We start from the raw sequence: 55676 nt of genomic DNA, 5'->3' as shown, positions 1-55676 counted from the left end.
CTCCCCCGCCGCGGTGACCGGCCGGTGCAGCGCGCTGACGATGCCCGAGGTCACGGTGTTCTCCAGCCCCAGCGGCGAGCCGACGGCGATCACCGAATCGCCCGGTTCGAGGCTGGCCGGGTCGCCGATCTGCAGCACCGTCGGATTGGACACGGCCACCTTGATCACGGCCAGGTCCGTCTTCGGGTCCGTCCCGACGACCCGCGCCTCGGTGCGGGTGCCGTCGGTGAACACCGCGGTGATCTTGGCCTGCGGATCGCTCGTGGCCAGCGAAATGACGTGGTTGTTGGTGATCGCGTAGCCCTGCGGGTCGATCATCACGCCCGAGCCGACGCTGCCGGACTGGCCGGACTTGACCTCGATCGAGATGACCGCGGGCGCGACGCGCTGCGCGATGTCGGCGATCGAGCCGGGCGCGCGTTCCTTGCCAGCCTCGGCCTCGGAAATCGTCGCCGAGCCGGTCAGCGAGTCACCCGCGCCGCCGAGCCACCAGCCGATCAGGCCGCCGACCGCGCCGATGAGCAGGCAGATCACCCCGAGCAGGCCCAGCGCGACCGGCTTGACCCGGCGGCCGAACAGCAGCTCCGGCAGCGACAGCTGGGCGCTGCGCGGACGGTCGGCGTCGGAGTCGTCGGAGTCGTCGGGATCGAGCGCCGGGCGGGACAGCACCGCGGCCGAACCCGGATCGCGCCACGGGTCGGTCATCCGGGACCACAGCGGCGGCTCCGGCTCACCGCCCGGGTGCCTGCCGTTGTCCCCGGCGGGCCGCTGGAGCCGCACGTCCTCCGCGCCGGGCGGGCGGCCGAAGGCCTCGGCCAGCGACTCCGGCGCCGGCGGCGTGGACGCGATCTTGTCGCCGTTGCGCGTGCCGGGGGTGTAGAGCTTGTCGAAGGCGCCGTCCACGCCGTGCGGGCGGCCGAACACACCGGCCTCCGCGGGATCCACCGGCGGCCGGTCCAGCGGGCGCGGCGCCAGCCGCGGTTCCGCGCCGGCGCTGTCCTGTGGTGGATTCGGCTGACTCATCGTTCCCCGGGTGGCTGGCTCGTCGTGTTGTCGGCGCGACCCTACGCCACCGATTGTCCCGCGCGGGCGGTGAAGGGCGCGTCAGCGACCGGCCACTGGGGCAGGGGTGGTGGTGGTCGTGGTGGTGGCCGGTGCGCTCGGCTCGCCGCCGAGCTGGGCACGCAGCACGCCGGGCGCGGGGGCCTGCCCCGGCTCCGGGTTGGCCTGGGTCGGATCGCCGCCGGTCGACGAGGTCACCACGAGCGCGAGCGCGCTCAGCACCAGGCCGGACACGGCCACCCCGGCACCCTGCGCGACCCGGCGCCGCACCGACGGTTGACGCTGCCCGCCCAGCACGGCGGAACCGCTACCGAGAGGCGCGCTCGACCCGAGCGGCGCCGACGACCCAAAAGGGGACGATTTGAGGCCGGCGACGCGGTCCGGCCGCTGGATCGCGACCAGCTGGCCGTCCTCGGTCACCGCGAGGTTGTCGGGACTGGTGGGCAGGTCGGTGTCCTGCGGGATGTTGCGCAGGCTCGCCAGCAGGCTGGCCGGCATCGACGGTGCTCCCGCGTGCCGGACGGCCGCGCGCACCTGGCGCTGCGACGTCACCTCGGCCGCGCAGATCGGGCAGCGCGCGACGTGCGACGCGGCACGCTCGCGGGCGCCCAGGCTCATCTCGCCGTCCACGAAGGCGACGACGGCGTCGGGAAGCAGGTGAGACTCGGGCAGGCCCCAGCCTCGCAGTTCGCTCATGCGGAAACCCCCACGGATTCCTCCTTGGCCGCCCGGCGCCGTTCGAGCGAGGCACGCAGCGCCTGCCGGCCGCGGTGGATCCGGCTGCGCACGGTGCCCAGCTTCACGCCGAGCGTCGCACCGATCTCCTCGTAGGAAAGCCCTTCGACGTCGCACAGCACCACGGCGGCGCGGAACTCCGGCGGCAGCTCGTCGAGCGCGGCCTGCAGGTCCGGGTCCAGGTGGGTGTCGCTGTACACCTGCTCGGGGCTCGGGTCGTCACCGACGATGCGGTCGGTGTCCTCGGGCAGCCCCTCCATGCGCACCCGCGAGCGGCGGCGCGCCATGTCCAGGAACAGGTTCGTGGTGATGCGGTGCAGCCAGCCCTCGAAGGTGCCCGGCTTGTAGGACGCCAGCGAGCGGAACACCCGGATGAACGTCTCCTGGGTGAGGTCCTCGGCGTCGTGGCTGTTGCCGGTCAGGCGGTACGCCAGGCGGTAGACGCGGTCGCCGTGCTCGCGGACGACCTCGTCCCACGACGGCGGGGTCCACGCGGACTCGTCGACCGTGACCGGGTGGCCCTCGACCTGCTCGTTCTTCAGGCTGTTCTGCATCGTGGGGGACGGCACCTCCATCAGGCTGTTCTCCCAACTGATCTGTCCAACGCGGGCCATCCGCACTGTGTTCCCGGGTACCCCTGGTGCCCGTTGAGACCCAGCTTGGCCTCTCTCCTTATGTGGGTAGTGAGACGAGACTGAGAGCCGCCTGAGAGAAGTGTGCACGTCTTCCGCGGGTTTGGCGACGACCAGCGCTAACCTTGCGCGCGTGACCTCCGAGACGCTCGCGGCGAGTGGCGGCGACCACGCCGAGGGCTACCTGCCCGACCACCCGGCCGACGCCGCGCTGCTCGCCGCACGGGCGCGCTCGGCGGAGCTGGGCTGCGCGGCGCTCGGACCCGCGACCGGGGCGGCGCTGTGCTTCCTGGCGACGAGCCTGCGGGCCCGCGCGGTGGTCGAGATCGGCACCGGCATCGGGGTCAGCGGGCTCTACCTGCTGCGCGGCATGGCGCCGGACGGGGTCCTGACCTCGATCGACATCGAGCCGGAGCACCACCAGGCGGCGCGGCGGACGTTCCGCGAGGCCGGGTACCCGCCCGGGCGGACGCGGCTGATCATGGGCCGGGCGCTGGACGTGCTGCCGCGGCTGACCAGCGGCGGGTACGACCTGGTGTTCGTGGACGCGGCGCGGGCCGAGTACCCGCGCTACTACGAGCACGGCGTGCAGCTGCTGCGGCCGGGCGGGGTGATCGCGTTCCACGGCGTGACGGACGCGGCCCGCGGCGAGCGGCGGGAGCCGGGCTCCCTCGCGGCGCGCGAACTGGCGCGGGCCATCCGCGAGGACGAACGACTGGTGCCGGCGCTGCTGCCGGTCGGCGGAGGGCTGCTGGTCGCCGCGGTGCAGTGATCGCCGCTGGTCAGCGCTGGTCTGCGCTGCGTCGCCGGGCGCTGGCAGCCGGTGACGCCCCTCGAAATTGTCGTACCCCTGGTGCAGGATCACCTCACGCGAAATGTCCGGATCGACGAGGGGGTCGTCATGCGCGAGGCAGTCGTCAGCGCCGCGCGGTTCATCACCACGCACGCGGCGGAACCGCTGGGGCTGGGGGACGTCGCCGACCACGTCGGCTACAGCCCGTTCCACCTGGCCCGCACGTTCACGCGGGAGCTGGGCATGCCGCCGTGCCAGTACCTGACGGCCCGCCGGTTCGAGAAGGCCAAACAGCTGCTCCTGCGGACCGACGAGCGGATCATCGACATCTGCCACGCGGTGGGGTTCTCCGCGGTCGGCACCTTCACCACCCGCTTCACCGCCGCGGTCGGCACCACGCCCGTCGAGTTCCGGCGGCTGCCGGACGTGCTCACCGGCTCACCGCCGCACCCGGTGTCGGTGCCGGGCGCGGGCGGCGGCACGGTCATGGGCACGGTCCGGCTGAGCCCGGCCGCCTTGATGGCGCTGGGCCCGAACCCGGCGGTCTACGTCGGGCTGTTCTCCAAGCGCGCCGCGCGCGGGTTCCCGGTCAGCGGCACGCTGCTGGCCGAACCGGGCGATTTCCTGCTCCCCGGCGTCCCACCGGGCACGTACTGGGTGATGTCCTCGGCACTGCCCACCGGCACCGGCCCGGCGGCCCAGCTCATCCCGGGCCGCACCGTGCTCGGCGCCTGCCCGCGCGCGGTCCGGGTGTCCGCGGAGGCGCCGGTGCACCAGCGCGACGTGCACCTGGAGCTGGGTCAGGACTGGTCGCCGCCGGTCCTGATCGCCCTGCCGGCGCTGGCCTCGGCCGATGCGCAAGAACGGAGAAGACACCGGTGAGAGCGCCGCCGTAGCGTCCGGAGGGTGATCACCCACCTGCACTCGGCCACCATCCTGGTCGGCGACCAGGAGGAGGCTCTGCGCTTCTACGTCGGCACGCTGGGCTGGGAGAAGCGGGAGGACGTGCGGTTGGGGCCGGTCCACCGGTTCCTGACCGTGGCGCCGCCGGGCGCGCGGACGTCGATCGTGCTCGGGCAGCCGGAGGTCTACGAGCGCGCGGTGGCCCCGGGCGGCACCGGCATCACGGTGATCACGCCGGACGTCGCCGCCGCCTACGCCGAGATGACCGCGCGCGGCGTGCGGTTCGTGGGGGAACCGCAGGTCATGCCGTGGGGCGTGATGGCGACGTGGTTCGCCGACCCGTTCGGGAACGAGTACTTCCTGCTGGAGGGCTGACCACCGCTCGCCGAACACCACGCCCGCGCAGGCCGACCACCGTCCCACCAGCCAGCACCAGCCACACCACCGCAGCCCCGACCAGCCAGCGCCAGCCGAAGTGCCCGAAAACCACACTGCCGAGCGTGCCGCCGACGCTGCTGCCCAGGTAGTAGGCCAGGGTGTACATCCCGGACGCCTGGCCGCGCGCGCCCTCCGGCGCCTCGGCCGCGGCCCAGCCGTTGGCCACCGCGTGCGCGGCGAAGAAACCGCCGGTGAGCACCACGAACCCGAGCACCACCAGCGGCAGCGAATCGGGCAGGGTCAGCAGGATCCCGCTCGCCATCACGGCCAGCCCGCCGAGCACCGCGCGCGGCCGTCCGAACCGGGCGACCAGCCGGCCCGCGTTCGACGACGACACCGAGCCCACCGCGTAGGCGAGGAACACCAGTGACGCGACCGCCGGGGACAGGCCGAGGTCCCCGGTCAGCCGGAACCCGGCCGCGTTGTACATCGCCACGAACGCGCCCATCGCGAGCAGCGCCACGCCGTACTGCGCCAGCAGCACCGGCCGCCGCAACGCCAGACCCATCCCGCTCAGCACGCCCCGCGACCGCTCCCCCGGCGCCCGCGCACCGGCGGGCAGCGACACCACGGTGATCGCGCTGCACACCAGCGCCACGCCCGCGACCACGGCCAGCGCGCCGTGCCAGCCCAGCGCCTCCGCGCTGAACCCGGCGGACAACCGGCCGAGCATCCCGCCGACCGTGTTGCCCGCGATCATCGCCCCCACCGCCGCGGCCACCCCGGTCTTGCCGAGCTGCTCCACCAGGTACGCGGAGGCCACGCCCGGGAACCCGGCGATCGCGATCCCCTGCAGCGCCCGCAGCACCAACAGCACCGGGTACGAGGGCGCGAACGGCATCAGCAGGCCCAGCACGACCGACAGCGTCACCGACGCGATGATGATCGGCCGCCGCCCCACGATCTCCGACAGCGCCGCGATCGGCAGCACCGCGATCGCGAGCGCCCCGGTCGCCACCGACACCGCGAGCGACGCCGAGCCGGGGTCGAGGTGGTACTGCGCGGCGAGCTGCGGCAGGACCGGTTGCGGCGCGTAGAGCAGGGCGAACGACGAGATCCCCGCGGCGGCGACCGCGAGCTTCACCCGCCGCGTCTCCGGGCGGACGGAGACGGGCACATCGACTGACACGCCCTCAAAAGTAAGCCGCGCTAACAGATACTTCCAATGCGTAGAACTGGCACTATTCATACCGTGGCGTATGAGAATTCGGCTGAAGCGTCTGACCAGCGGCTGGCGGCGGAGCTGGCCCCCAGCCTGGCGCTGCTGTCCGCCCTGCGTGAGACGCGCAACATCACCCGTGCGGCGGAACGGCTGGGCGTCCCGCAGCCGACGGTGAGCCGCCGGCTGGCCGCGTTGGCCGAGATCGTCGGCGCGCCGCTGACCCGGCCGGACGGGCGCGGCGTCCGCCTGACGAGGGCGGGCGAGATCCTCGCGGCGACGGCCGCGCGGGCACTCGCCGCGGTCGAGACGGGCGTGCGGCAGACGCGGGAGGAGATCTCGCCGGATCGCGGGCACGTGGTGCTCGGATTCCTGCACCTGCTGGGCCGGTGGCTGGTCCCGTCGCTGCTGCGCGACTTCCGCGCCGACCACCCCGGGGTGCGGTTTTCGCTGGTCCAGGGCTCGCGGCAACACGTGCTGGACCGCCTCGCCGACGGTGAGCTGGACCTGGCGCTGGTGGCTCCGCTGCCGGAGACCGCGACGCTGGACAGCTTCGCCTTGTCGGAGCAGGAGCTGCTGCTGTCGGTGCCAGAGGCGCACCCGCTGGCCCGGCGGCGCCGCATCCGGGTGGCGGAGCTGGCCGGCGAGCCGTTCGTGACGCTGGAGCACGGCTACGGGCTGCGGCAGATCATCGACGACCTCTGCGCGGCGGCCGGTTTCGAGCCGCGGATCGCGTTCGAGAGCCAGGAGTCGGACACCGCGCGGGGCCTGGTCGCGGCGGGGCTGGGGGTGGCGCTGCTGCCGCGGTTCGGGCCGGTACCGCCGGCCGGGGTGGTGGAGGTGCCGCTGTCACCGCGGGTCAGCCGGACGATCGGCTTGACCTGGCGGGCGGGCGAGGAGCCGACCCCAGCGGTCGCCGCCTTCCGCGACCACGTCCGCACGAACGGCGCACGTTACGCCTGACGAGACCCGCGCGGACTCACCCGGCTACCGGCCACCGGCACTGGCACCGCCACGACGGCGCCCGGGAGCTACGAACGACTCCGCGAACGCCACCAGCGTCCGCGCCACGCGAGCAGGCCCCATCGCCGCGACGGCGCCCCGGAGCTACCCCTGGTCCGAGCCCCACGACTCCGCGAACGCCACCAGCGTCCGCGCCGCGAAGCCCGTCGCGCCGGGGACGACCTCCGCGTAGGGCTTTTCGGCTCGGGCGGGGCCCGCGATGTCCAGGTGCGCCCACGGCAGGCCCTCGGTGAACTCGCGCAGGAACAGCGCCGCCGTGATGCCGCCCGGCCCGCCCGGCGCCTGCTTCACGTCGGCCAGCTCACCGCGCACCGCGTCGGCGTGGGCGTCCAGCAGCGGCATCCGCCACCAGGCCTCCCCCACGCTCGCGCCGGCCTCGCGGATCTCGTCGGCCAGCTTGTCGTCCGTGGCGAACAGCCCGCCGGTCCGCAGGCCCAGCGCGACCTTCATCGCGCCGGTCAGGGTGGCCACGTCGACCACGGCGTCCGGGCTGAACCGCCGGGTCCCGTAGGCGAGCGCGTCGGCCATCACCATGCGGCCCTCGGCGTCGGTGTTGGACACCTCGGTGGTCCGCCCGCCGTAGTGCCGCACCACGTCGCCCGGCCGGTACGACGACCCGGACACGTGGTTCTCCGCCGCCGGCACCAGCGCCGTGACCCGCACCGGCAGCCGCAGCGACGCGATCGCCAGCGCCGCGGCGATCACCGCGCCACCACCGGCCATGTCGGTGCGCATCAGGTGCATCCCGTCGGCCGGCTTGATCGACAGACCGCCGGTGTCGAACGTGATGCCCTTGCCGACCAGCAGCAGGTGCCGCACCGCGCCGCGCGGCCGGTAGGTCAGCTCGATCAGCCGCGGCGGGCTCGCCGAACCGCCGCCGACCGCGAGCACCCCGCCGAAGCCCTGCGCGGCCAGCCACTGCTCGTCCCGGATCGTGGCGCTCAGGCCGGGCACCTCGCCGGCCAGGCGCGCGGCGGTGTCCGCCAGCCACTCCGGGTTCTTGACGTTGGACGGCGTGTTCGCCAGGTCCCTGGCCAGCGCCGACGCCCCGGCCAGCACCCGCACGCGCTCGACGATGCGCTGGTGACCGGCCTCCGCGGTGATCAGGCGCAGGGTGCGCAACGCGGGCTCGTCCACCTCCGCGGTGACCTTGAACCGGTACCCGCCGAGCAGCGCGCCCAGGGTCAGCTCCGCGACCTGCTCGCCGGTGACGTCGCCACCCAGCTCGACTTGCACGGCCTTGACGTCGGCGGCCTCCCGGGCCAGCGCCGCGCCCGCGGTGCGCCACTGCGCGGGCTCGCCCTCGCCGATCCCGACCAGCCAGCGCACGTCCCCGGCGGGGACCCGGCGGACCTCACCGGCCTTGCCGGAGTGCTCGACCCCGCCGACCGGCGCGGCCGCACCCGCGGGAACCAGGACGGCCAGGTCGGCGCCACGACGGCGCGCGTCGGCGACCTCGACGTCGATCAGGCGGCTGGGAACGGACGGCAGGGGGAACCGCGCCATCTGGCGACCTCCTGGAACTCAAGGGACTGCGGCCGCGCGTGACGTCAGCCGGTGACGACGGGACGGGACGTGCTCAGCTGGTGGCCTCCTGCAGGGCAACCCCCAGATCCTTGGCCTCTTCGGCCGACAGCTCGACGACAAGTCGCCCGCCGCCCTCGAGCGGAACGCGCATCACGAGGCCCCGCCCCTCCTTAGTCACCTCGAGGGGACCATCTCCGGTCCGGGGCTTCATGGCCGCCATAGCGTGCTCCCTCCGTATCAACCGGCGCGCCCGGGTCGCGCTCCTCAAGCCAACCGGGTCAGGCCCCATTCTCCCTCATCAGGATGGGCGCGCGAACGCGGACCGATCTTTTCGTGTTTGCTTAGGTGCTGGTATCGCCCCGCACCCGAGTTTTCAGGAGGACCTCCGGTGACCACCGAGGACGTGCTGCTCACCGCTGACGCCGACGGCGTGCGCACCGTGACGTTGAACCGCCCCAAGGCTTACAACTCGCTCACCGTGGAGCTGAAGGAGCGCCTGCTCGCCGCGTTGCGCGAGGCTTCGGCGGACCCGGCGGTGCGCGCGGTGGTGCTGACCGGCGCGGGCAAGGCGTTCTGCGCGGGCCAGGACCTCAAGGAGCACGTCGGGCTGCTGCAGGCCGGCGACCCGGCCCCGCTGCGGACCGTGCAGGACCACTACAACCCGATCGTCCGGGCCATCGTCGAGATGCCGAAGCCGGTGATCGCCGCGGTGAACGGCCCGGCCGCGGTCGCGGGGGCGGCTTTCGCCTACGCCGCGGACCTGCGGGTGGCCGCGTCGTCGGCGAACTTCCTGATGGCCTTCGCCAACGTCGGGCTCGGTCCGGACTCGGGCGCGTCGTGGACGCTGCAGCGGCTGGTCGGCTACGGGCGGGCGGCCGAGCTGATGCTGCTGGCGCGCACGGTCGGCGCTGAGGAGGCGCTGTCGCTGGGCCTGGTCACGGAGGTCGTGCCGGACGAGGAGCTGGCCGGCCGGGCGCAGGCGCTCGCCGCGAAGCTCGCCGCCGGGCCGACGGTCAGCTACGCCAAGATCAAGCACGTGCTGACCGTGGCCGCGGAGGGCTCGCTGGAGGACGCGCTGGCCGCGGAGGACGCCGCGCAGACGGTGCTCGGCTCGACGGCCGACCACCGCGAGGCGGTGGAGGCCTTCGTCGCCAAGCGCAAGCCCGACTTCCAGGGCAAGTAGGGCGATTCCGGGCGGCGGAGCCGCTGTCGCCACGCACGCAGCTCGCACCGCCGCGGGTTCTGAATCAGCTCAGCCGCGCGGAGCGCGTCCGTTGAGGGTGGTGGCGGGCTGGCGGGCGGGCCCCCTCGCGAGGACAGCGCCGACGTGGTGGTTGGCACTGTCGCGCGAAGCGCGTCCACCAGGGGTGGTGGTCGGGCCGGCGGGTGGGAATTCATGAGGAGGCGATCCCGGAGCGAGGGGGCTCCTGAGTCAGCTCAGCCGCGCGAAGCGCGTCCGTTGAGGGTGGTGGCGGGCTGGCGGGCGGGGCCGCCACCCGCACCGCCACGCAGGGTGCCCAGTTATGTCGTTGCGCGGAAGCAGGTCACCAGGTGGTCGTCGACCATGCCGGTGGCCTGCATCAGCGCGTAGCACGTCGTCGGGCCGACGAAGGCGAACCCGCGCTTCTTCAGCGCCTTCGCCATCGCCGTCGACTCCGGGGTGATGGCCGGGACGTCGGCCATCGTGCGGGGGCGCGGGCGCTTCCCGGTCGGCGCGAACGACCACAGCAGCTCGTCCAGCGGCTGGTCCAGCTCCGCGATCGCGCGGGCGTTCGTGATCGCGGCCAGGATCTTCGCCCGGTTGCGCACGATGGACCCGTCGGCCATCAGCCGCTCCACGTCGTCGTCGCCGAACTCGGCCACCTTCTCCGGCACGAACCCGGCGAAGGCGTTCCGGAAGCCCTCCCGCTTGCGCAGGATCGTGATCCACGACAGCCCGGACTGGAACGCCTCCAGGCACAACCGCTCGTACAGCGCGTCCTGCCCGCGCAGCGGCACGCCCCACTCCGTGTCGTGGTACTCGGCGTAGTCCGGCGCCGAGTTCGCCCACGGGCACCGCGACACGCCGTCCGCGCCGATCGACTCCATCACACCTGCCCCACCGAGTAGCTCTCCGCGAACTTCGCGAACCGTTTCAGCGAATACCGCAGCCCGAGCACGAACGCGGGCTTCACGACCGGCCAGCCCAGCTGCCCCGCAGGCCCGAGCGGCGGCACCAGGCTCTCCGACCAGACGAACGTGGACCGGTGCGCGCCCTTCGCGTGCACGTGGAAGGCACCGGTGCCCTTGACGACGCTGCCCAGGTGCCGGACCGTGCACCGCACCGGCGGCTCCCAGCTGGTGATCTCCATCGGATCGGTGACGCCCACCCCGCGCACCCCGGTGAACGCGCTCAGCTTCGACCCGACGCTGCGCCCGTCACCCTCGACGACCTCGACGTGCGTGCCGAGCATCCACTCGTGCTGCCGCTCCCAGTCGGTCAGCGCGAGCCACGTCGTGCCCGCGCCCGCGTGCACGTCCACGGACAGGACCAGGTCGATCATCCCGATGTCTGCCGTTCCGCCTCGAGCACGGCCACCCGGGCGCGCAGCTCGTCGATCTCGGTGCCCAGCCGCCGCATCACCCAGTCCACTTCGGACATCTTGTACCCGCGCAGGACCAGCTGGAAGCGCACCTTCTGCACGTCCTCGCCGGTGATGTCGCGGACCGGCAGGCGGGTCGGCGAGCTGCCCGGCGGCAACGGCGCGAGCTCCTCGCCGCGGCCGAACACGACGGCGGCCAGCAGGAACACCACCGCCGCCACGAGCAGCATGATCAGGAGGTAGATCAGGGCGGTCGTCACGTCAGAATCGTGACACACCCGGGCGCGGTTCGTCCCCCGAGCGCACCTGCCGCATCGGCGGCCGGTCGGCCACCAGGACCTCGGACTCCCGCGGCACCCACGTCCCGGCGTCGGCCACGAACTGGGTCAGCGTCCCGGAGCCGCCCGCGTCGATGCCGCACCGGGCCAGCGCGGTGCCGAGGATCTGCCGGGCCATGACGCCCAGCTGCAGCAGCGACCGGTTCCGGTGCTTGCGGACACCCAGGTTGACCTGGGCCAGCCCGGCCATGCCGTAGCGGGCCTCGGCGTCGAGCAGCAGCCCGATCTCCACGCCGTACCCCGCGGCGAACGGCACCGATTCGAGGAACTCGCGGGTGGCCGCGTACTCGCCGCCCAGGGGCTGGACGACCGCCGACAGCGCGGGCCGCAGCGCGGACAGCACCGGGCGGGCGAGCAGCTCGGTCACCCGCCCGCCGCCGTGGCCGGCCTCGGCCGACTCGACCCGCAGCGGCCGCCGGTAGAAGCCCTTGACCAGGTGCACGCCCTCGGTCAGCAGCAGCGGGCCGAGCAGCGCGGGCACGAACCCGGGGTCGGGGTCGACGAGGTCGGAGTCGAGGAACACGACGAGGTCACCGCTGGTCGCGGCCAGTGACCGCCACAGCACCTCGCCCTTGCCGGGCAGCGGTTCGAGGTCCGGCAGCACGTCCTCGCGGCGCACCACACGGGCCCCGGCCGCCGCGGCGACCGCGACCGTCGCGTCGGTGGAGCCGGAGTCGACGACCACCAGCTCGTCGACGAGCGTGCCGACCAGCGGCCGCACCGAGGCGACCACCCGGCCCACGGTCTTCTCCTCGTCGAGCGCGGGCAGCACCACCGACACGGTGCGGCCCGCTTTCGCCCGTACCAGGTCAGCGGGGTCGAAATCGGGCTCCTGCCACGTGCGCAGGGCGAACCAGCCGGTGTCCATGACCGCCGATCGTGCCATGCTGGAATCGACGACGAACTGGAGGAACCGTGCTTTACCAGCTGATCCGTCTCCTGGCCGTACCGGTGGTCAAGCTGATCTACCGGCCGGAGGTGCGTGGCGCGGAGAGGGTTCCGGCGTACGGCCCGGTGATCCTCGCGCCCAACCACCGGGCGGCCGTGGACACGACGCTGTTGGCGCTGGTCAGCCCGCGGCGGGTGCGGTTCCTCGGCAAGGCGGAGTACTTCACCGGCAAGGGCCTGCGCGGCCGTCTGATGGCCGCGTTCCTGGACGCGGTGGGGTTCGTGCCGGTGGAGCGCGGCAACGCGAAGGCCGGGCTGGCGGCGCTGGAGTCCGGCCGCCGGGTGCTCGACCAGGGCGGGGTGTTCGGCATCTACCCGGAGGGCACCCGCTCGCTCGACGGCCGCCTGCACCGCGGGCACACCGGGGTGGGCTCGCTGGCGCTGGCGACCGGCGCGAAGGTGGTGCCGGTGGCGCTGACCGGCACGGAGAAGCTGGTGCCGAACGGCAAGCTGTTCCCGCGGTTCGCGAAGGTGACCGTCGAGTTCGGGGAGCCGCTGGACTTCTCCCGCTACGACGGCCTGGACGCGTCGCCGGCGATTCGGCGCGCTGTTACCGACGAGGTGATGTACGCGATCGCGGAGCTTTCGGGGCAGGAGTACGTGGACAAGTACCACAAGCGTCCGGGTGAAGCTGCGTAGGCGCTACGCGCGTATCTCAAGCGCCGGCTTCGCTTCGCTACGCCCGGATGAGAAGTGCCCTCCCGAACCCGATCTTCAATTGTTCGGTTGCCGAGAAGTCGCGTCAAGGCGGGAAAGCGTGCCTTGACCCGACTGCTCGGCAACCGATTTGGCTGGGGATCGGGTGGCGGGAGAGGGGTGGCTCGGGCGGTGGGGCCGGTTTCGTTGCCGGGTGGCGGTTTGGGTCGTGGTGGTGGTGCTGTTATTGCCACTTGGCGATGTCGGGGGCCTCGTACCTCGCGAAGGCGTCCAGTAGTGCTGCTGGGTCCTCGTCCACGAAGACCAGGTCCCGGTGCTCCGCGCGCAGGAACTTCTCCGTGACCATGTGGTCGATGAAGTCGCGGAACGGGCGGTAGTACCCGCGCACGTCGACCAGGCCGATGGGCTTGCCGTGCAAGCCGAGCTGGGCCCACGTCCAGACCTCGGCCAGCTCCTCCAGCGTCCCGGCGCCGCCGGGCAGGGCCAGGAACGCGTCGGCGTACTCGGCCATCTTCGCCTTGCGTTCGTGCATGTCGGCGGTCACCACCAGCTCCGACAAGCCCGCATGCGCGATCTCGACCCGCTTGAGGTGCTCCGGGATCACCCCGATCACCTCACCGCCCGCCGCCACCGCGCCGTCGGCGACCGCGCCCATCAGGCCGACGCTCGCGCCGCCGTAGACCAGGCCGATGCCCCGCTCGGCGAGCAGCTTGCCGAGCGCCGTGGCGGCGTCCACGTACACCGGGTCGCCGCCGCCGGAAGAACCGCAGAACACACAGATCCGCTTCACTTAGTGGGTGTCCTCCCAGGCCTTGTAGGCCTCCTCGACCATCGCCACCGCCTCGTCGACGTCGTCGGTGAGGTGCAGCAGCGCCAAATCCTTGTCACTGATCTTGCCCTGGGCGTACACCGCGTCCCGGACCCAGTCGTAGAGCCCGCCCCAGTAGGACCGTCCGAACAGGACCACCGGGAACTTCGTCACCTTCTTGGTCTGGACCAGGGTGAGCGCCTCGAACAACTCGTCCAGTGTGCCGAAACCACCGGGCAGGCAGATGAACGCCTGCGCGTACTTGATGAACATCGTCTTGCGGGTGAAGAAATACCGGAAGTTCACCCCGAGATCGACCCACGGGTTCAGGCCCTGCTCGAACGGCAGCTCGATGCCGAGCCCGATGGACAGCCCGCCGGCCTCGGACGCGCCCCGGTTGACCGCCTCCATCGCGCCCGGCCCGCCCCCGGTGATCACCGCGAACCCGGCGTTCGCCAGCCCGGCGCCGATCTTGCGGCCCAGCTCGTACTCGGGGTGGTCGCGGGGCGTGCGGGCCGAGCCGAACACGGTGACCGCGCGCGGCACCTCGGCCAGCGCGGCGGCCACCTCGACGAACTCGGCCTGGATGCGCATGACCCGCCACGGGTCGGTGTGCACCCAGTCGCTGGGCCCGCGCGAGTCGAGCAGGCGCTGGTCGGTGGTGGTCTGCTCGATGCGGCGCTCGCGGCGCAGCACGACCGGACCCCGCTGCTTCTCCCGCGGGTGCTCGGGATACTCGGACGCTTCGTCCACTTCTGGCCCTGTCACCCCGCCGAGCTTACTGGCCCAGGAAGTCCCGCAACACGCGCGTGACCTGCCGGATCTCCCGGGCCGCGACGTGCTCCTCACGGGTGTGCGCGAGGGTGGGGTTCCCGGGGCCGAAGTTCACCGCCGCCATGCCCAGCGCGGCGAACCGGGCGACGTCCGTCCACCCCAGCTTCGCCGCCACCTCGCCGCCCGCGGCCCGCACCAGCTCGGCCGTCGCCGGGGCGGTCAGGCCGGGCAGCGCGCCCGGCGAAAGGTCCACAACGGACAGTTCGTAGCCGTCGAACACCTCACGCAGGTGCTTTTCGGCCTGCTCCGGGCTGCGGTCCGGGGCGAAGCGGAAGTTCACCGCGAGCACCGCCTCGTCCGGCACGACGTTGCCGGCCACCCCGCCGGAGATCCGCACGGCCTGCAGGCCCTCGCGGTAGGTGAGACCGTCGATGTCCACCACCCGCGCCTGGTAGGTCTCCAGCCGCCGCAGCGGCTCGCCCAGGGCGTGGATCGCGTTGACGCCCATCCAGGCGCGCGCGGTGTGGGCGCGCTTGCCGGTCTGCCGCAGCTCGACCCGCATGGTGCCCTGGCAGCCGGCCTCGATGACCGCGTTCGACGGCTCCCCCACGATCGCCAGGTCGCCGGCCAGCCACTCCGGCATCTCCCGCTCGATCCGGCCGAGACCGTTGCGCACGGCCTCGACCTCCTCGTTGTCGTAGAAGACGAACGTGACGTCGTGGCGCGGCTCGGTGACGGTGGCGGCCAGGTGCAGGAACACCGCGTCGCCGCCCTTCATGTCGACCGTGCCGAGCCCGTGCAGCACCTCGTCGTCGCCGGAGCCCTCGCGGCGCACCGGCAGGTTCTCGTTGACCGGCACCGTGTCCAGGTGCCCGGCCAGCACCACGCGGGCGGGCCGGCCGAGGTTCGTCCTGGCCAGCACGGCGTCACCGTTGCGCACCACCTCGAGGTGCCCGGCCTGCGCGAGCAACGCGGCCTGCACCGCGTCGGCCAGCGCCGTCTCCTGCCCGGACACGCTCGGGACGTCCACCAGCGCGGCGGTCAGGTCGACGGGGTCGGCGTGCAGGTCGAGAGTCGTCATGTCCCGACTCTAGGGGGTGTCGTACCGTGGGCTGATGCGCACATGGAAGCCCCTGATCACGCTCGGTGCGCTGGCACTCGTGCTGGCCGGCTGTTCGAACGAGGCGGGCCCGACCCCGAAGGGCGGCGCCGGGCCGGCGGAAACCCCCTACGCGCTGTCGATCAAGCTCAACGCCCTGACCGCGGACACCTGCTTCCGCGACCCGGCCGGGCAGACCCCGCGCGGCTGCGGCAAGTACGTGACCGAGCTGGGCAGCACCCCGGGCCTGGTGCGCGAGCAGGCCGGCACCAAGCACCCGGACCTGGTCGCGGCGGCGAACGACCTGGAGAAGGGCATCGGCGCCTACCGCGGCAGCCACTGCGACGCCGTCGCCGAGCCGGGCGGGGCGTGCACCACGGCGCTCACCTCGATCGCCGACAGCCTCCGGTCGGTCAAGCAACTGGTGGACACCCAGCTCGTGACCGGCTGAGTTACGGTTAGGGCCGTGAGCGAGCAGAGCCCCAATCCCGAGACCACCGGTGCGCACGGCGTCGGCCTGGCCACCGTCACCACCGACGGGACCGTGCTGGACACCTGGTTCCCGCAGCCCAAGCTGGGCGAGCCCGGCACCAGCGGGACCGAGCGGCTGACCCGCGGGCAGGCCGCCGAGATCCTCGGCGAGGCCGCCGCCGCGCTGCTCGGCCCGGACGAGGCCCGCGGCGTCGAGGTGGTCGCGGTGCGCACCACGATCGGCACGCTCGCGAAGGCTCCGGCCGACGCGCACGACATCTACCTGCGCCTGCACCTGCTGTCGCACCGCCTGGTGCAGCCGCACGGGCAGAACCTGGACGGGATCTTCGGCCTGCTGGCCAACGTCGTGTGGACCAACCACGGCCCGTGCCCGGTCGAGGGCTTCGAGCAGACCCGGCTGCGGCTGCGGGCGCGTGGCCCGGTCACCGTCTACAGCGTGGACAAGTTCCCGCGCATGGTCGACTACGTGGTGCCCGCCGGGGTGCGGATCGGCGACGCGGACCGCGTGCGCCTGGGCGCGCACCTGGCCAACGGCACCACGGTGATGCACGAGGGTTTCGTGAACTTCAACGCCGGCACGCTCGGCGCGTCGATGGTCGAGGGCCGCATCTCGGCCGGTGTGGTGGTCGGCGACGGCACCGACGTCGGCGGCGGCGCGTCGATCATGGGCACGCTGTCCGGTGGCGGCAAGGAGGTCATCTCGCTGGGCGAGCGCTGCCTGATCGGCGCCAACGGCGGGGTCGGCATCTCCCTCGGCGACGACTCGGTGGTGGAGGCCGGGCTGTACGTCACGGCCGGCACGAAGGTCGTGGTCGAGGGCAAGACCGTCAAGGCCCGCGAGCTGTCCGGCATCTCCGGCGCGCTGTTCCGGCGCAACTCGGAGACCGGCGCGGTCGAGGCCGTGCCGCGCACCGGGGCCGGCATCGAGCTGAACGAGATGCTGCACGCGAACTGAACGCGGGTTTCGTTCACCTATCATTCATCTGGTGAGCACCGCTACGTTGCCCTCCCGGGTCGTGACCGTCGGTGACCTCGGCCTGCCCGGGCAACCGCTGGTCGCGGGTCCGCGGGACACCCCGGAGACGCTGCTCCGGGCCCGGATCGACGGGCAGCTGCGCGCGATGCTCAGGTACGAGCCGGGCACGCGGTCCGGGTCCGATCCCGAGGACCTGCACCAGATGCGCGTGGCCGTCCGCCGGCTCCGCAGCGCGTTGAAGCTGCTGGGGCCGGCGGGCGACGACGTGCGGGCCGAGCTGAAGTGGCTCGCCGCCGGGCTCGGTGACGTGCGCGACCACGACGTGCTGATCGGTCACCTGCGCGCGACGGTCGCGTCGCTCGGCGAGCCCGACCAGGCGGCCGGGGCGCGGCTGGTGCGGATCTTCGTGGCCGAGCGGGCGAAGGCGAAGCGGCGGCTCAACCGGTGCCTGGGCAGCGCCCGGTACGCGGCGTTGTTGCGGTCGACGGCGCGGCTGGTGCTGACGGAGCTGCAGCTGACCGCTGATCCGGCGCCGGGCCCGGTGGACGTCGGTGCCGTGGTGCGCAAGCCGTACCGGAAGCTGGCGAAGGCGGTGGCCGCCCTGCCGGCCGACCCGCCGGACGACGAGCTGCACGAGCTGCGGATCCACGGCAAGCGGCTGCGGTACGCGGCGGAGACGGCGCAGGCGGCGGCGCGGAAGAAGCAGGTCACGCGGGTGCGGGAGCTGATCAAGGCGACCAAGCGGCTGCAGGACGTGCTCGGGGACCACCAGGACGCGGTGGTGGCCGCCGCGCGGATGCGGGACCTGCTCGCGGTGGCCGACGATCCCGCCGTGGGTTTCGTCGCGGGCCGCATCGCGGAGCGGGAACTGAGGCGCCGCGCCACCGCCCGGGCCGCCTGGCCGGCAGCACTGGCGAAGGTGAACGCGGCGGCGGCCAAGGTGTGCGGCTAGCGCCCCCACCGCCCGGCCCCCTGCACTGAGCGGCAGCTGCACCGGCCAGGCCACCGCGCGGCTAGCGCGGCCAGGCCGGCCGCCGGGGCGCCGCGCACTGACGGCACTTCACGGCCGCAGCCAGGCTGCGGCCAGCGGCCCCCACTGCCTGGCCCCCTGCACCAGGCAGCAGCCACACCGACCAGACCCCCACGCGCCCGCGCGCCGACGGCACCCACGACCGCAGCCAAAGGCTGCGGCCAACCCCCACCGCCCGACTCCCTCCACCGGGCGGCAGCTGCACCGGCGGGCCGCCTGACCGGCGGCCCGCCGACCGCAGTCACAACCAGAACGACCACACCATCACCAGCCGCCCACATCGACGTCACTAGCGCACCAGCGTGCCCACGTACCCGTCCGGCCGCACCACAACCTCCTTCGCGGCGTACGCGGCGAAAGCGTGCCCCTCGGCGTCGACCACGTGCCGGCCCCTGGCGGACTCCCCCGGGCGCAGCACCGCGTAGGTGTGCGGCTCGTCCGTTGCCGGGCCGCCGAAGATCAGCCGGGTGGCGTGTGGGCCGCGGAACAGGTCGAACAGCCGGATCGCCTTGCCGCTCTCATCCACCAGCGGCGCGTCCGGCGCCCGGTCCCCCACCGCGAGCCCGGGCTCGTCCGAAGTCCGGTAGCTGATGTCCAGCTGCTGGGTCTCCTCACCGCGCTCGTGCGCCCGTTCGTCGCCCTCCAGGTACTTGCGCAGCAGCTCCGACGAGACGCGCAGCACCCGCTCGGCCACCCCCCGCCGCTCGGATTCGTAGCTGTCCAGCAGCTCCGGCGACCCGTCCGCGAGCTTCCAGCCCAGGTTGTACGCGTCCTGCACGCTCGTGTTCAGCCCCTGCCCACCGGTCGGCGGGTGGACGTGCGCCGCATCGCCGACCAGGAACACCCGGCCCACCCGGAACCGCTTCGCCAGCCGCACGTTCGGCCGCCACACCGTCGACCACGTCAGCTCCCCCAGCCGCACGCCGGCACCGACTCCGTCCAGAATGGACTGCAAAGTCACCACGCTCGGCTCGACGTCCTCCTCCCCCAGCGGCGCACCGAACTGGAACAGCCCGATCCCCGGCAGCGGGCTCATCACGACCCCGCGCCCCGGATCCGCCGCCCGCGCGAACCAGTAACCGAACTCCGGGTCGAGATCGGCCTCGACGTCGCCCAGCAGCATCCGCACCGACTCGTCCGTGACGCCCTCGAACTCGATCCCCAGCGCCTTCCGCACGAAACTGCGCCCGCCGTCCGCGCCGACCAGGTAGTCCGCCCGCACGGTCTCCCCGGTGGCCAGCTCCGCGGTGACCCCGGAGGCGTCCTGCGTGAAACCGGTCAGCGCCGCGCCCAGCTCGACGCGCACCCCGAACTCCGCCAGCCGGTCGCGCAGGATGCCCTCGATCTGCGCCTGCCCCAGCGTCCACCCGTTGGGGTAGGGCACGTCCGGCGTCGGCTCGCGCCGCTCGGCCATCCGGCGCTCCCCCACGAACTCGCCGTCCAGGTGCACCCGGAAGGCCGGTGTGTCCCGGCCCGCGGCCAGCACCGCGTCGATCACCCCGAGGTCGTCGAACACCTCCAGCGTGCGCGGCTGCAGCCCGTCGCCCCGGGACCCCCGGAAGAACTCGGTCGCTTTGTCGACGATTCGCACGCCCACCCCGCGCCGGGCGAGGTCGATGCCCAGGGCGAGCCCGGCCGGGCCGGCGCCCGCGATCAAAACATCCATGACTGAATCTCCATTCACTGAATTTAAATTCATAATGGACTTGCTAGCGTGCTCCCGTCAAGGAGGTGCGGTGAAGCGCAAGGAGAAGGCCGCGGAGACCGAGGCCGCGCTGAAGGCCGCCGCGCAGCGCCTGTTCGCCACGCGGGGCTACCTGAACACGAAGATCACCGACATCACGGCCGAGGCGGGTCGGGCGGCCGGGTCGTTCTACAACCACTTCGCCAGCAAGGAAGAACTGCTCGAGTCACTGCTGGCCGACCTGGAGGCGGCCGGCGACGAGACCGTGGACCACCCCGAGCACAGCCCGGACTTCACCGATCCCACGGCGGTCCGGTTCCACGTCGCGGGGTACTGGCACTTCTACGCCGAGCACGCGGCGACCCTGCGCGCCCTGCGGCAGGCGGCCCAGGTCAACGAGGACTTCGCGCGCAAGCTCAACGAGTTCACGCGGGTGCAGAACGAGGAGATCACCGATCACGTGGACTACGTGACCGAGGCGGGCCACCGCCTGCCCGGCTCACCGCTGGCGAGCGTCACGTTGATGACCGCGGTCGTCGACAGCTTCGCCCAGCTGTGGCACGACGGGGTGACCGACCTCACCGAAGACGAGGCGATCGAGGCGCTCACCCGGTTCGTCTACCGGGGGATCAGCGGCCGCGACTACTGACCGAGGCGCTCGGCGGCGGCTTCGACGCGCTCGTCGGTCGCGGTGAGCGCCACCCGCACGTGCTCGCCGCCCGCGGGACCGTAGAACGTGCCCGGCGCGACCAGGATCCCGCGCTCGGACAGCCACCGCACGGTCTGCCAGGCGTCCTCACCGCGGGTGGCCCACAGGTAGAGCCCGGCCTCGGAGTGGTCGATGCGGAAACCGTTGTCCTGCAACGCCTTCTGCAGCACCAGGCGACGGCGGGCGTAGCGTTCGCGCTGGAGCGTCAGCGCGCTGTCGTCGGTCAGCGCGGCGGTCATCGCCTCCTGGACCGGGCGCGGCACGATCATGCCGGCGTGCTTGCGCACCGCCAGCAGCCCGGCGACCAGCTCCGGGTCACCGGTGACGAACCCGGCGCGGTAGCTGGCGAGGTTCGCGGACTTGGACAGCGAGTGCACGGCCAGCAGGTTGTCGTGGCGCCCGCCGCACACCGACGGGTGCAGGATCGACACCGGATCGGCGTCCCAGCCCAGCGCGAGGTAGCACTCGTCGGAGACCACGATCACGTCCCGCTCGCGGGCCCACTCGACGATCCCGCGCAGCGTGTCGGCGCCCAGCACGCGTCCGGTCGGGTTGGACGGCGAGTTCAGCCAGACGATCGCGGGCGTCTCGGCGAGACCGCGCGGGTCGTCGGCGCGCAGGATCCCGGCGCCCGCGAGCAGCGCGCCGACCTCGTAGGTCGGGTAGGCCAGCTCGGGGATCACCACGGTGTCGCCGGGCTCGGCGCCGAGCAGCCGCAGCAGCCAGGCGACCAGCTCCTTGGACCCGATCGTGGGCAACACCGCCGCCGGGTCGACGCCGGTGACGCCGTGCCGTCGGTTCAGCGCCTCGACCGCCGCCGCACGCAGCTGCGGCGTGCCGTGGGTGGTCGGGTACCCGGGGATCTCCGAGACCGACGCGAGGGCGGCCCGGATCGACTCGGGCACCGGGTCGACCGGCGTGCCGACCGACAGGTCGACGAGGCCGCCCGGGTGGGACTTCGCCCGTGCCGTGGGCTCGGCGAGCGAGTCCCACGGGAAGTCGGGCAGACCGGTACCGCCGCGGTTCATTCGCCCTGCGGGGGCAGGTCCTTGATCCACTGCGGATCGTTGCTGGTCTTGCCGACCTTGGAGGCGCCGCCCGGCGAGCCGAGGCTGTCGAAGAAGTCGACGTTGGCCTTGGTGTACTCGGCCCACTCGTCCGGCACGTCGTCCTCGTAGTAGATCGCCTCGACCGGGCACACCGGCTCGCAGGCACCGCAGTCCACGCACTCGTCCGGGTGGATGTAGAGCATGCGGTCGCCTTCGTAAATGCAGTCGACGGGGCACTCGTCGATGCACGCCTTGTCGAGCACGTCGACGCAGGGCTCGGCAATCACGTACGTCACTGCGATCTCCAGCTAGGTCCAAGGATCCACTACCAATCCTGGACATTACGCGCCGATGCGCGGACCTTCCAAAGTAAGGCCACCCTTAATCCGCCGATCGGCGAGCACAATGGGGGCGTGGACTCCTCCGAGACGCTCGAACTGCGCTGCGCCGACGCGTGGCCGGCGGTAACCGTGGACAAGATCGGTGACTGGCGGCTTCGCGCCGCCGGCGGCTTCACCGGGCGCGCCAACAGCGCATTGGCCGTCGGTGACCCGGGGATGCCGATCGGCAGCGCACTGGCGGCTGTTTGTGACTTCGCCCACGCCCACGCGATCCCGCCGGTCGTGCACGTGGTCGCCGGCAGCGCGAACGAGCGCGCGATCGAGGCCGCGGGCTGGGTGCCGAACACCGGTCACGCCGCCGGGCACCTGGTGTCCGTGCTCACCGGCCCGCTCGGTGAAGGCGCCGAAGAGGTGCCCGTCCTCCCCGAGCCGACCGCCAACTGGTGGGAGCTGACCGTCGGACGGCCCGATCCGACCGACGCCGAGCGGCACGTGCTCACCACCGGCGAGATCGGCTACGCGGTCGCCGAAGTGATGGGAGTCACAGCCGGCGCGGTGCGCGCGGCGGTGGCCGACGACGTCCTGCACATCGCCCGGCTGGCGGTCCGGCCGGACTACCGTCGCCGCGGCCTGGCCTCGGCGTTGATGGCCGCGTGCGGTCCGTGGGCGGCCGAGCGCGGCGCGACGCGGACCGTGCTCCAGGTCGCCGTGGACAACGCGGGAGCGCTCGCGTTCTACGAGCGGCTCGGGTTCACCGAGCACCACAGGTACCGGTACTGGGTTCCGGGCCCCCGGGCGTGCGAGGATCGCTCGCTGTGAAGGTTGTCGTAGTTGTCGGCGGGGTGGGCGGCGCCCGCTTCCTGCTCGGAGTGAAAGCCGCGCTGGGTCTGCCCCCGATCGGCCCTGGGGACTCGACGCACGAGATCACGGCGGTGGTCAACACCGGTGACGACGTGTGGATGCACGGTCTGCGGATCAGCCCGGACCTGGACACCTGCATGTACACGCTCGGCGGTGGCATCGACACCGAGCGCGGCTGGGGGCACCAGGGCGAGACCTGGGTGGTCAAGGAGGAGCTGGCGGCCTACGGCGCCGAGCCGACGTGGTTCGGGCTCGGCGACAAGGACATCGCCACCCACCTGATCCGCACGCGGATGCTGCGCGCGGGCTACCCGCTGTCCGCGGTCACCGAGGCGCTGTGCGACCGGTGGCAACCCGGTGTGCGGCTGCTGCCGATGACCGACGACCGGGTCGAAACCCACGTCGTCATCGACGACCCGGAGGACCCGGGCAACCGCAAGGCGATCCACTTCCAGGAGTGGTGGGTGCGCTACCGCGCCGAGCCGCAGGCGCATTCGATCGTGCCGGTCGGGGTCGAGGAGGCCAAGCCGGGGCCGGGTGTGCTGGACGCCATCGCCGAGGCCGACGCGGTCCTGTTGGCACCGTCCAATCCGGTCGTCTCGGTCGGCACCGTGCTGGCCGTGCCGGGCGTGACGGAGGCGCTGCGCAAGACCGAGGCCGGGGTGGTCGGGGTGTCGCCGATCATCAGCGGCAAGCCGGTGCGCGGCATGGCCGACGCGTGCCTGAGCGCGATCGGGGTGGAGACGTCGGCCGAGGCCGTCGGCATCCACTACGGGTCGCGGCAGACCTCGGAGGACGGCCTGCTCGACGGCTGGCTGGTCGCCGAGGGCGAGACCGTGCACGTGCCGGGCGTCGCGGTGCGGGCGGTGCCGCTGCTGATGTCCGATGTGGACGCCACCGCGGCGATGGCGCGTGCCGCGCTCGAACTCGCGGGAGCCGAAGTTGAGTGACCATTCCGCCGCGCGGCTGGACATCCTGCCGGTCGAGGGCCTGCCCGAGTTCCGGCCGGGCGACGACCTGACCGGCGCGATCGCGACCGCCGCGCCCTGGCTGCGCTCCGGTGACGTCCTGGTGGTCACCAGCAAGGTCGTGTCGAAGATCGAGGGCCGGCTGGTGCGCGTGCCCAGCGACCCGGAAGCCCGCGACGCGGCGCGGCGCGAGCTGGTCGAGCAGGAGTCGGTGCGGGTGCTGGCCCGCTTCAACCGGACCCTGATCACGCAGAACCGGATCGGCGTCGTGCAGGCGGCGTCCGGTGTGGACGCGTCCAATGTGGCCGGTGACGAGATCGCGCTGCTGCCCGCCGATCCGGACGCCTCGGCGCTGGCGCTGCGCAACGGGTTGCGCGAGCGGCTGGGCGTCGAGATCGCGGTGGTCATCACCGACACGATGGGCCGGGCCTGGCGGGTCGGGCAGACCGACAACGCCATCGGGGCCAGCGGGCTGCGCGTGCTGCACTCCTACGAGGGCGAGGTCGACGCGCAGGGCAACGAGCTGCAGGTCACCGAGATCGCGGTGGCCGACGAGATCGCGGCGGCCGCGGACCTGGTGAAGGGCAAGCTGACCGCGACGCCGGTCGCGGTGGTGCGCGGGCTGGAGATCACCGACGACGGCTCGGACGCGCGGAAGCTGGTGCGGCCGTCGGAGGAGGACATGTTCTCCCTCGGCACGCGCGAGGCGATCGCGCAGGGCCGTCGCGAGGCGGTGCTGGTACGCCGGTCGGTGCGCTCGTTCACCGACGAGCCGGTCGATCCGGACGCGCTGCGCCGCGCGATCGGCGCCGGGTTGACCGCGCCCGCGCCGCACCACACGCGGCCGGTGCGGTTCGTGTGGCTGCGCGACCGCGGGCTGCGGACGAAGCTGCTGGAGGCGATGCGCGAGGCGTGGCGGGCCGACCTGGCCGGCGACGCGTTCACCGAGGAGCAGATCGCCCGGCGCGCGGCGCGCGGGGACATCCTGTTCGAGGCGCCCGAGGTGGTGATCCCGTTCCTGGTGCCCGACGGCGCGCACACCTATCCGGACGAGCGGCGCAACGCGTGCGAACGGACGATGTTCACCGTCGCCGGGGGCGCCGCCGTGCAGGGGCTGCTGGTGGCGCTGGCGGCGGAGGACCTCGGATCGTGCTGGATCGGGTCGACGATCTTCGCCGCCGACGTGGTGCGTGAGGTGCTGGGGCTGGAGCCGTCGTGGCAGCCGCTGGGCGCGGTGGCGATCGGGCACCCGGCCACGGCTGCCCAGCCGCGCGAGCCGGTGACCGACGGGCTGGTCGAGCTGTGAGCCTGCACACCGACGTGGTGGAGACGCTGGAGAAGTGGCAGCCGGGCACGGCCGGGCAGGAGGCGCTGCGGCACGCGTTCCTGGGGTTCCTCGCCGCGCGGGAGGACGCGTGCCGCCGGTCGTGCGCGGCCGGGCACATCACCGCGTCGGCCGTGGTGCTGGACGCCTCGCGGTCGCACGTGCTGCTGACGCTGCACCCGCGCGTCGGGCGGTGGTTGCAGCTGGGCGGGCACTGCGAGGATTCGGACGCGTCGCTGGCGGCCGCCGCGTTGCGGGAGGCGTCGGAGGAGTCCGGGATGAGCGGGCTGACGATCTCGGCGGAGCCGGTGCACCTGGACGTGCACCCGATCACGTGTTCGCTGGGGGTGCCGACGCGGCACTTCGACGTGCGGTTCGTGGTGACCGCGCCGGCCGGTTCGGAGCCGGTGCGCAGCGACGAGTCGGACGACCTGCGGTGGTGGCCGCTGACCGCGCTGCCGCCCGGTTCGGAGGACCTGACCGAGCTGATCGCGGCGGCGTGCGAATGATCGTGTCGGTCGACCCGTCCTCGGCGGTGCCGCCGTACGAGCAGGTGCGGTCCGGGCTGGCGCGGCAGATCAACTCCGGCGCGCTCGCGGTGGGCACGAAGCTGCCGACGGTGCGCGGGCTGGCGGAGGAGCTGGGCATCGCGCCGAACACGATCGCCCGCGCCTACCGGGAGCTGGAGGAGGCGGGGCTCATCGAAACGCGCGGCCGGGCGGGTTCGTTCGTGGCCGCCGCGGGGGACGAGTCGCTGGCGCGGGCGCGCGAGGCGGCCGAGACGTACGCCGCGGTGACGCGAGCTTTGGGCTTGTCCGGCGAGGAGGCGCTGAAGATCGCCCGCGCCGCGCTGCACATCACGCGGTAACGCAGAACTCACGCCCCGGAACGCAGAACTCACGCCCCGGAACGCAGAACTCGCAAGCAGGAACGTGGGACTCGCACCACCGCGCGAGTCCCACGCTCACGCACGCGAGTCCCACGCTCGGGGGCGCGAGTTCTGCGTTCGAGCGCGCGAGTCCCACGCTCGGGGGCGTGTGTCACATCGCGCGGTAGTCGCGTGGCGAGAACCTGGGGCCGAAGCGTGGGCGCGAGAACCCGGCCGCCTCCAGGTACCGCACCGCGCGCTGCCGGTGTGGCGCGTAGGGCGCCAGCACCTCCGCCAGGCCCTCGTCGTCCAGGGGCTCGCCGAGCAGGGCGTACCCGACCACCGCCGGGATGTGGAAGTCGCCGAAGCTGACTGCGTCCGGATCGCCCCAGGCGCGCTGCGCGACCTCCGACGCGGTCCACACCCCGATGCCCGGCACCTTGCGCAGCCACGCGCGCCCCTCCGCACCGCGCAGCTCCACCGCCTTCTCCAGCCGATGCGCGACCTGCGCCGCGAAGATCAACGCCTTCCGCCTGCTGTGGTCCACGCCCGCGCGGTGCCAGGTCCAGTCCGGAATGGACATGATCGCCTCCGGCGTCGGCGGCACCCGCATCCCCGCCGGGGCCGGGCCCGGAGCCGGCTCGCCGAACCACCGGCACAGCTCCCGCCACGACCGGCGCGCCTCGTAACCGGTGACCTTCTGCTCCAGCACCGCCGGGACCAGCACGTCCCACACCCGCCCGGTCGCGCCGAGGCGCAGCCCCGGCATGCGGCGCCGCACCTCGGCGATCCGGTCGTGGTGCGAGACGAACTCGCTGTCGTCGTCCTCGGCGCCGACCAGCGCGGGCACGCCGTCGAGCAGCCGGTCCGCCCCCGGGCCCCACGCCGCGGCCTCGATCTCGCCGTCGGCGAAGCGGCGCAGCACCAGCGTTCCCGGCCCGTCGGCGGTGTTGCCGGTGAGCCACGTCCGGCCGTGCTCGTCCGCCCGCAGGCACGGATCGCCCTTGCCCCGGCGCAGCGGCCGGAGGACCGCGTCGAGGTCGAGGGTGAACGGCGGGCGGTACCGCATCAGGCGTCGCTGGAGAACCGGATCGAACCGTCGGGCAGGGTCACGTCCGGCCACACCCGGGCGCCGTCGAGCAGCTCGCACCCGGCGCCGACGACCGCGCCGTCGCCGAGGACGACGCCCTTGAGCACCGCCCCCTTGCCGACGCGCGCGCCCACGCCCAGCACGGAGTTCTCCACAACGGCATTCTCCGCCACGGACACCCGGTCGAACAGCACCGACCCGCCGATCCGCGCCCCGGACGCGACGTGCGCCCCGGCGCCGATGGTCGAGCCGCCGGTGACGGTCGCGTCCGCGGCGACGTCCGCGCCCTCCAGGACCAGGGCCTCGCCGGCCGGGCCGGGCAGCGCCGAGGTGGGGGCCAGGCCGCGCACCAGGTCCGCGCTGCCGCGCACGAACGCCTCCGGGGTGCCGACGTCGAGCCAGTAGGAGGCGTCGACGAACCCGTGCAGGTGCGCGCCGCCCTCCAGCAGGCCGGGGAACGTCTCGCGCTCGACCGACACGCGGCGGCCGGCCGGGATCGACTCCAGCACCGGGCGGCGGAACACGTAGCAGCCGGCGTTGATCTGGTCGGTCGGCGGGTTCGGGGTCTTCTCCAGGAACGCGGTGACCCGCCCGTCTGCGTCGGTGGGCACCGAGCCGAAGCGGCTCGGGTCCTCGACGCGCTGCAGGTGGAGGGTGACGTCCGCGCTCGTGTCGAGATGGGTCTGGACCAGTGCCCGCAGGTCGGCGCCGGAGAGGATGTCCCCGTTGAAGATGACCGCGTGGTCGGCGCGCAGGTGGCCGGCCACGTTGCGGATGGCGCCGCCGGTGTCCAGCGGCTCGTCCTCGACGACGTACTCGACTTCCAGCCCCAGCGACGCGCCGTCGCCGAAGTGCTCCTCGAACACCTCGGCGCGGTAGGACGTGCCGAGCACCACGTGCCGGATCCCCGCGGCGCGGATGCGGGACAGCAGGTGGGTCAGGAACGGCACGCCCGCGGTGGGCAGCATCGGTTTCGGGGCGGACAGGGTCAACGGCCGCAGGCGGGTTCCCTTACCGCCCACGAGCACCACGGCATCGACATCAAGCTCCGATGTCACCTCGAAATCCTTCCCGTTATCACGCACCGGTGGGCGACAAGCCGCGGGAAACAATGACGGCGACGGCCCGGAGGGCCTACCCTAGACAGCACACGGAGGGCCCCGTTCGGAGAGGGCCCACGTCGAGTCGGGAGGCCTAGGGGATGGACCCCCGCGATCGAGCGGATGCTCTGCTGGCCAGGGCACAGTCCCGGGGTGCGTTCGTCGTGACGCCGGACGCCGCGACCTCGCCGATGGACGCTTCGACCACGCAGCAGATCCCCCGGGACGTGGTCGACGAGATCGACGCGGACGACCCGGACACGACGGCCGTGGTGCCGGCGTCGGTGATCGAGTCGGTGCAGGGCAGCCTGCCGGACTCGAAACCGGACACGCGGGTCGACCTGCGGCCGGTGCAGCCGGAGGAGGAGGTCGACGGCCTGGTGCCGACGACCAAGACGCAGACCGGGAACTCCGATTTCGCGCGGCGGCTGGAAGGCCTGTAGGGCCGGGTTACCTGCCGCGCGTCTCGAACTTCAGGCGCACCTTCAGACCCAGCTTCACCGCGGCCAGCACCGGCTTCCAAGCGAGGCCCTGGTGGCGGTCGGCGAGGTAGCGGTAAGCGCTCTCGTGGTGGGCGGCCAGCATCTTCTTCGGCGCGCGGGACGTGGCCTTGCCACCGATGTGCGTGACCGCGGCGGAGGGCACGTACACGTTGTGCCAGCCGGCGCGGCCGATGCGGTCGCCGAGATCGACGTCCTCGAAGTACATGAAGTAGCGGGTGTCGAAGCCGCCGACCGAGTCCCAGGCCGCGCGGCGGATGAGCTGGCACGAGCCGGACAGCCAGCCGGAGGTGCGTTCGCTCGGGGCGGCGTGTTCCTGGCGGTAGGCGCGGGTCCACGGGTTGGCGGGCCAGATCTTGCCGAAGACGGCGTGGCCGACGCCGCGGCCGAGCGAGGGCAGCAGGCGGGCGGAGGGGTAGACGGTGCCGTCGGGGTCGCGGATGAGCGGGCCGAAGGCGCCGCCGCGGGGCCAGCGCTGGGCGGCTTCCAGGAGGGTGTCCAGCGAGCCGGGTTCCCATTCGAGGTCGGGGTTGGCGATGACGATCCAGCCGTAGCGCTCGTCGAGGGTCGCCACGCCGCGGTTGGCGCCGCCGCCGTAGCCGAGGTTCTCGCCGATGCGCAGGACGTGCGTGTTCGTGCGCTGCTCGGCCCGGTCGAGGGCGTCGTCGGTCGAGTCGTTGTCGGCGACGACCACGTGGACGTCGCGGGTGGTCGCCTTTTCGAGGCTGTCGAGGAAGCGGTCGAGGTCCTCACCGGGGAAGTACGTCACGACAACCACGGCGACCCCGTCGCCGTAACGGCTCGGCTCGGTCACGCGGGCCATTGTGCCCCCACTACGCAACGCAACAAGGCAGGCACCCCACGATCAGCACCGCGGCGGTCCGCTACCGCACGGAGTGACACGACTACACCCCGGCAGAATTGCGGGAATGTCGGTCCACGCCTTCATCGACGAGTCCGCCCGTGACAGCCGCTACTTCCTGTGCGTCGCGGTCCTGGACCCGGCCAGCCTCGCGCCGACCCGCAAACAGCTGGCGGCGCTCCTGCTCCCGGGCCAGCGCGAGCTGCACTTCAAGAAGGAGAAGCCGCCGCGCCGCCGTCTCCTCGCCGACCGCATCGGCGGCCTGGCCGCTTCGACGCTCGTGTACGTGACGTCACGGACCCGCAAGACCGAGGAACAGGACCGGCAACGCTGCCTCTCCGAGGCAGTACGGGATCTGGTTTCGATGCAGGCGCACCGGGTGGTCATCGACAGCCGCGAGGAACAGGACCGCCACGACCAGGCGACGATCTACCGAGCACTCGGCGGCAGGCCTTCGGGTACCGGTGTCATCTACGAGCACCTCGACTCGACCGCCACGCCGCTGCTCTGGATTCCCGACGCGGTCGCCTGGTGCTACGGCGCCGGTGCCGACTGGCGCCGTCGGGTGATGCCCGTCGTGGACAAGGTCATCAACCTCTGAACAGCGCAAAGCCCGTGACACGACCGTCCGGACGCACCACGGGCTCACTTCTCGGCCCTACGGGGGCCTCGCATCAACGACTATACCCCATCCGGCCGAACACCGTCCAACGGCTATTGCTCCCGCTTGTGCAGGTGCCACGCCTTGGCGTACGCCTCGCGGTGTTTCTCCGCGCTCGTGGCCCACGAGAACTCCTTCGCGCGCCTCTGGGCGGCCGAGGCGAGGAACGCGCGCCGTGCGGGGTCGTCCAGTAGCTCGCCCAGCGCGACGGCCACGTCGCCCGGGCCGACGCCGCAGTACGCGACCGCGTCGCCGCCCACCTCCGGTAGCGACAGGCGCCGCGTGGTCAGCACGCACGCCCCGCACGCCATCGCCTCCAGGACCGGCAGCCCGAAGCCCTCCCCGAGGCTCGGGTAGGCCACCAGCTCCGCCCCGCCCAGGAACCCCGCCAGCGAACCGAACGGCAGGTACCCGGCCCGGATCACCCGCAACCGCAACGGCGCCGCCGCCAGCGCCTTCTCCACCTGCGTGTCCCAGCCCGGCTGCCCGGCCAGCACCAGCGCCGGCGGGTCGGGCCGGTGCTCCACCGCCTTCACGAAACCCCGGATCAGCGCCGGCACGTTCTTCCGCGGCTCCAGCGCCCCCAGGAACGCCACGTACGGCATCCGCTCCAGCCCGATCGCCGCCCGCGCGGCCCGCACCTCGTCCGGCGTCGGCGGGTGGAACCGCTCGACGTCCACCCCGTGCTCGATGATCGCCGGCTGCCGCCGCACCCGCGCCACCCGCGCCAGCTCCGACGCCGTCGCCTTCGACGGCACCACGCACAACGTCGCCCGCTGCAGCGCCGTCCGCGTCCAGCCGCGGAAGAACCGCGCCTTCACCGACGAGTGCAGCACCGCGTCGGTGAAGAACGTCGCGTCGTGCAACGTCACCACCGACGCCGACGGCCCCGCCAGCGGCATCGTGTAGTGCGGCGAGTGCACCACGTCCACACCCAGCCGCCGCGCCAGCGACGGCAGCGTCGTCTGCTCCCAGATCAGCCGCGCGGTGCGCGTCGCGGTGGACTGGACCGCCGGGACGACCCGCGAGTGCGGCGCGAGCCGGTCGAAGAGCCGGAAGTCCCGCGGCTGGCAGACCACGGTGATGCGCGCGCCGTCGTCGTCCAGGGCCGCCACCAGCGAGTCCACGTAGCGACCGACCCCGCCCCGGTCCGCAGGCACGGCCGTGGCATCGATCAGGACGCTGGGTTCGCCTCTTCCCACTCGTGCAGGGTACGGCTGATGAGGATCGCCGTGGTCGGGAACTCACGAAGTGGTGCGGTCGTGCACGACCCAGACGGCCCGCGCCGCACCCGCCCAGGAGAACGCCGCGGCCCGCGCCCGTCCACGACGTGCCAGGTCAGCCGCGCGTTCCGGGCTGGTCAGCACGTCGGTCAACGCCGCCGCCAGCGCCGCCGCGTCCCCGCGCGGGAACGCCACGCCCGCTCCCCCGGCGACCTCGACCAGCGCTGGAGCGTCCGAGTGCACCACCGGCACCCCGGCCGCCATCGCCTCCAGCACCGGCAATCCGAAGCCCTCCGCGACGCTCGGCGCGGCCAGCACGGACGCCCGCCGCAGCACCGCCGCCAGCGCCACGTCGGTCAACCGGCCCAGAACCCGCACGTCGGCCCGGTTTCCGGCCATCGCGACGGGGTCCAGACCACCCCAGCCCGGCTGACCGGCGAGCACCAGCGGCACCCCGACCCGCTCCATCGCCCGCACCAGGACGTCGATCCCCTTGCGCGGCTCGATGGTCCCGACCGCCAGCACATAGCGGTCCGGCACGTCCACCTCGGGCAGGTCGTCGCGGGTGAACACCTCCGCCACGCCGTGCCCGGCCACGGTCACCGGCACCGCCACGGGCACCCGCGTGCGGAGGTCGTCGGCCACCGCCCGCGTCGGCACGACGAGTCCCGAAGCACGCCGGGCCGCCCGCGCGATCATCGCCCGGTGCCAGCGCACCCCCCGTGGCGTCAGCGTTTCCGGATGGGTCCACGGCACGGTGTCGTGCACGGTGACCGACAACGTCCGCCCGCGCGGCACCCGCGCCGGGGCCAGCGGGGTCGGCGCGTGCACCGCGTCCCCGCCCGGCCAGTACGGCAGCCCGGCCTGCCACGCCGCGACGAGCGCCCGCGGCGGCAACGGCAGCATCCGCGCACCGGGCAGCCTCTCGGCGTGCCGCGCGGTGACGCTCGACACCGTCCACCCCGGCGGCGCGGTCTCGGCCAGCGCACGCAGCAGCTCGGCGGTGTAGCGGCCCGTCCCGCCGGGCACGGGCGCGAGCAGCTGCTCGGCGATGACCACGAGTTCCGGCACGGCCCGTATTCTTCCGGTGTGCCGATCCGCAGCACCGTCGTGGTGGTCACCTGGCGCGGTGCCGCGCACATCACCGCCTGCCTGGACGCCCTCGCCGCCCAGACGCGTCCCCACCGGCTGCTCGTGATCGACAACGCCTCCGACGACGGCACCGCCCGCCTGCTGGCCACGCACCCGTCCGCGCCGGAGGTCCGCCGCCTGCCCCGCAACGCCGGGTACGCCGGCGCCACCGCCCATGCCATGTCCGAAGTGGACACCGAGTTCACGGTGTGGCTCAACGACGACGCGGCCCCCGCCCCGGACTGGCTCGCCGAGCTGGAGGACCACGTCGGCGACGCCGCGGCCGCCGCGTCCCGCCTCGAACACGCCGACGGCCGGGTCCAGTCCCTCGGCGTGAACCTCACCCCGGACGGCCACGGCTACGACACCACGGAAACCCCGGCGTTCGCCTTCTGCGGCGGCGCCGCGCTGATCCGCACCCGCACGCTCCGTGACGTGGGCGGGGTGCCGTCGAGCTTCTTCTGCTACTACGAGGACACCGACACCGCGTGGCGCCTGCGGCTCGCCGGCCACGACATCGTGACGGTCCCCACGGCACGTGTCACGCACCGCCACGGCGCCAGCACGCACCCGGGATCCGCGAGGTTCCACCGGTGGAACGAACGCAACCGGCTGCTCACCCTCCTGCGCTGCGCCCCGGCCACGATCGCCGCTCGCGAGCTGGCCCGGTTCGCCGCGATCACCGCCCTGCTGCCGCTGAAGCGGAACGTGCCGGAGGCGCCCAATTTCCGCCTCGGCCTGCGGTGCCGCGTCCTGGGCGAAGTGATCCTCCGGCTGCCCGGCGCGCTGGCCGCGCGGAAGTCGATCACGCGCCGCTCGACGGTCCGCCGAGGCGCGGTCTGGGCGGCCTGGACCTCCCGATAGTCTCTGCCGGACACACGCGAGTACGGAGGTCGGGCGTTGGTCCAGGGGGACACACCACTGCCGCTGGTCTCGGTGATCTTGGTGAACTACCGGGGTGCGGCGCACACGATCGCCTGCCTGCGCGCCCTGCGCGAGGACCTCGACTACCCGAACCTCGAGGTGCTCGTCGTCGACAACGCCTCGGGCGGTGACGACGTCGCGCGCATCAAGGCCGCGGCGGGCGACGCGCGGGTGATCGAGTCGGACACCAACACCGGCTTCGCGGGCGGCTGCAACCTCAGCGCCCGGCACGCCCAGGGCAGCGTGCTCGCGTTCCTCAACAACGACGCCCGCCCGGACGCGGCGTGGGCGAAGACGGCGGTCGAGGTGCTGCGGGCCGAACCGACCGTCGCCGCCGTGGCCAGCAAGGTCCTGGACTGGGACGGCACCGGCGTGGACTTCGTGGACGCGGGCCTGACCTGGTTCGGCATGGGCTACAAACGGCACGCGGGCGGACCGCTGGCCGATGTCGCGCCCGGTGAGCACGACGTCGCCAAGGACGTGCTGTTCGCCACCGGTTCGGCGATGTTCGTGCGGGCCGACGTGTTCCGCGCGCTCGGCGGGTTCGACGAGCGTTTCTTCATGTTCTACGAGGACGTCGACCTGGGCTGGCGGCTCAACCTGCGGGGCTGGCGCGTGCGGTACGTGCCGGAGTCGGTCGCCTACCACCGCCACCACGGCACGATGTCCGAAGTGGACGCCCCGGACACCGGCCGCGAGACCTTCCTGCTGGAGCGCAACGCTCTGGCCGCCCTCTACAAGAACCTCTCCGACGAGACGCTGGCGAAGGTGCTGCCCGCCGCGCTGGCGCTGGCCGTGCGCCGCGCCACCGCCCGCGGCGAGCTCGACCCGACGCAGCTGGACCTCGCCAAGGCCGGTCCGGTCGAGACCGCGCCGGTGCCGATTCCGCGCACCACGCTGGCCGGGGTGCTGGCCATCGACCAGTTCGTCGAACTGCTGCCGTCGCTGGCCGAGTCGCGCGCCGCCGAGCAGGCCACGCGCGTGCGCACCGACGCCGACCTGATCCCGCTCATGCGCAAGGCGATGGAGCCGGCCTATCCCCTGCCGCGCTACCTCGCCGCGCACGACGTGCTCGCCGAGGTCTTCGGCATCGAAGCCGTGTTCGGGCAGCGCCGCAAGGTCCTGGTGATCACCGGCGACGCGATCACCGACCGCATGGCGGGCCCGGCGATCCGCGCGTGGAACATCGCCACGGTCCTGTCCGCCGAGCACGACGTGCGCCTGGTCACGGTCAACCCGCTGGCCGCGCCGCCGCCCGCGCCGTTCCCCGTCAGCGCGGCGAAGAAGCGGGACCTGACCGAGCCGGTCGCGTGGGCGGACATCGTGATCCTGCAGGGTCACGTGCTGGAGATGGCGCCCGCGCTGAAGGCCCAGGACTCGAACAAGATCGTGGTCTGCGACCTGTACGACCCGATGCACCTGGAGCTGCTGGAGCAGGGCAAGAGCGCGCCGGACGACCGCCGCGCCGCCGATCTGGCCGGGGTGACGCGGGTGCTGGACGCGCAGCTGCTGCGCGGTGACTTCTTCCTGTGCGCGTCGGAGCGGCAGCGGTTGTTCTGGCTGGGCCACCTGGCCGCGCTGGGGCGCCTGTCGCCGCGGCTGTACGACGCCGATCCGACCACGCAGTCGCTGCTGTCGGTCGTCCCGTTCGGCCTGTCGCCGGAGCCGCCGGTGCGGACCGGCCCGGGCCTGCGGTCGACGCTGGGCATCGACGGCAGCGACCGGGTCGTGCTGTGGGCGGGTGGGGTCTACAGCTGGTTCGACCCGCTGACGCTGGTGCACGCGATCGACCGGCTGCGGCAGCGACGGCCTGACGTGAAGCTGGTGTTCCTCGGGATGAAGCATCCGAACCCCGAGGTCGCCGAGATGGACATCGGCGCGCGCACGATCCACCTGGCCGACCGGCTCGGGCTGACCGACAAGCACGTGTACTTCAACGAGCAGTGGGTGCCCTTCGGCGAGCGACAGAACTGGCTGCTCGACGCGAACTGCGGGGTGACGACGCACTACGAGCACGTCGAGACCACGTTCGCGTTCCGCACGCGGGTGCTGGACTACCTGTGGGCGGGGCTGCCGATCGTGACCACGGACGGTGACGCGTTCGCCGACCTGGTGCGCGACGAGAAGCTGGGTGTCGTGGTGCCGGCCGAGGACGTGGACGCACTGGCCGACGCGCTGGAGCGGGTGCTGTACGACGAGGACTTCGCCGCCGGGTGCCGCGCGCGGATCGAGGTCGTCGCGCAGCGGTTCGCGTGGCCGACCGCGCTGGCGCCGCTGGTGGAGTTCTGCCGCAACCCGCGCCCGGCGGCCGACCGGCTGATCGGCGCGGCCCCGCTGACCGCGGAGGAGCCGGTGCGTGGCGCGGAGGCGGTGCGGCGGGATCTGGCCCTGGTCAAGGAGTACCTCGCCGACGGCGGCCCGAAGGAGCTGGCGCGGCGGGTAGCGGGCCGGGTGCGGAAGGTCGCCCGCCGTCGTGGCTGAGCGAGCGCTTCGGGTCCTGCTGGACGGCACGCCGCTGCTGGGTGACCGGACCGGCATCGGGCGCTACACGGCGTCCCTGGCCGAAGAGCTCGCCTCGATGTCCGATGTGGACATGCGTGCGGTGGCGTTCACGTTGCGTGGCTGGCGCCGGTTGCGGTACGTGCTGCCGCACGGCGCGCGGGCTCGCGGCATGCCGGTCGCCGCGCGGATGCTGCGCAAGGCGTGGCTGCGGTCGACGTTCCCGCCGATCGAGCTGTTCGCCGGCCGGGCGGATGTGGTGCACGGGACCAACTTCGTGCTGCCTGGCGCGGTGCGGGCCGCGGGTGTGCTGACGATCCACGACCTGGCGTTCCTGGACGCGCCGGGCGAGCTGCCGCCGAGTGACCGGGAGCTGCCGGAGCTGGTCCGCCGCGGCGCCGCCCGCGCGGACGTGATCTGCACCCCGACGGCGGCGGTGGCGGACGCGGTGGCGACGCGGCTGGACGTGGACCGGGCGAAGGTCGTGGTGACGCCGCTGGGCGTGGACGCGGCGTGGTTCACCGGACGCCCACCGGACGAGCCGATGCGCGAGCGCCTGGGGTTGCCCGAGCGGTACCTGCTGTTCGTGGGCGCGGCGGGTCCGCGCAAGGGCCTGGACTGGTTGCTGAAGGCCCACGCCGCGGCGGAGGACCTGCCGCCCCTGGTGTTCTCCGGTCCGGGGCCCGCGCCGGGGAGCCCGCGGAGCCGGCGGCTGGGGTACCTGTCCGAGCGGGACCTGCACAACGTGATGGCGGGGGCGGCCGCGCTGGTGCTCCCGTCCCGGGACGAGGGGTTCGGCCTGCCCGTGCTGGAGGCGCTGGCCTCGGACGTGCCCGTGGTGTGCTCCGACATCCCCGCGCTGCGCGAGATTTCGGGCGGCTTCGCGCACCTGGCGCCCTACGGCGAGGTGGATGCCCTGATCGCCGCCCTGCGCGAGGCGGTCGCGGAACCCCCGCTGGCATCGAGGTCCATCGAGCGACGCGCCCACGCGGCGAGCTTCACGTGGCGCCGGACAGCGGAGACGACGCTGGCGGCCTACCGGCAAGCCACGCAGCGCTAGCGCGAGCCCCGAACACAACCCAGCGACCACCCACCCAAGGCGACGGGCGTGCCCTTGGTCATCCCGGAGCCTGCCTGTCCGGCGAGGACATCTTTTGATCTTTTCCCGACCGCGCCTCACCCCTGCCGGGCGGGCCGGATCACCAGCTCCCCGATCTCCACGTCGTCCGGCTGCGCGATCGCGAACGCGATGGCGCGTGCCACCGCCTCCGGGCTGATGCCGAGGTCCGCCATCGCCCGCTGGGCCGCCTCCCGCCGCGCCGGATCCTCGACGTGATCGACCAGCTCGGTCCGCACGTAGCCCGGCGAAACAGCGGTCGTCCGCACCACCCCGTCGGTCGACTCCTGCCGCAGTGCCTCCAGCACGGTACGCACCGCGTTCTTGGTCCCCGCGTACACAGCCTGGGTCGGCACGATCTTCAACCCCGACGTCGACACCGTGGTGACGAAATGCCCCCGCCCCTGACGGCGGAAAACCGGCATCGCGGCGGCGATCCCGTACAGGACACCCCGCAGGTTGACGTCGATCATCGCGTCCCAGTCGTCCACGTCCAGATCGGCCACCGGCGCGAGACGGGCGACGCCGGCATTGCTCACCAGCACGTCGAGCCGCCCGAACCGGTCCACCGCCAAGGCCACCAGCTCCGCCACACCCGCCCGCTCGGTGACATCGACCGCCAGCATCTCCGCCCGGCCACCCTCGCCCCGGATGCGCGCCACCAGCGCGTCGAGCCGATCACCTCGCCGGGCCCCCAGCACGATCGCCGCGCCCCGACCCGCCAGCTCCAGTGCCGTTGCCTCACCGATGCCGCTGCTGGCTCCGGTGATGGCGACGACCTTGCCGTCCACTCCGCTCACGACGGACCCTCCCACTAAGCTGACAACTGTCCGCTTACTGTACCGGACAGTTGTCCGCTCAGCGAAGGAGGAGTGCCGTGCCCGCTCGCCGATCGGACGCAGCGGCCAACCGGGACCGCATCGTCGAGGCCGCGCGCGCCGAACTGGACACCTCCGACGACCTGAAGCTCCACGCGGTCGCGAAGGCCGCGGGCGTGGGCCAAGGCACCCTCTACCGGCACTTCCCGACCCGCGAGCACCTGCTCGCCGAGGTGTACCGGCACGAGATGACCCAGCTCGTCGACGCCGTCGCACCGCTGCTGGCCGAGCACCCCCCGCTCCGCGCGCTGACCGGCTGGCTGGAGCGGCTGCTCGGCTACGCGCGGGTCAAGCGCGGCGTGATGGCGGCGATCGAGGCCTCGGCGTGGCAGGACCTCTACACCGACCAGCACCACCGGCTGGACGAGGCGCTCGGGATGCTGCTGGAACGTGGGAAGGCCGCCGGCGAAGTGCGCGAAGAGGTCGACGCCGCGGACGTCATCCTGCTGCTGGGCGCGTTGTCCCGAGTCCCCGAAGCCGAGTGGGACGCGCGGGCCCACCGGATCGTGGCGGTCATCGTGGACGGTCTGCGTCCCCGTTGAGGTAGGCGTGCAGCGCCTCCCGCCAGGGCCGCAGCGGCGTGAGCCCGGCCCGCTGCCACGCCTCGTTGGACAGCACCGAGTACGGCGGCCGCGGCGCCGGCCGGGGGAACTCGGCCGTCGTGCACGGCTCCACCCGCTCCGGGTCCGCCCCCAGCTCCTCGAAGATCGCCCGCGCGAAGCCGTACCAGGTGGTCTCGCCGGCGTTGGTGCAGTGCAGCACCCGCCGCTGCGGCCCGTGCCCGCTCACCACGGCCCGGCCGAGCTCCAGCAGCCCCGCGGCCAGGTCGGCGGCCGACGTCGGCGAGCCGCGCTGATCGTCCACAACGGACAGCGTGTCCCGCTCGCCTTCCAGGCGGCGCATGGTTTCCACGAAGTTCGACCCGCCCGCGCCGTACACCCACGCCGTCCGCACGACCCACGCCCGCGCCCCGGACCCCAGCACGGCGTCCTCACCGGCCGCCTTGGTCCGGCCGTACGCGCTGCGCGGCCCCAGCGGGTCCTCCGGCTCGTACGGCCGCGACGCGTCACCGGGGAACACGTAATCGGTCGACACGTGGATCAGCGGCACCCGCCGCGACGAACAGGCCGCCGCCAGCACCCGGGCGCCGTCGGCGTTGATCCGGAACGCGCGCGGCTCGTCGGTCTCCGCCGCGTCCACCGCGGTGGACGCGGCCGCGTTGATCACCAGCGGGCTGCGCCCGGCCTCCGCGGCTTCGGCGGCCAGCGCGTTGACCGCGGCGATCACCGAACCGGCGCTGGTCAGGTCGACTTCGCCCGACGACGGCGCGACCACCTGGACCTCGGACGAGGCGAGCGCGGACAGGGCGCTGCCGAGCTGCCCCGTTCCGCCGGGCACGAGCACACTGAGCATCGTCACTTCCCCACCAGCGCGGCGCGCCGCTTCAGCGGCTCCCACCACGCGCGATTGTCGGCGTACCAGCGCACGGTATCCGCCAGACCCTCGTCGAAGGAAACCCTCGGCGCGTACCCGAGCTCGGTGCTGATCTTGGTGATGTCCACCGAGTACCGCCGGTCGTGCCCCTTGCGGTCGGCGACCCGCTCGACGCGCTCCCAGCCCACCCCGACCGCGGCCAGCAGTCGCTCGGTCAGCTCACGGTTGGTCAGCTCCGTGCCACCACCGATGTTGTAGATCTCCCCCGGACGGCCGCCGTCGGCCACCAGCTGGATGCCGTGGCAGTGGTCGTCCACGTGCAGCCAGTCACGAACGTTCAGCCCGTCGCCGTAGAGCGGGACTGTGAGCCCGTCCAACAAGTTGGTAACGAAAAGCGGGATGACCTTCTCCGGGAACTGGTACGGCCCGTAGTTGTTCGAGCACCGCGTCACGCACACGGGTAGTCCGTGCGTCCGGAAGTAGGACCGCGCGATCAGATCGGAGGACGCCTTCGACGCCGAGTACGGCGAATTCGGCTCCAGCACGTGGTCTTCCGACCACGATCCGCTCTCGATCGAGCCGTACACCTCGTCCGTCGAGACGTGCACGAACTTGCCCACCCCGGCGTCCAGCGCGGCCTGCAGCAGGGTCTGCGTGCCCAGCACGTTGGTCAGCACGAAGTCGGCGGAGCCGAGGATGGAGCGGTCCACATGCGACTCGGCGGCGAAGTGCACGACCAGGTCGACGCCCTGCACGACCCCGGCGACCACCTCCGCGTCGGTGATGTCGCCCCGCACGAACCGCAGCCGCGGCGAGTCCGCGACCGGCGCCAGGTTGGCCTCGTTGCCGGCGTAGGTGAGCTTGTCGAGCACCACCACCTCGGCGTCGGCGAGCGCCGGGTAGGCCCCCGAGATCGCCTGCCGGACGTAGTGCGAGCCGATGAAACCCGCGCCCCCGGTCACCAGGACCCGCATCGCCTGCTCCTCCTCAAGATCGTCATGGACCAGCCCACGGCCGCTTCACTCACCCGAACAGTAATCTGGTGGCATTCACCCGGGTCGGGGGCTGGGAGGGAGCGAGTGTGACCGACGGGCTTACCACCCGCCTGGAGGCCGCGGACGAGGTGACGTGGCCCGCGCGGCCCATCCCGTCTCCCAGACGACGGCGCCACCGCATCGCCGTCATCGCCCGGCGCGGCGGCAAGCTCGTCGTCGCGCTCGTGTCGGTCGCGGTGCTCACCATCACCTGGTACGGCTGGCAGTTCATCGGCGACCCCAACTCCGGCCTGTCCACCACCCAGGTGTTCGACGAGGAACTGCACGCGGTGCCGCTCGACGGCGCGATCGACATCCTGCTGGTCGGCATGGACAGCCGCACCGACGCGCAGGGCAACCCGCTGCCCCGCGAGGTGCTGGACATGCTGCACGCCGGCGAGTCCGACGGCGAGAAGCAGACCGACACCATGATCCTCGTGCACATCCCGCAGGACGGGCGCCGCGCGGTGGCGATCTCGTTCCCCCGCGACTCGTGGGTCGAGCTGGCCGGCGGCTTCGGCAAGCACAAGCTCAACGGCGCGTTCGTCTACGCCTACAACGACAAGTTCAAGGAACTCCAGCAGCAGGGCGTCGACCTGGAAACCGCCGACGAGCAGGCCAAGGTCACCGGCCGGAAGAACCTGATCGCCACGCTGGAGACGTTCATCGGCAAGCCCGGCATGATCGACCGCTACGCCGAGGTCAACCTGGCGAGCTTCTACGAGGTGACGCGGGCCCTCGGCGGCGTCGAGGTGTGCCTCAAGGCGCCGGTGCGGGAGCGCAAGTCCGGGGTCGACCTGCCCGCCGGGCGGCAGACGGTCGAGGGCGTGCAGGCCCTGGCGTTCGTGCGGCAGCGCTACGACCTGCCGGGCGGCGACCTCGACCGCATCGCGCGGCAGCAGGCGTTCCTGTCCGGGCTGGCCCGCAAGATGCTGTCCCGGGACGTGCTGGCCAACCCCGGCAAGCTCTCCGACGTCATCACCGCCGTCAAGAAGTCCGTGGTGCTCTCCGACAACTGGGACCTGCCCGAGTTCGCCGCCCAGATGCGCGGGCTCAACGGCGGCAACATCGAGTTCCGCACCATCCCGGTGATCGGCAACGCCACCATCGGCGGCGCGGACGTCGTGCGCGTCGACCCGCAGGCCGTGCACGCGTTCGTCGACCAGCTCACCTCCGACTCGGGCGCGCCGGCGTCGAGTTCGGCCACCCCCACGTCGCCGGCCCGGACGTCGTCCAGCGCGCCACCCACCTCGAGCCGGCGGCCCGCGACGACGACGAGCACCCCGGTGGTGACCTCCTCCTCCCCCGCGCCGCCGCCCATCACCGCGGGCGACGTGCCCTGTGTGAACTGACGCCCCGGTGCCTTAACCTGGTTCCAGGGGATGACGAGGGGGGAGACACGGGGATGGACGACGAGCCGAAACCGACGCCCTACCCGCGGTCGACGGCCCCCGCCGAGGAGCCGCCGGCCGAGGAAGCGCCGCGCCGCCGTCGTCACCCGTTCCGCGCGACCGGGAAGGCGGTGGTCGCGCTGGTGTCGGTGGTCGCGCTGGCCGCCACCGGGTACGCCTGGGCGACCTACCACGAGGTGCAGGGCAACGTGCACACCACGGATGCCCTCGACCTGCCCGAGGACAAGCCGGCGCCGCCTGCCGACGACGGGGGCGACGACATCCTGCTGGTCGGCGCGGACGCCCGCACGGACATGCAGGGCAACGCGCTGCCGCTGCAGGTGCTCAAGACGCTGCGCACCGAGCAGACCAGCGGGGTGAACACCGACACGATCATCGTCGTGCGGATCCCGAAGAACGGTGCGAAACCGTTCGCGGTGTCGATCCCGCGGGACACCTGGATCGACGTGCCGCGCGGCGGGCAGGGCAAGATCAACTCGGTGTACGGCCTCGCCAAGCAGGCGAAGGCCGACGAGCTGCGGGGCCGGGGCAAGCGGGATTCGGCCGAGGTCGAGCGCGACTCCGACCAGGCCGGGCGGCAGGCGCTGGTGCAGGCGGTGCAGGACTTCACGCAGGTGCGGATCGACCACTACGCCGAGGTCAACCTGCTCGGGTTCTACCTGATCACCGAGGCCCTCGGCGGGGTCGAGGTGTGCCTGAACCACGCGACCGAGGACAAGGACTCCGGCGCCGACTTCCGAGCCGGGGTGCAGACCGTGTCCGGCGGCGAGGCGCTGTCGTTCGTGCGGCAGCGGAAGAACCTGCCGCGCGGGGACCTGGACCGGATCGTGCGGCAGCAGGCGTTCCTGTCCTCGGCGCTGCACAAGGTGCTGTCGGCCGGGGTGCTGGCGAACCCGGGCACGCTCGGCGACCTGACCGACGCGCTGCACCGGTCGCTGGTGCTCGACCCGGACTTCGACCTGCTGCAGTTCGCGGACAAGGCGAAGGGGCTGGCGTCCGGGGACGTCACGTTCACGACGATCCCGGTGATCACGATCAACGGCCGCAGCCCGGACGGGGAGCAGAGCATCGTGGAGGTCGACCCGGTGGCGGTGCGGCAGTTCTTCGCCGGACTGGCCGGGCGGAGCCCCGGTTCGGGCGGCGGGGCGGCTCCGGGTGGCGCGGTGGTGCAGGCGGTGCCGGCGGGGGTCACCTGCGTCAACTAGGTTGATGTGGTGTCCCTGACCGATGCGTTGTTCCGTCCCCTGCTGGCCCAGCCGGGGAAGCCGCTGATCACCCACTACGACGACGCCGCGGGCACCCGGGTGGAGCTGTCGGTGGCGACGACCGCGAACTGGGCCGCGAAGACGGCGAACTGGCTGGTCGAGGAGTTCGACGTGGAGCCGGGCGATCCGGTGGCGGTGGTGCTGCCCGCGCACTGGCAGACGGCCGGGGTGCTGCTCGGGGCGTGGTGGTGCGGGGCGGAGGTGGTCGCTTCGCCGTCGGGTGCCCGGGTGGCGTTCGTCGCGCCCGGCGGTTCCGGCGAGGGCGCCGAGTCCACGGCGGTCGTGGCGCTGGACCCGATGGGGCGGGGGCTGACCGCACCGGTTGCGGGCGCGCTGGACTACCTCAACGAAGCACGCGCCTACGGCGACGACTTCAGCCCGATGATCCCCATCTCCGGCGACACCCCGGCGCTCGCTGGTTCCACTGTGGACGAAGTGCTGTCGGAAGCCCGTGGCCGGGCGGAAAAGCTCGGTTCCGGCGCACGGGTGCTGTCCACTGTGGAGTGGGCCGTGCCGGAGGGTGTGCTGGAGGGCCTGCTGACCCCGTTGTCAGCCGGCGCCCACCTGGTGCAGATCTCGAACCCGGACCCGGCGAAGCTGGACGACCGCCGAGCCGCCGAACGGACGACGGTCGACCTGCTCGCCTAGGCGGTCTGCAGTTCGGCCTTGCGTGCCCGCCGGCCGAGGAGCAGGTGGTCCAGCGAGAGGCGCCCACCGTTGAACCCGAGCGCGAGGGCCGCGGCGCCGAGGACGAGCACGAGTTCGTAGCCGCCCTGGCCGGTGAGGCCCGCGTCGAGGTGGACCCAGAAGATCGCGCCGACCATGTCCACGGCGAACAGCACACCCAGCACGGGCAGCGCGGCGCCCAGGATGAACGCGGCCGCGCCGATCGTTTCGAGGACGATGACGAAGAGGGCGGACAGGGTCGGCAGTGGTACGCCGATGCCGCTCATCATGGTGGTGACACCGTCCAGGCCGGTGTCCCATTTCTGCAGGCCGTGCGCGAGGAAGACCACACCCACCGCGACCCGGCCGACGAGCGCCGCCACGTCCTTGACTCGGTCGTACATCCCTGCTCCCCGTTCTTGTTGAAGTTTCAACTAGCGGCACCGACGGTACCGGAGCGAGGTGAGCGGGTGGTGAAATAACCACATTTTGGACATGAACAGGTGAGCAGGGCCACAGGCGTGGTCACTGCTTCGGAAGGAGGGGCTCCAGCTCGGCAGCCAACTCCCGCGCGGCGTCACAGGCGCACGCACGCTGTTCCGCACGCAGCATCGTCGCGGTCGCCACGGCGCGCCCATGCGCACCGACCTTCAGCGCGAAGTCACACATACCCTGCCCCGCGCCGAACGGCTCCCCTTGGCGCGCTTCCCGGCCGTTGACGGTCGCCGGAGCGCTACCGGGTACTTGCCTTGAGTACTCCGAAAGCCCCTGAACGGGATCAAGCGCAAGGGAATACGTCCCGTAATCAGGCTTGGAAGCATGGCATTCGTTGCGCGCGGTCTTCCGCTCGCCGGGCGCGAATCCCTCACCTTCGAGCAACTGACCGAGGACGGTGCACGCGTCCATGTCGGCCAACGCTTCCTCGGGGGACCTGGCGGAAGGCGAGGCAGAGACTTCTTCGGCGGGCGATGGCATCCCGGCAACAGTTTCGGAACATCCGGCCATCGCCAGGAGGACGGCACCAGAACCGGCAAGAAGGCAGATGTACCGCGACAGACGAGTCACTCGACACTCATTCCTTGAATCGCCGGAGGTGCCTCTCGGCTTCATCATCGGCAGCATCAAAGTTGCGGATCGCCACGTCCAACGCTTGCCGCAGGTTGTCCAGACCGGCCGTCAGCATGTGGAACACCGGGACCGATGAGCGATCGTCCGAGTCCAGCGCTTGCCGAACCGTGCCTGGCTGCCGCAGGAAGCCCCCGCAAAAAGAAGCGGCGCGGCGCCCAACCCGGGCACCGCGCCGCCAAAAAACCTCTCAACCCTTCAACAGAGCCCGCGCCATCACCATGCGCTGGATCTGGTTCGTGCCCTCGTAGATCTGCGTGATCTTCGCGTCGCGCATCATGCGTTCCACCGGGAAGTCGCGGGTGTAGCCGGCGCCGCCGAACAACTGCACCGCGTCCGTCGTCACCGACATCGCCACGTCGCTCGCGTACGACTTCGCCGCCGAGGCCATGAAACCGGCACGCGCGTCGCCGCGTTCGGTGGCCGCCGCGGAGGCGTACACCAGGTGCCGGGCCGCCTCGATCTTCGTGCCCATGTCCGCCAGCATGAACTGCACGCCCTGGAACTCCGCGATCGCGCGGCCGAACTGCTTGCGCTCCTTCACGTACGCGACCGCCGCGTCCAGCGCGCCCTGCGCGATGCCCAGCGCCTGCGCCCCGATCGTCGGGCGCGTGTGGTCCAGCGTCCGCAGCGCCGTCTTCAGACCGGTCCCCGGCTCGCCGATGATCCGGTCCGCCGGAATCGTGCAGTTCTCGAAGTAGATCTCCCGCGTCGGCGAGCCCTTGATGCCGAGCTTGCGCTCCTTGGGCCCCACCGAGAAGCCCGGGTCGTCCTTGTGCACCACGAACGCCGAAATCCCGTTCGACTTCTTCGGCGCGTCCGGGTCGGTCACCGCCATCACCGTGTACCACGTCGACTCGCCGGCGTTGGTGATCCACGCCTTCGTCCCGTTCAGCACCCAGTGGTCACCGTCCAGCCGGGCGCGGGTCCGCATCGACGCGGTGTCCGAGCCGGCCTCCCGCTCCGACAGCCCGTACGACGCCGTCGCCCCCGCCGCGATCTCCGGCAGGACCAGCTTCTTCAGCTCCTCCGACGCCGACAGCAGGATCGGCTGCGTGCCCAGCTTGTTCACCGCCGGGATCAGCGACGCCGACGCGTCGACCCGCGCGACCTCCTCGATCACGATGCACGCCGCGATCGCGTCCGCGCCCTGACCGTCGTAGGCCTCCGGGATGTGCACCGCGTTGAAGCCGGACGCGTTCAGCGCCTTCAACGCCTCGTACGGGTACCGCTCCTGCTCGTCCACCTCGGCGGCGTACGGCGCGATCTCCTTCTCCGCCAGCGCACGCACGGCAGCACGCAGCTCTTCGTGCTCCTCGGCCAGCTGGTAGAGGCCCGGGGTCTCCGACACCTGCGTCACCTTTCATCGAGCGGGTAAGAAGTCCGTCATCCATGTTAGTGCTCGTTCACTAGCCGGAATTGTGTTCTGGGCCGCACCTTCGCTCTATGGTGGGGTGATGCCGATCACTGCTGGGTCATGGCCGCCCCACCTCCCGAGATCGCTGGACTACCCCGACGTCCCCGCCGGATCGATCCTGGCCGGTGCCGCGAAACGCTACGGCGACCGAACCGCGTTCACCCACCACGACCGCTCCCTCACCTACGCCCAGACCTACGCCGCCGCGTGCCGGTTCGCCAACGCGCTCCGGGCACGGGGCATCGGGCCGGGCGCCACGGTCGCCATCCACCTGCCCAACTGCCTCGCCTACCCCGTCGCCTACTACGGGATCCTGCTCGTCGGCGCCACCTTCACCCCGGCGAACCCGCTGCTGCCGCCCGCGGACCTCGCCCACCAGCTCGCCGACTCCGGCGCCGTCGCGGTGGTCACGCTCGGCAAGGTCGCGCCGGTGGTCACCGCGGTCCGCGCCCAGACCGCCGTCGAGCTGGTCGTGGTCGTCGCCCCGGACGACCCGGCCGGGCTCGCCGAGGGCCAGGTGGAGTTCCAGGCCTTCGCCGACGGCCAGCCGGACACCCGTCCCGACCTGGACATCGACACCCGCACCCACCTCGCCCACCTCTCCTACACCGGCGGCACCACCGGCCGGTCGAAGGGCGTCCGGCTGCCGCACCGCAACGTCGTGGTCAACACGCTGCAGTACGCCTGCTGGGGCACCGGATCACTGCCGGCGCTGGACGACGACGGCGACCTCACGCTCGACCAGGTCGGCAGCCCCGACGAGTGGCCCACCCGGCTGGGCACCGGCTCGGGCATCAACCTCACGCCGTGGTTCCACGCGATGGGCACCATCGGCGGGCTCAACGTGCCGGTCATGGGCGGCGGTTCGGCCACGCTGCACGACCGCTTCGACCCGGTCGCCTACCTGGCCGACGCCGAACGCCTGCGGGTCACCTCGATCGGCGGCGCGCCCGCCCTGTTCGCGGCCCTGCTGGCGAGCCCGGACCTGGCCACGCGCGACCTGTCGAGCGTGCGCGGCATCAGCTCCGGCGCCGCGCCACTGCCGCACGAGATGCTCAAGGCGCTGGCCGCGCGGTTTCCGGACGCGGTGATCACCGAGGGCTACGGCCTCACCGAGGTGACCATGGGCGCCACGATCAACCCGGCGTTCCGCTCCGGCCTGCGCAAACAGGGGTCGGTGGGCGTGCCGGTGTTCGACACCGAGGTCAAGATCGTGCCGCTGGAGGGCGGCGAGGACCCGGTGCCCGAGGGCGAGCAGGGCGAGGTGTGCATCCGCGGGCCGCAGGTGATGGCGGGCTACCACAACCGGCCCGACGAGACCGCCGCCGTGCTGGTGGACGGCTGGCTGCACACCGGCGACATCGGCGTGCTGGACAAGGACGGCTACCTGTCCATTGTGGACCGCAAGAAGGACATGCTGCTGTACAAGGGGTACAACGTGTACCCGCGTGAGCTGGAGGAGCTGCTGATCGCGCACCCGGGCGTCGCCGCGGCGGCCGTCGTGGGGCGCAAGCAGACCGACGTCGGCGAGCTGCCGGTGGCCTTCGTCGTGCGGGCGGACGAGAACGTGACCGAGGCGGAGATCCTGTCCGCGGTCAACGACAACGTCCTGCCCTACAAGCGGATCCGCGAGCTGCGGTTCGTCGACGAGATCCCGGTGTCGGCGGCGGGCAAGATCCTCAAGCGGGAGCTGCGGCAGCGGCTCTAGAGCAGCGGCAGGACCCGGGCGCGGTAGAACTCGATCGCCACGCCCGGGTCCTCCTGCGGGAAGTGCAGGAACGGCGTCACACCCGCGTCCAGCAGCTTCCGCAGGGCCGCGACGTGGACCGCCGGATCCGTGCCCACCGTCCAGCGGCCGGCCACCTCGGCCAGCGGGGTGGCCTGCGCGGCCTCCTGGATCGCGACCGGGTTGGGCAGGTCGGCCGGCTTGACCGTGAACCGCCACCGCTGCGCCGCCAGGTCGATCTCGCGCTGGTCGCCGACCACCGCGAACAGCTCGGCCCACTTCGGCATCGCGTCCGGGTTCTTGCCCGCCTCCCGCGCGCCCGCGGCGAACGCCTCCCGCAGCGCCGGGTCGAGGGACGCCCCGGCCTGCGTGATCCAGCCGTCGCCGTAGCGGCCGGCCAGCCGCGCGCTCTTCGGCCCCTGCGCGGCCACGTACACCGGCGGCGGCTTCGCCGGCAGGTCGTACAGCTTGAGCTGGTCGGTGGCGAAGAACCGGCCGCGGAAGGTGACCCGCTCCCCCGTCCACAGCCGCCGGATCAGCTCGATCGCCTCGACCAGCCGGTCGTGCCGGTCGGCGTAGCGGCCGTACTGCCCGGTGCCCGCCTGCTCGTTGACCGCCTCACCGGTCCCGAGACCGAGGAACGTCCGTCCCGGGGCGAGCAGTTCGAGGGAGGCAAACGCTTGCGCTACCTCGGTCGGGTGGTGCCGGTAGCTCGGGCAGGTCACCCCGGAGCCGAAGGTGACGCGCCGGGTGCGCTCACCGACCAGGGCGAGCGTGAGCCACGGGAACATCGAGTGCCCCTGGTTGTCCTGCCACGGCTGCAGGTGGTCACTGGCCCAGACGAACGCGAAGCCCGCCGCCTCCGCCTGCCGCGCGAAGTCCAGCAGCCGGTGCGTCGGGAACTGCTCGTGCGACAGCACCAGCCCGACCGGCGCTCGCGCCGCGGGCGGCTCGACGCGGACGAATCCGGCGGAAGCGGCGAACATGCCCAGGGTGCGGCGCGAGAACTCCATGATCGCCGGATACCCGGCGGAAACCGGACCGACCGAGAGTTCACCGACACTGGTGATTTCACCGATGCCCGGCCAACACGATGGCGGGACACTCGGTGAACGCTCCACACGAGACTCCGCACCCTGCCCCTGCTCGCCTGCGCCGTCCTCGGACTGGCCGGCGCCGCGGCGACCGGCACCGCCGCGACCACCGCGGCCTGCGCGGACCTCGAGATCGTGTTCGCCCGCGGCAGCGGCGAGGTCCCCGGCCTCGGCATCACCGGCACCCCGCTGGTGTCCGACGTGAAGTCCGCGCTGCCCTCGGCCTCGGTGTCGTCCTACGCGGTCGACTACGCCGCGAGCTACGACCAGACCAGCGCCGCGATCGGCATCCGCACCTACCTCGGCACCGGCCAGACCATCCCTGCCGAGCTGGCGCCCCGGGTGGTCGCGGTGATCGCGTTCGGCAACCCGCTCGGCCTGTACGGGCAGACGATCAAGACGGCCACCTGAGCTACGCCACGGACGGCAGCGTCGACCAGGCCGCAGCCTTCATCGCGGAAGCAGTACACCGCGAGCTAGGACTGAAGCTTCTCGCGGAGCTTGGCGTCCTTGTCGAGCACCAGCTGTTCCAGGTCGGCCTGGAAGGCGGCCATCTTCTCCCGCAGCGCCGGGTCCTGCACGGCCAGGATCCGCACGGCCAGCAGCCCGGCGTTGCGGGCGCCACCGATCGACACCGTCGCCACCGGGACCCCGGCCGGCATCTGCACGATCGACAGCAGCGAGTCCATCCCGTCCAGGTACTTCAGCGGGACCGGCACGCCGATCACCGGCAGCACCGTGGCCGAGGCGACCATGCCGGGCAGGTGCGCGGCTCCCCCGGCACCGGCGATGATCACCTTGATGCCGCGGTCGGCCGCGGTGCGGGCGTAGTCGAGCATCCGCTGCGGGGTCCGGTGCGCGGAGTACACGCCGACCTCGTAGGACACGCCGAACTCGTCCAGCGCCGTCCCGGCCGCTTCGAGCACGGGCCAGTCGGAGTCGCTGCCCATGATCACGCCGACGTCGGTCACGCGTGCTCCCCTCTCAGTGGATGTCGTAGCCGTCGGGCCATTCGGCGTGCGACAGCCAGTGCGCGGCCAGCTTGGCGCGGGTCCGCAGGTTCTCCAGGTCGCCGCCGACGAAGTTGACGTGCCCGAGCTTGCGGCCGGGCCGCTCGCCCTTGCCGTAGAAGTGCACGTGGGCGTCCGGGAAGCGGGCGAACAGGTGGTGCAGCCGCTCGTCGGGCGCCATCCGCGGGGTTTCCGGCGCGCCCAGCACGTTGGCCATCACCGTGGGCGCGATCAGGTCGGTCACGCCCAGCGGGTAGTCCAGGACCGCGCGCACGTGCTGCTCGAACTGCGAGGTCGCCGAGCCGTCCATGGTCCAGTGGCCGGAGTTGTGCGGGCGCATCGCGAGCTCGTTGACCAGCAGGCCGCCGTCGGTCTCGAACAGCTCGACCGCCAGGATGCCGACCACGTTCAGCTCGTCGGCCAGCCGCAGCGCCAGCTCCTGCGCCTCGTGCACCTGGCGCGAGGTCAGGCCCGGCGCGGGCGCCAGCACCTCGGTGTTGATGCCGTTCTCCTGCACGGTCTCCACGACCGGCCAGGCCGCGCCCTGCCCGAACGGCGAGCGCGCGACCAGCGCGGACAGCTCCCGCTTCATCGTGACGCGCTGTTCGACCAGCAGCTCGGTGCCGGCGGCCCGCAGCTCGGGCACCAGCGTCCGGGCCTCGGCGTCGGACTCGACCATCCACACGCCACGGCCGTCGTAGCCGCCGGTGGCGGCCTTCAGCACGACCGGCCAGCCGTGCTCGGCGCCGAACTTGAGGATGTCCTCCACTTCGGACACCTCGGCGTAGGGCGGGCACGGGAAGCCGGTGGCGGACAGGTGGTCGCGCATCACCAGCTTGTTCTGCGCGAACGCCAGCGCGTCGGGCCCAGGGCGGACCGTAAAGCCCTCGTTGACCAGCGCGAACAGGTGCTCCCACGGGACGTGCTCGTGGTCGAAGGTCACCACGTCGACGGTCTTGGCGAACTCGCGCAGCGCGTCGAGGTCGGTGTGGTGCCCGAGCTGGACGTCCCCGGCGACCATCGCGGCCGAGTCGTTCGCGTCGACGGCGAGGATCCGCATCGACTGTCCCAGCGAGATCGCGGCCTGGTGTGTCATCCTGGCGAGCTGGCCGCCGCCCACCATCCCGACGATCGGGAGGCCTGTGCGCTTGTCCATAACGGCTCTAGATTACGGGGAGACGCAGCTCACGAGCCGTCAGGCCGAGGATTCCCAGCGCCGCGGCCAGCACGTAGGCGTTGCCGGGCACGAACAGCTCCGGTCCCCAGCCGAACTCGGTGTCGCCGCCGTTGGGCACCAGCATCACCACGCAGCTGGCGAAGAACACCGTCACCAGGCCCGCCCACACCCAGCGCGCCGTCGACGCGAGCAGGACGATCAGCGGCACCGCCCACACCCAGTGGTGCGACCAGGACACCGGCGAGACCAGCAGCCCGAGGAACGCGGTCACCAGCAACGCGGCCAGCGTCTCGCCACGCCGGTGCAGCCGCCGGACCAGCCACACCGCCGGTACCGCGAGCACCGCCCCGATGCCCAGCGCGACCGCGGTGGACCAGGACGCCTCGTGCGAGAGGCGGTTGACCAGCCCGCCGAGCGACTGGTTGAAGATCCACGACACCCCGCCGACGCGGTGCGGGTCGAACGCCGCCTCCGCCCAGTAACGCGCGGCGTCGCCGGGCATCAGCGCGAACATCAAGATCTGGAGCCCGGCGAACGTGCCCAGCGCGCGCAGCCCGTCCCGCCACCGGCCGGTGACGAACAGGTGCGCCACGAAGATCAGCGGCGTCAGCTTGACCGCGGCCGCGACCCCGATCAGCACGCCCGACCAGCGCGAGCCGGCCAGGACCAGCACGTCGAGCACGACCAGCGCGAGCAGCACCAGGTTGATCTGCCCGAGGAAGATCGTCTTCCAGACCGGCTCCAGCCCCAGCGCCGCCACGGTCAGCCCGGCGACCGCCCAGCCGCGGAACCGCCCGCTCACGCGGATCACCACGGCCAGCGACAGCACCGACGCGGCCGCCAGCACGCCCCAGGTCAGTCCGCTGGGCAGCGCGGCCAGCGGGACGAACAGCAGCGCCGCGGCCGGCGGGTAGGTGAACGGCAGCGACACCCAGGACGGCAGCGTGGACAGCCGCTCCGGCGTGTAGACCGCGTCGCCGTGCAGGAAGGTCAGCGCGCCGGCGCGGTAGACGGCGCTGTCCGCGCCCAGCTGCCAGCCCGCGAGCCAGCCGGCCACGCCGACCGCGAGCGCGCCCAGGACGAGGGCGCCGACCAGGGCGGGCTCAGCCCGCGACCGTAACGTCGTCACGCGCCCGCTCCCGCCGGCGCTGCAGCGCCCACCGCGTCACCAGCACCACGGTCAGCACCAGTGGCGTGAGGATGTAGGCGTTGCCCAGCACGGTCTGCCAGAACTTCCAGTGCAGCTCGATGTTGCGCCCGTTGGGCAGCGCCAGCAGCACGCAGCTGATGAACACCGCGACCACCGCCCCGGTGGCGACCCAGCGCCTCCAGGCGGTGGCGGGCGTGGTCTGCGGCAGCCGCGACACGAGCAGCACCAGCAGCGGCACGGCCCAGACCCAGTGGTGCGACCACGAGATCGGCGAGGCCAGCAGCCCGAAGAACGCGGTGACCAGCAGGGCGGCCAGCGCCTGCCCGCGGCGGTGGAAGCGCAGCATCAGCCACACGGCCGGGATCGCCAGCAGCGCCGCGACGCCCAGCGCGGCCTTCGACGCCCACGGCGCCAGGTCGGTGAGCCGGTTCATCAGGCCGTTGAGCGACTGGTTGCCCGCCCAGTGCACCGGGCCGATGCGGCCGGTGTCGGAGATGGTCTTGGTCCAGTAGCGGATCGTGTCGCCCGGGATCAGCGCCAGCATCAGCAGCTGCAGGCCGAGGAACACGCCGAACGCGCGGAACGCCTCGCGGCGGCGGCCGGTCAGGAACAGGTGCGCCACGAACACCAGCGGCGTCAGCTTCACCGCCGACGCGATGCCGACCAGCACCCCGCCCCAGCGGGTGTTCCGCGTGGTGACGACGAGGACGTCGAGCACGACCACGGCCATCAGGATCAGGTTGATCTGGCCGAGGAAGATCGTCCGCCACACCGGCTCCAGGCCCAGCATGACCAGGGAGAACACCAGCGTCGCGCGGGCCGGTGAGGACCACCAGCGGCGCACGGCGGGCGGGGTCGGCAGCGAGCCGATCGCCACGCGGATCACCAGCGCCATCGCCAGCACCGAGATCGCGGTCAGCACGCCCCAGGCGATCTGGACCGGCAGGATCGCCAGCGGCACGAACAGCAGCGCGGCCGTCGGCGGGTAGGTGAACGGCAGCAGCGCCCACCACGGCTCCGGCGGCAGGGTGTTCGCGTCGTAGAGCGGATCGCCGTGCAGGAGGGTGATCGCCCCGGCCCGGTACACCGCGCTGTCCACGCCGAGCCGCCAGTCGAACAGCCAGCCGACGATGCCGAAGACGAGTGCGAGCAGCGGGACGAGCGACAGCAGCAGGATCGAACGCGGCCGCACCGACAACCGGGCGAGCGAGGTGCGCAGGGCCAGGCGCGGGTGCGCCGGCTCGCCGAGCGGCTCGCCGCCGGTGGCGGGCACTGACTGGGTCACCCTTTCAGGAAATCACGAAACGACTACAGCGTGCGCGGAAGGGTCGGGTTCCGGCGGCCACAGGGTCAGGTTCGTGCGAGTCGCTGCAGCAGGTCGCACGCGGACTCGTGGGTCGCGGGCAGCCGGACCAGCTTGATCTTCGGCGGGCCGACCGGTTCGAGCTGGTCGTCGACCGAGAGCCGCTCGTGCAGCTCGCGCCGCAGCATCACGGCCTTCGCGGCGATCCGGCCGTCGCGCGGGACCGCGGCGGCGACCGTGGACGGCCCGAGCTTCGCGATGCTCTCGCCGCCGTCGAACACCACCCGCAGCGCCTCGGCGATCAGGATCATCGCGGTGAGCCGGGGCCAGCCGCTGACGGCGGACAGGTCGACCGAGACGACCAGCAGGGTGTGGTCGTCGGACACCTGGTGCCCGGGCCGGCGGTACAGCTCGCGCAGCCGGGTGCGCAAGTAGGACGCGGTGGGCAGGCCGGTCAGCGGGTCGACGACCTCGGTGGTGGCGAGCTTGTCCATCGCGACATCGGCCCACGCCAGCGCCGCCACCCGCAGTAGCCGGGCGGGCAGGGCGTCCACGTCCGGGCTCACCAGATCGCCGGACTCCCCCGGAGGGGTGGTTACCGCGTGCAACGCCGCCAGATCGGTGAGGGCGCCGTCCTGCCCGGCGCCGGCCGCGGCCCGCGCCCTGGCCAGACTCGCGATGGGGATCTCCGCGGAGCCGTTCCGCAGCATCGCCGCGCACACCGTGTCGACCTCGGGAAGCGCCCAGTCGCTGGGGAAACGCCATCCCGCGGCCAGGCTCGCGGCCTGCCAGCGCGCCCGCAGCTCGCGCAGCGATCCGCCGCCGCCGGGCTCCGGTTCGAGCCGCAGCCCCATGGCCGGCACGTCCACTGGCAACCGTCCTCTCGTCCCGCGACCGCTGTTCCGGTGATGTGACGATCGAAGCGGCGCGTCGTGACGGAATTACACCGTGCGGGTCAATAGGGCCAGGTGTTGCGTGACGGGCCGGGACCGGTCAGTCACACTGATCGCGCGCAGCAGCGGGGATGAAGGAGAGCGGTGTCCACCCTTTCGGCCGATTTCGAGGGCAAGAGCGACGCGGAGCTGATCACCGACGTCCGCACCGGCACCCTGGCCGCGTACGGCACGCTCTACGAACGGCACGTCAGCGCGGCCTACAACCTGGCGCGGCAGCTCGCCCGGTCCACCGCCGAGGCCGACGACCTGGTCTCCGACGCGTTCGCGAAGGTCCTCGACACGCTGCGCGCAGGCAAGGGCCCGGACAGCGCCTTCCGCGCGTACCTGCTCACCGCGCTCCGGCACACCGCCTACGACAAGACCCGCAAGGACAAGCGCGTCGACCTCAACGAGGACATGACCACGGTCGGCGCGGAGGCGCTGACCGTGCAGTTCTCCGACACCGCCGTGGCCGGGCTGGAGCGGACGATGGCGGCGAAGGCGTTCGCGTCGCTGCCCGAGCGCTGGCAGGCCGTGCTGTGGCACACCGAGATCGAGCAGCAGAGCCCGGCCGAGGTCGCGCCGCTGCTCGGCCTGACGCCCAACGGCGTGTCCGCACTCGCCTACCGGGCCCGTGAGGGCCTGCGGCAGGCGTACCTGCAGGTCCACCTGGCCGAGACGTCCGCCGACAAGTGCCGCGCATGCGCCGACCGGCTCGGCGCGTGGACCCGCGACGGCCTGTCCAAGCGGGAACGCGCCCAGGTCGAGGCGCACCTGGACGAGTGCGCGGACTGCCGGGCGCTGGCCGCCGCGCTGGCCGAGGTCAACGGCGCGCTGCGGGCGATCATCGCGCCGATCGTGCTGGGTGGCGCGGCGCTGGGCTACCTCGCGACCGCGGGCAAGGCGACGGCCGCGACGGTGGCGACCGCCGGTGCCGCGGCCGGGTCCGCGGGTGGTGCGGCTTCCGTCGCGGCCGCCGGGCCGCGGCAGTTCGTCGGGGTCGGCGTGTCCGGTGTCGCGGTGGCCGCCGCGGTCGCCGCCGCGCTGGCCGCGGGTGGTGGCACGCAGGAGATCCCGGCGGCCGCGTCGGCTCCGGCGCCACCGCCGGCGGTCGCGCCCGCGCAGCCCCCGGCCCCGCCCGCCGCCCCGCCGGCCGCCCCGCC

Annotated in this window: 60 protein-coding genes (1 of these 60 running past the window's edge); 27 read left to right on the top strand and 33 right to left on the bottom strand. The window is 72.7% G+C overall.

Annotated elements, in window-relative coordinates:
- The 3 genes from D0D15_RS05035 to sigE all read right to left on the bottom strand — a co-directional run.
- On the bottom strand, positions 1–1023 hold the 5' portion of the coding sequence (locus D0D15_RS05035) for a S1C family serine protease (RefSeq protein WP_094006871.1). The gene continues 501 nt to the left of window position 1, outside the view; 1023 of the gene's 1524 nt are visible here — the first part of the coding sequence; it begins with the start codon at positions 1021–1023; its stop codon lies off the left edge, out of view.
- A gap of 81 nt (positions 1024–1104) precedes the next feature.
- On the bottom strand, positions 1105–1758 hold the full coding sequence (locus tag D0D15_RS05030) for an anti-sigma factor family protein (protein WP_094006872.1): 654 nt from the start codon (positions 1756–1758) through the stop codon (positions 1105–1107).
- On the bottom strand, positions 1755–2372 hold the full coding sequence (sigE, locus tag D0D15_RS05025; protein WP_094006873.1) for an RNA polymerase sigma factor SigE: 618 nt from the start codon (positions 2370–2372) through the stop codon (positions 1755–1757). Before sigE ends, D0D15_RS05030 begins: the two co-directional genes overlap by 4 nt.
- Before the next feature lie 190 nt (positions 2373–2562).
- Between sigE and D0D15_RS05020 the strand changes: the two genes are divergently transcribed.
- The 3 genes from D0D15_RS05020 (at position 2563) to D0D15_RS05010 (ending at position 4500) form a co-directional block, all read left to right on the top strand.
- Positions 2563–3201, top strand: coding sequence for an O-methyltransferase (locus D0D15_RS05020; RefSeq protein WP_094006874.1), 639 nt, complete (start codon positions 2563–2565; stop codon positions 3199–3201).
- 129 nt (positions 3202–3330) lie between these two features.
- Positions 3331–4104 carry a helix-turn-helix transcriptional regulator gene (locus D0D15_RS05015; RefSeq protein WP_094006875.1) on the top strand — a complete coding sequence of 258 codons (774 nt, stop codon included), beginning with the start codon at positions 3331–3333 and terminating at the stop codon, positions 4102–4104.
- 24 nt (positions 4105–4128) lie between these two features.
- Positions 4129–4500 (top strand): VOC family protein, encoded by a 372-nt coding sequence (locus D0D15_RS05010; RefSeq protein WP_094006876.1) that lies wholly within the window; start codon positions 4129–4131, stop codon positions 4498–4500.
- On the opposite strand, the gene D0D15_RS05005 is transcribed toward D0D15_RS05010, so the two are convergent.
- Positions 4427–5647, bottom strand: coding sequence for an MFS transporter (locus D0D15_RS05005; protein ID WP_244214936.1), 1221 nt, complete (start codon positions 5645–5647; stop codon positions 4427–4429). The genes D0D15_RS05010 and D0D15_RS05005 overlap by 74 nt on opposite strands.
- 108 nt (positions 5648–5755) lie before the next feature.
- Between D0D15_RS05005 and D0D15_RS05000 the strand changes: the two genes are divergently transcribed.
- Positions 5756–6685, top strand: a complete 930-nt coding sequence (locus tag D0D15_RS05000) for a LysR family transcriptional regulator (RefSeq protein ID WP_094006877.1) — start codon at positions 5756–5758, stop codon at positions 6683–6685.
- Between the two features lie 144 nt (positions 6686–6829).
- Here D0D15_RS05000 and D0D15_RS04995 read toward each other — a convergent pair whose 3' ends face one another.
- Together D0D15_RS04995 and D0D15_RS04990 are read right to left on the bottom strand one after the other, a co-directional pair.
- Positions 6830–8251 (bottom strand): leucyl aminopeptidase family protein, encoded by a 1422-nt coding sequence (locus D0D15_RS04995; RefSeq protein ID WP_115944273.1) that lies wholly within the window; start codon positions 8249–8251, stop codon positions 6830–6832.
- A gap of 73 nt (positions 8252–8324) precedes the next feature.
- Positions 8325–8492: a DUF3117 domain-containing protein gene (locus D0D15_RS04990; protein ID WP_081617745.1), complete on the bottom strand. Its 168-nt coding sequence runs from the start codon at positions 8490–8492 to the stop codon at positions 8325–8327.
- Positions 8493–8660: 168 nt separating this feature from the next.
- Between D0D15_RS04990 and D0D15_RS04985 the strand changes: the two genes are divergently transcribed.
- Entirely contained in the window at positions 8661–9455 is a 795-nt protein-coding gene (locus tag D0D15_RS04985) for an enoyl-CoA hydratase-related protein (protein WP_115944272.1), read from the top strand.
- A gap of 338 nt (positions 9456–9793) precedes the next feature.
- Here the strand turns inward: D0D15_RS04985 and D0D15_RS04980 are convergent, their stop codons facing one another.
- From D0D15_RS04980 to D0D15_RS04965, 4 genes are read right to left on the bottom strand one after another with little or no spacing between them, the layout of a single operon-like run.
- On the bottom strand, positions 9794–10363 hold the full coding sequence (locus D0D15_RS04980; protein ID WP_094006880.1) for a DNA-3-methyladenine glycosylase I: 570 nt from the start codon (positions 10361–10363) through the stop codon (positions 9794–9796).
- A complete protein-coding gene (locus D0D15_RS04975; protein ID WP_094006881.1) occupies positions 10360–10815 on the bottom strand; it encodes an SRPBCC family protein in 456 nt (151 codons plus the stop codon). The genes D0D15_RS04980 and D0D15_RS04975 overlap by 4 nt, the downstream gene beginning before the upstream one ends.
- Positions 10812–11114: a DivIVA domain-containing protein gene (locus D0D15_RS04970; RefSeq protein ID WP_094006882.1), complete on the bottom strand. Its 303-nt coding sequence runs from the start codon at positions 11112–11114 to the stop codon at positions 10812–10814. Before D0D15_RS04970 ends, D0D15_RS04975 begins: the two co-directional genes overlap by 4 nt.
- A 1-nt stretch (position 11115) precedes the next feature.
- On the bottom strand, positions 11116–12060 hold the full coding sequence (locus D0D15_RS04965; protein WP_094006883.1) for a glucosyl-3-phosphoglycerate synthase: 945 nt from the start codon (positions 12058–12060) through the stop codon (positions 11116–11118).
- A 47-nt stretch (positions 12061–12107) separates the two neighbouring features.
- On the opposite strand from D0D15_RS04965, the gene D0D15_RS04960 reads away from it, so the two are divergent.
- A complete protein-coding gene (locus D0D15_RS04960; protein ID WP_094006884.1) occupies positions 12108–12779 on the top strand; it encodes a lysophospholipid acyltransferase family protein in 672 nt (223 codons plus the stop codon).
- A gap of 241 nt (positions 12780–13020) precedes the next feature.
- Here the strand turns inward: D0D15_RS04960 and D0D15_RS04955 are convergent, their stop codons facing one another.
- From D0D15_RS04955 to dapE, 3 genes are read right to left on the bottom strand one after another with little or no spacing between them, the layout of a single operon-like run.
- Positions 13021–13587, bottom strand: coding sequence for an LOG family protein (locus D0D15_RS04955; RefSeq protein ID WP_115944271.1), 567 nt, complete (start codon positions 13585–13587; stop codon positions 13021–13023).
- Entirely contained in the window at positions 13588–14358 is a 771-nt protein-coding gene (locus D0D15_RS04950) for an LOG family protein (protein ID WP_115944270.1), read from the bottom strand.
- Positions 14359–14383: 25 nt separating this feature from the next.
- A complete protein-coding gene (gene dapE / locus D0D15_RS04945; protein WP_094006887.1) occupies positions 14384–15460 on the bottom strand; it encodes a succinyl-diaminopimelate desuccinylase in 1077 nt (358 codons plus the stop codon).
- 34 nt (positions 15461–15494) lie between these two features.
- On the opposite strand from dapE, the gene D0D15_RS04940 reads away from it, so the two are divergent.
- Genes D0D15_RS04940 through D0D15_RS04930 form a run of 3 tightly spaced genes read left to right on the top strand, consistent with a single transcriptional unit; the run spans position 15495 to position 17898 of the window.
- Positions 15495–15929, top strand: a complete 435-nt coding sequence (locus D0D15_RS04940) for a hypothetical protein (protein ID WP_094006938.1) — start codon at positions 15495–15497, stop codon at positions 15927–15929.
- Positions 15930–15944: 15 nt separating this feature from the next.
- Positions 15945–16925 carry a 2,3,4,5-tetrahydropyridine-2,6-dicarboxylate N-succinyltransferase gene (gene dapD, locus D0D15_RS04935; RefSeq protein WP_115944269.1) on the top strand — a complete coding sequence of 327 codons (981 nt, stop codon included), beginning with the start codon at positions 15945–15947 and terminating at the stop codon, positions 16923–16925.
- Positions 16926–16956: 31 nt separating this feature from the next.
- Positions 16957–17898: a CHAD domain-containing protein gene (locus tag D0D15_RS04930; protein WP_233157376.1), complete on the top strand. Its 942-nt coding sequence runs from the start codon at positions 16957–16959 to the stop codon at positions 17896–17898.
- 367 nt (positions 17899–18265) lie between these two features.
- On the opposite strand, the gene D0D15_RS04925 is transcribed toward D0D15_RS04930, so the two are convergent.
- Entirely contained in the window at positions 18266–19642 is a 1377-nt protein-coding gene (locus tag D0D15_RS04925) for an FAD-dependent monooxygenase (RefSeq protein WP_094006890.1), read from the bottom strand.
- 70 nt (positions 19643–19712) lie between these two features.
- Here D0D15_RS04925 and D0D15_RS04920 point away from each other — a divergent pair, with 70 nt between their 5' ends.
- The gene (locus tag D0D15_RS04920; RefSeq protein WP_094006891.1) at positions 19713–20309 is read left to right on the top strand and encodes a TetR/AcrR family transcriptional regulator; all 597 of its coding nucleotides are present in this window, start codon (positions 19713–19715) and stop codon (positions 20307–20309) included.
- On the opposite strand, the gene dapC is transcribed toward D0D15_RS04920, so the two are convergent.
- Both dapC and fdxA read right to left on the bottom strand, forming a co-directional pair.
- The gene (gene dapC / locus D0D15_RS04915; RefSeq protein ID WP_115944268.1) at positions 20303–21397 is read right to left on the bottom strand and encodes a succinyldiaminopimelate transaminase; all 1095 of its coding nucleotides are present in this window, start codon (positions 21395–21397) and stop codon (positions 20303–20305) included. The two genes, D0D15_RS04920 and dapC, sit on opposite strands and share 7 nt — an antisense overlap.
- Positions 21394–21714, bottom strand: coding sequence for a ferredoxin (gene fdxA / locus D0D15_RS04910; RefSeq protein WP_020420964.1), 321 nt, complete (start codon positions 21712–21714; stop codon positions 21394–21396). Before fdxA ends, dapC begins: the two co-directional genes overlap by 4 nt.
- 117 nt (positions 21715–21831) lie before the next feature.
- Between fdxA and D0D15_RS04905 the strand changes: the two genes are divergently transcribed.
- The 5 genes from D0D15_RS04905 to D0D15_RS04885 are packed head-to-tail and all read left to right on the top strand — an operon-like array spanning position 21832 to position 25780.
- Positions 21832–22578 carry a GNAT family N-acetyltransferase gene (locus D0D15_RS04905; RefSeq protein ID WP_094006893.1) on the top strand — a complete coding sequence of 249 codons (747 nt, stop codon included), beginning with the start codon at positions 21832–21834 and terminating at the stop codon, positions 22576–22578.
- The gene (gene cofD / locus D0D15_RS04900) at positions 22575–23570 is read left to right on the top strand and encodes a 2-phospho-L-lactate transferase (RefSeq protein ID WP_094006939.1); all 996 of its coding nucleotides are present in this window, start codon (positions 22575–22577) and stop codon (positions 23568–23570) included. The genes D0D15_RS04905 and cofD overlap by 4 nt, the downstream gene beginning before the upstream one ends.
- Positions 23563–24894, top strand: a complete 1332-nt coding sequence (locus tag D0D15_RS04895) for a coenzyme F420-0:L-glutamate ligase (RefSeq protein WP_162830498.1) — start codon at positions 23563–23565, stop codon at positions 24892–24894. The genes cofD and D0D15_RS04895 overlap by 8 nt, the downstream gene beginning before the upstream one ends.
- Positions 24891–25421, top strand: coding sequence for an NUDIX domain-containing protein (locus D0D15_RS04890; protein ID WP_094006895.1), 531 nt, complete (start codon positions 24891–24893; stop codon positions 25419–25421). Before D0D15_RS04895 ends, D0D15_RS04890 begins: the two co-directional genes overlap by 4 nt.
- Complete coding sequence (locus D0D15_RS04885) at positions 25418–25780, top strand: GntR family transcriptional regulator (RefSeq protein ID WP_094006896.1); 363 nt, start codon at positions 25418–25420, stop codon at positions 25778–25780. The genes D0D15_RS04890 and D0D15_RS04885 overlap by 4 nt, the downstream gene beginning before the upstream one ends.
- 172 nt (positions 25781–25952) lie before the next feature.
- On the opposite strand, the gene D0D15_RS04880 is transcribed toward D0D15_RS04885, so the two are convergent.
- Positions 25953–26849, bottom strand: a complete 897-nt coding sequence (locus tag D0D15_RS04880; RefSeq protein WP_094006897.1) for a DNA-3-methyladenine glycosylase family protein — start codon at positions 26847–26849, stop codon at positions 25953–25955.
- Positions 26849–27928 carry a mannose-1-phosphate guanylyltransferase gene (gene manB / locus D0D15_RS04875; protein ID WP_094006898.1) on the bottom strand — a complete coding sequence of 360 codons (1080 nt, stop codon included), beginning with the start codon at positions 27926–27928 and terminating at the stop codon, positions 26849–26851. Before manB ends, D0D15_RS04880 begins: the two co-directional genes overlap by 1 nt.
- A 143-nt stretch (positions 27929–28071) precedes the next feature.
- Here manB and D0D15_RS04870 point away from each other — a divergent pair, with 143 nt between their 5' ends.
- A complete protein-coding gene (locus D0D15_RS04870; protein WP_198958294.1) occupies positions 28072–28413 on the top strand; it encodes a hypothetical protein in 342 nt (113 codons plus the stop codon).
- A 7-nt stretch (positions 28414–28420) separates the two neighbouring features.
- On the opposite strand, the gene D0D15_RS04865 is transcribed toward D0D15_RS04870, so the two are convergent.
- A complete protein-coding gene (locus tag D0D15_RS04865) occupies positions 28421–29293 on the bottom strand; it encodes a glycosyltransferase family 2 protein (RefSeq protein WP_094006900.1) in 873 nt (290 codons plus the stop codon).
- Between the two features lie 106 nt (positions 29294–29399).
- Here D0D15_RS04865 and D0D15_RS04860 point away from each other — a divergent pair, with 106 nt between their 5' ends.
- Positions 29400–29933 (top strand): C-type lectin-like domain-containing protein, encoded by a 534-nt coding sequence (locus D0D15_RS04860; RefSeq protein WP_094006901.1) that lies wholly within the window; start codon positions 29400–29402, stop codon positions 29931–29933.
- Between the two features lie 113 nt (positions 29934–30046).
- On the opposite strand, the gene D0D15_RS04855 is transcribed toward D0D15_RS04860, so the two are convergent.
- Together D0D15_RS04855 and D0D15_RS04850 are read right to left on the bottom strand one after the other, a co-directional pair.
- On the bottom strand, positions 30047–31195 hold the full coding sequence (locus D0D15_RS04855; RefSeq protein WP_094006902.1) for a glycosyltransferase family 4 protein: 1149 nt from the start codon (positions 31193–31195) through the stop codon (positions 30047–30049).
- 42 nt (positions 31196–31237) lie between these two features.
- Positions 31238–32287, bottom strand: coding sequence for a glycosyltransferase family 4 protein (locus D0D15_RS04850; protein ID WP_094006903.1), 1050 nt, complete (start codon positions 32285–32287; stop codon positions 31238–31240).
- An 18-nt stretch (positions 32288–32305) separates the two neighbouring features.
- Here D0D15_RS04850 and D0D15_RS04845 point away from each other — a divergent pair, with 18 nt between their 5' ends.
- From D0D15_RS04845 to D0D15_RS04835, 3 genes are read left to right on the top strand one after another with little or no spacing between them, the layout of a single operon-like run.
- Entirely contained in the window at positions 32306–33211 is a 906-nt protein-coding gene (locus tag D0D15_RS04845; RefSeq protein ID WP_094006904.1) for a glycosyltransferase family 2 protein, read from the top strand.
- A gap of 36 nt (positions 33212–33247) precedes the next feature.
- Positions 33248–35752 carry a glycosyltransferase gene (locus D0D15_RS04840; protein WP_094006905.1) on the top strand — a complete coding sequence of 835 codons (2505 nt, stop codon included), beginning with the start codon at positions 33248–33250 and terminating at the stop codon, positions 35750–35752.
- Positions 35745–36830 carry a glycosyltransferase family 4 protein gene (locus D0D15_RS04835; RefSeq protein ID WP_094006906.1) on the top strand — a complete coding sequence of 362 codons (1086 nt, stop codon included), beginning with the start codon at positions 35745–35747 and terminating at the stop codon, positions 36828–36830. Before D0D15_RS04840 ends, D0D15_RS04835 begins: the two co-directional genes overlap by 8 nt.
- A 116-nt stretch (positions 36831–36946) precedes the next feature.
- Here the strand turns inward: D0D15_RS04835 and D0D15_RS04830 are convergent, their stop codons facing one another.
- Complete coding sequence (locus D0D15_RS04830) at positions 36947–37687, bottom strand: SDR family oxidoreductase (protein ID WP_094006907.1); 741 nt, start codon at positions 37685–37687, stop codon at positions 36947–36949.
- Positions 37688–37764: 77 nt separating this feature from the next.
- Between D0D15_RS04830 and D0D15_RS04825 the strand changes: the two genes are divergently transcribed.
- Entirely contained in the window at positions 37765–38307 is a 543-nt protein-coding gene (locus D0D15_RS04825; RefSeq protein ID WP_094006908.1) for a TetR/AcrR family transcriptional regulator, read from the top strand.
- Here the strand turns inward: D0D15_RS04825 and rfbD are convergent.
- Together rfbD and rfbB are read right to left on the bottom strand one after the other, a co-directional pair.
- Complete coding sequence (rfbD, locus tag D0D15_RS04820; protein WP_208646165.1) at positions 38279–39178, bottom strand: dTDP-4-dehydrorhamnose reductase; 900 nt, start codon at positions 39176–39178, stop codon at positions 38279–38281. The two genes, D0D15_RS04825 and rfbD, sit on opposite strands and share 29 nt — an antisense overlap.
- Positions 39179–39180: 2 nt before the next feature.
- Positions 39181–40173: a dTDP-glucose 4,6-dehydratase gene (rfbB, locus tag D0D15_RS04815; protein ID WP_094006910.1), complete on the bottom strand. Its 993-nt coding sequence runs from the start codon at positions 40171–40173 to the stop codon at positions 39181–39183.
- Between the two features lie 107 nt (positions 40174–40280).
- Between rfbB and D0D15_RS04810 the strand changes: the two genes are divergently transcribed.
- The 3 genes from D0D15_RS04810 to D0D15_RS04800 are packed head-to-tail and all read left to right on the top strand — an operon-like array spanning position 40281 to position 43558.
- A complete protein-coding gene (locus D0D15_RS04810; protein WP_094006911.1) occupies positions 40281–41585 on the top strand; it encodes an LCP family protein in 1305 nt (434 codons plus the stop codon).
- A 53-nt stretch (positions 41586–41638) separates the two neighbouring features.
- Positions 41639–42850 carry an LCP family protein gene (locus tag D0D15_RS04805; RefSeq protein WP_094006912.1) on the top strand — a complete coding sequence of 404 codons (1212 nt, stop codon included), beginning with the start codon at positions 41639–41641 and terminating at the stop codon, positions 42848–42850.
- 9 nt (positions 42851–42859) lie between these two features.
- A complete protein-coding gene (locus D0D15_RS04800; RefSeq protein ID WP_094006940.1) occupies positions 42860–43558 on the top strand; it encodes a TIGR03089 family protein in 699 nt (232 codons plus the stop codon).
- Here D0D15_RS04800 and D0D15_RS04795 read toward each other — a convergent pair.
- The 3 genes from D0D15_RS04795 to D0D15_RS04785 form a co-directional block, all read right to left on the bottom strand.
- Positions 43555–43980 (bottom strand): DoxX family protein, encoded by a 426-nt coding sequence (locus D0D15_RS04795; RefSeq protein WP_094006913.1) that lies wholly within the window; start codon positions 43978–43980, stop codon positions 43555–43557. The two genes, D0D15_RS04800 and D0D15_RS04795, sit on opposite strands and share 4 nt — an antisense overlap.
- Before the next feature lie 121 nt (positions 43981–44101).
- The gene (locus tag D0D15_RS04790) at positions 44102–44641 is read right to left on the bottom strand and encodes a DUF3558 domain-containing protein (RefSeq protein ID WP_143266219.1); all 540 of its coding nucleotides are present in this window, start codon (positions 44639–44641) and stop codon (positions 44102–44104) included.
- 250 nt (positions 44642–44891) lie between these two features.
- Positions 44892–46061 (bottom strand): acyl-CoA dehydrogenase family protein, encoded by a 1170-nt coding sequence (locus tag D0D15_RS04785; RefSeq protein WP_094006915.1) that lies wholly within the window; start codon positions 46059–46061, stop codon positions 44892–44894.
- Between the two features lie 97 nt (positions 46062–46158).
- Between D0D15_RS04785 and D0D15_RS04780 the strand changes: the two genes are divergently transcribed.
- Complete coding sequence (locus D0D15_RS04780; RefSeq protein ID WP_094006916.1) at positions 46159–47826, top strand: class I adenylate-forming enzyme family protein; 1668 nt, start codon at positions 46159–46161, stop codon at positions 47824–47826.
- On the opposite strand, the gene D0D15_RS04775 is transcribed toward D0D15_RS04780, so the two are convergent.
- On the bottom strand, positions 47823–48857 hold the full coding sequence (locus D0D15_RS04775) for a F420-dependent hydroxymycolic acid dehydrogenase (protein ID WP_094006917.1): 1035 nt from the start codon (positions 48855–48857) through the stop codon (positions 47823–47825). The genes D0D15_RS04780 and D0D15_RS04775 overlap by 4 nt on opposite strands.
- Before the next feature lie 123 nt (positions 48858–48980).
- Between D0D15_RS04775 and D0D15_RS04770 the strand changes: the two genes are divergently transcribed.
- Positions 48981–49349, top strand: coding sequence for a cutinase family protein (locus D0D15_RS04770; RefSeq protein WP_167481457.1), 369 nt, complete (start codon positions 48981–48983; stop codon positions 49347–49349).
- A 65-nt stretch (positions 49350–49414) separates the two neighbouring features.
- Here the strand turns inward: D0D15_RS04770 and purE are convergent, their stop codons facing one another.
- The 5 genes from purE to D0D15_RS04745 all read right to left on the bottom strand — a co-directional run bounded on the left by purE (position 49415) and on the right by D0D15_RS04745 (position 54447).
- Positions 49415–49888, bottom strand: a complete 474-nt coding sequence (gene purE, locus D0D15_RS04765) for a 5-(carboxyamino)imidazole ribonucleotide mutase (protein WP_094006941.1) — start codon at positions 49886–49888, stop codon at positions 49415–49417.
- 34 nt (positions 49889–49922) lie between these two features.
- Complete coding sequence (locus D0D15_RS04760) at positions 49923–51104, bottom strand: 5-(carboxyamino)imidazole ribonucleotide synthase (protein WP_094006918.1); 1182 nt, start codon at positions 51102–51104, stop codon at positions 49923–49925.
- A 7-nt stretch (positions 51105–51111) separates the two neighbouring features.
- Positions 51112–52254, bottom strand: a complete 1143-nt coding sequence (locus tag D0D15_RS04755) for a glycosyltransferase 87 family protein (RefSeq protein ID WP_094006919.1) — start codon at positions 52252–52254, stop codon at positions 51112–51114.
- Positions 52229–53560, bottom strand: coding sequence for a glycosyltransferase 87 family protein (locus D0D15_RS04750; protein WP_094006920.1), 1332 nt, complete (start codon positions 53558–53560; stop codon positions 52229–52231). Before D0D15_RS04750 ends, D0D15_RS04755 begins: the two co-directional genes overlap by 26 nt.
- A gap of 65 nt (positions 53561–53625) precedes the next feature.
- Positions 53626–54447, bottom strand: coding sequence for a GGDEF domain-containing protein (locus D0D15_RS04745; RefSeq protein ID WP_115944265.1), 822 nt, complete (start codon positions 54445–54447; stop codon positions 53626–53628).
- 168 nt (positions 54448–54615) lie between these two features.
- Between D0D15_RS04745 and D0D15_RS04740 the strand changes: the two genes are divergently transcribed.
- Positions 54616–55676 (top strand): sigma-70 family RNA polymerase sigma factor (locus D0D15_RS04740; protein WP_115944264.1); only part of this gene is annotated, 1061 nt, incomplete at its 3' end.

It is taken from the genome of Amycolatopsis thermalba (assembly GCF_003385215.1).
Classification (GTDB): Bacteria; Actinomycetota; Actinomycetes; order Mycobacteriales; family Pseudonocardiaceae; genus Amycolatopsis_E; species Amycolatopsis_E thermalba.
This window is presented reverse-complemented; position numbering and strand designations above follow the sequence as displayed.

Bases quoted from the DNA above. Each gene is read 5' to 3' on its own strand.
- dapC (WP_115944268.1), bottom strand. From the start codon at position 21,397: ATGAACCGCGGCGGTACCGGTCTGCCCGACTTCCCGTGGGACTCGCTC.
- D0D15_RS04805 (WP_094006912.1), top strand. From the start codon at position 41,639: ATGGACGACGAGCCGAAACCGACGCCCTACCCGCGGTCGACGGCCCCC.
- D0D15_RS04995 (WP_115944273.1), bottom strand. From the start codon at position 8,251: ATGGCGCGGTTCCCCCTGCCGTCCGTTCCCAGCCGCCTGATCGACGTC.
- D0D15_RS04880 (WP_094006897.1), bottom strand. From the start codon at position 26,849: ATGCGGTACCGCCCGCCGTTCACCCTCGACCTCGACGCGGTCCTCCGG.
- rfbB (WP_094006910.1), bottom strand. From the start codon at position 40,173: ATGCGGGTCCTGGTGACCGGGGGCGCGGGTTTCATCGGCTCGCACTAC.
- D0D15_RS04870 (WP_198958294.1), top strand. From the start codon at position 28,072: ATGGACCCCCGCGATCGAGCGGATGCTCTGCTGGCCAGGGCACAGTCC.
- dapE (WP_094006887.1), bottom strand. From the start codon at position 15,460: ATGACGACTCTCGACCTGCACGCCGACCCCGTCGACCTGACCGCCGCG.
- D0D15_RS04780 (WP_094006916.1), top strand. From the start codon at position 46,159: ATGCCGATCACTGCTGGGTCATGGCCGCCCCACCTCCCGAGATCGCTG.
- D0D15_RS04990 (WP_081617745.1), bottom strand. From the start codon at position 8,492: ATGGCGGCCATGAAGCCCCGGACCGGAGATGGTCCCCTCGAGGTGACT.
- D0D15_RS04965 (WP_094006883.1), bottom strand. From the start codon at position 12,060: ATGGACACCGGCTGGTTCGCCCTGCGCACGTGGCAGGAGCCCGATTTC.
- D0D15_RS04760 (WP_094006918.1), bottom strand. From the start codon at position 51,104: ATGGACAAGCGCACAGGCCTCCCGATCGTCGGGATGGTGGGCGGCGGC.
- D0D15_RS04940 (WP_094006938.1), top strand. From the start codon at position 15,495: ATGCGCACATGGAAGCCCCTGATCACGCTCGGTGCGCTGGCACTCGTG.
- D0D15_RS04865 (WP_094006900.1), bottom strand. From the start codon at position 29,293: ATGGCCCGCGTGACCGAGCCGAGCCGTTACGGCGACGGGGTCGCCGTG.
- D0D15_RS04860 (WP_094006901.1), top strand. From the start codon at position 29,400: ATGTCGGTCCACGCCTTCATCGACGAGTCCGCCCGTGACAGCCGCTAC.
- D0D15_RS04885 (WP_094006896.1), top strand. From the start codon at position 25,418: ATGATCGTGTCGGTCGACCCGTCCTCGGCGGTGCCGCCGTACGAGCAG.
- sigE (WP_094006873.1), bottom strand. From the start codon at position 2,372: ATGGAGGTGCCGTCCCCCACGATGCAGAACAGCCTGAAGAACGAGCAG.
- D0D15_RS05015 (WP_094006875.1), top strand. From the start codon at position 3,331: ATGCGCGAGGCAGTCGTCAGCGCCGCGCGGTTCATCACCACGCACGCG.
- purE (WP_094006941.1), bottom strand. From the start codon at position 49,888: ATGGGCAGCGACTCCGACTGGCCCGTGCTCGAAGCGGCCGGGACGGCG.
- D0D15_RS04775 (WP_094006917.1), bottom strand. From the start codon at position 48,857: ATGGAGTTCTCGCGCCGCACCCTGGGCATGTTCGCCGCTTCCGCCGGA.
- D0D15_RS04975 (WP_094006881.1), bottom strand. From the start codon at position 10,815: ATGATCGACCTGGTCCTGTCCGTGGACGTGCACGCGGGCGCGGGCACG.
- D0D15_RS04925 (WP_094006890.1), bottom strand. From the start codon at position 19,642: ATGGATGTTTTGATCGCGGGCGCCGGCCCGGCCGGGCTCGCCCTGGGC.
- D0D15_RS04795 (WP_094006913.1), bottom strand. From the start codon at position 43,980: ATGTACGACCGAGTCAAGGACGTGGCGGCGCTCGTCGGCCGGGTCGCG.
- D0D15_RS05030 (WP_094006872.1), bottom strand. From the start codon at position 1,758: ATGAGCGAACTGCGAGGCTGGGGCCTGCCCGAGTCTCACCTGCTTCCC.
- rfbD (WP_208646165.1), bottom strand. From the start codon at position 39,178: ATGCTCAGTGTGCTCGTGCCCGGCGGAACGGGGCAGCTCGGCAGCGCC.